Source organism: Kitasatospora sp. NPDC085464, from assembly GCF_044541955.1.
Taxonomy (GTDB): Bacteria; Actinomycetota; Actinomycetes; order Streptomycetales; family Streptomycetaceae; genus Kitasatospora.
This window is the reverse complement of the sequence record NZ_JBITTM010000068.1, coordinates 1-44926: the sequence shown is the minus strand read 5'-3', so window position 1 is coordinate 44926 and position 44926 is coordinate 1. Positions and strand designations below refer to the sequence as shown.

The 44926-nt window shown below is 73.6% G+C and carries 39 protein-coding genes; 19 read left to right on the top strand and 20 right to left on the bottom strand.

Annotation, left to right across the window (positions count from 1 at the left end):
- Positions 1-269: 269 nt before the first annotated feature.
- Positions 270-734: a hotdog fold thioesterase gene (locus tag ACIGG8_RS38695; protein ID WP_350523539.1), complete on the bottom strand. Its 465-nt coding sequence runs from the start codon at positions 732-734 to the stop codon at positions 270-272.
- 339 nt (positions 735-1073) lie between these two features.
- Here ACIGG8_RS38695 and polA point away from each other — a divergent pair, with 339 nt between their 5' ends.
- Positions 1074-3758 carry a DNA polymerase I gene (gene polA, locus ACIGG8_RS38690; RefSeq protein ID WP_396553281.1) on the top strand — a complete coding sequence of 895 codons (2685 nt, stop codon included), beginning with the start codon at positions 1074-1076 and terminating at the stop codon, positions 3756-3758.
- A 149-nt stretch (positions 3759-3907) separates the two neighbouring features.
- A complete protein-coding gene (locus ACIGG8_RS38685) occupies positions 3908-4675 on the top strand; it encodes a GNAT family N-acetyltransferase (protein ID WP_396553280.1) in 768 nt (255 codons plus the stop codon).
- Between the two features lie 182 nt (positions 4676-4857).
- Here ACIGG8_RS38685 and tgmC read toward each other — a convergent pair whose 3' ends face one another.
- The 5 genes from tgmC to ACIGG8_RS38660 form a co-directional block, all read right to left on the bottom strand.
- Positions 4858-6000 (bottom strand): ATP-grasp peptide maturase system methyltransferase, encoded by a 1143-nt coding sequence (gene tgmC, locus ACIGG8_RS38680; RefSeq protein WP_396553279.1) that lies wholly within the window; start codon positions 5998-6000, stop codon positions 4858-4860.
- Complete coding sequence (gene tgmB / locus ACIGG8_RS38675; protein WP_396553278.1) at positions 5997-6962, bottom strand: ATP-grasp ribosomal peptide maturase; 966 nt, start codon at positions 6960-6962, stop codon at positions 5997-5999. The genes tgmC and tgmB overlap by 4 nt, the downstream gene beginning before the upstream one ends.
- Positions 6962-7234 carry a putative ATP-grasp-modified RiPP gene (gene tgmA, locus ACIGG8_RS38670; RefSeq protein ID WP_396553277.1) on the bottom strand — a complete coding sequence of 91 codons (273 nt, stop codon included), beginning with the start codon at positions 7232-7234 and terminating at the stop codon, positions 6962-6964. Before tgmA ends, tgmB begins: the two co-directional genes overlap by 1 nt.
- Before the next feature lie 126 nt (positions 7235-7360).
- A complete protein-coding gene (locus ACIGG8_RS38665) occupies positions 7361-7936 on the bottom strand; it encodes a hypothetical protein (protein ID WP_396553276.1) in 576 nt (191 codons plus the stop codon).
- Positions 7937-7948: 12 nt separating this feature from the next.
- On the bottom strand, positions 7949-8371 hold the full coding sequence (locus ACIGG8_RS38660; protein ID WP_396553275.1) for an ATP-binding protein: 423 nt from the start codon (positions 8369-8371) through the stop codon (positions 7949-7951).
- A 347-nt stretch (positions 8372-8718) separates the two neighbouring features.
- Between ACIGG8_RS38660 and ACIGG8_RS38655 the strand changes: the two genes are divergently transcribed.
- Together ACIGG8_RS38655 and ACIGG8_RS38650 are read left to right on the top strand one after the other, a co-directional pair.
- Positions 8719-9597 (top strand): glycosyltransferase family 2 protein, encoded by an 879-nt coding sequence (locus tag ACIGG8_RS38655; protein ID WP_396553274.1) that lies wholly within the window; start codon positions 8719-8721, stop codon positions 9595-9597.
- 221 nt (positions 9598-9818) lie between these two features.
- Positions 9819-11174, top strand: a complete 1356-nt coding sequence (locus ACIGG8_RS38650; RefSeq protein WP_396553273.1) for a tetratricopeptide repeat protein — start codon at positions 9819-9821, stop codon at positions 11172-11174.
- A 48-nt stretch (positions 11175-11222) separates the two neighbouring features.
- Here ACIGG8_RS38650 and hrpB read toward each other — a convergent pair whose 3' ends face one another.
- Both hrpB and ACIGG8_RS38640 read right to left on the bottom strand, forming a co-directional pair.
- Positions 11223-13733 (bottom strand): ATP-dependent helicase HrpB, encoded by a 2511-nt coding sequence (hrpB, locus tag ACIGG8_RS38645; RefSeq protein ID WP_396553272.1) that lies wholly within the window; start codon positions 13731-13733, stop codon positions 11223-11225.
- A 5-nt stretch (positions 13734-13738) separates the two neighbouring features.
- Complete coding sequence (locus tag ACIGG8_RS38640; protein WP_396553271.1) at positions 13739-14605, bottom strand: class I SAM-dependent methyltransferase; 867 nt, start codon at positions 14603-14605, stop codon at positions 13739-13741.
- Between the two features lie 414 nt (positions 14606-15019).
- Here ACIGG8_RS38640 and rpsA point away from each other — a divergent pair, with 414 nt between their 5' ends.
- Together rpsA and ACIGG8_RS38630 are read left to right on the top strand one after the other, a co-directional pair.
- Positions 15020-16510, top strand: a complete 1491-nt coding sequence (gene rpsA, locus ACIGG8_RS38635; protein ID WP_316520647.1) for a 30S ribosomal protein S1 — start codon at positions 15020-15022, stop codon at positions 16508-16510.
- Between the two features lie 194 nt (positions 16511-16704).
- Positions 16705-18930 carry an MMPL family transporter gene (locus tag ACIGG8_RS38630; RefSeq protein WP_396553270.1) on the top strand — a complete coding sequence of 742 codons (2226 nt, stop codon included), beginning with the start codon at positions 16705-16707 and terminating at the stop codon, positions 18928-18930.
- Positions 18931-19007: 77 nt separating this feature from the next.
- On the opposite strand, the gene ACIGG8_RS38625 is transcribed toward ACIGG8_RS38630, so the two are convergent.
- Positions 19008-19439, bottom strand: coding sequence for a MarR family transcriptional regulator (locus ACIGG8_RS38625; RefSeq protein WP_350523555.1), 432 nt, complete (start codon positions 19437-19439; stop codon positions 19008-19010).
- Positions 19440-19501: 62 nt separating this feature from the next.
- Here ACIGG8_RS38625 and ACIGG8_RS38620 point away from each other — a divergent pair, with 62 nt between their 5' ends.
- Positions 19502-20143, top strand: coding sequence for an MBL fold metallo-hydrolase (locus ACIGG8_RS38620; protein ID WP_350523556.1), 642 nt, complete (start codon positions 19502-19504; stop codon positions 20141-20143).
- Positions 20144-20243: 100 nt separating this feature from the next.
- On the top strand, positions 20244-20843 hold the full coding sequence (gene coaE / locus ACIGG8_RS38615) for a dephospho-CoA kinase (RefSeq protein ID WP_396553269.1): 600 nt from the start codon (positions 20244-20246) through the stop codon (positions 20841-20843).
- Between the two features lie 103 nt (positions 20844-20946).
- On the opposite strand, the gene ACIGG8_RS38610 is transcribed toward coaE, so the two are convergent.
- Positions 20947-22182 carry a sensor histidine kinase gene (locus tag ACIGG8_RS38610; protein ID WP_396553268.1) on the bottom strand — a complete coding sequence of 412 codons (1236 nt, stop codon included), beginning with the start codon at positions 22180-22182 and terminating at the stop codon, positions 20947-20949.
- A gap of 102 nt (positions 22183-22284) precedes the next feature.
- Here ACIGG8_RS38610 and ACIGG8_RS38605 point away from each other — a divergent pair, with 102 nt between their 5' ends.
- Positions 22285-22992: a GNAT family N-acetyltransferase gene (locus ACIGG8_RS38605; protein ID WP_396553267.1), complete on the top strand. Its 708-nt coding sequence runs from the start codon at positions 22285-22287 to the stop codon at positions 22990-22992.
- A 7-nt stretch (positions 22993-22999) separates the two neighbouring features.
- On the opposite strand, the gene ACIGG8_RS38600 is transcribed toward ACIGG8_RS38605, so the two are convergent.
- Positions 23000-23731, bottom strand: a complete 732-nt coding sequence (locus ACIGG8_RS38600) for a hypothetical protein (RefSeq protein ID WP_396553266.1) — start codon at positions 23729-23731, stop codon at positions 23000-23002.
- Between the two features lie 70 nt (positions 23732-23801).
- On the opposite strand from ACIGG8_RS38600, the gene ACIGG8_RS38595 reads away from it, so the two are divergent.
- From ACIGG8_RS38595 to ACIGG8_RS38585, 3 genes are all read left to right on the top strand, one after another.
- A complete protein-coding gene (locus ACIGG8_RS38595; RefSeq protein ID WP_396553265.1) occupies positions 23802-24710 on the top strand; it encodes a LysR family transcriptional regulator in 909 nt (302 codons plus the stop codon).
- A gap of 135 nt (positions 24711-24845) precedes the next feature.
- Positions 24846-25400, top strand: coding sequence for a GNAT family N-acetyltransferase (locus ACIGG8_RS38590; protein WP_396553264.1), 555 nt, complete (start codon positions 24846-24848; stop codon positions 25398-25400).
- A 168-nt stretch (positions 25401-25568) separates the two neighbouring features.
- A complete protein-coding gene (locus tag ACIGG8_RS38585) occupies positions 25569-26174 on the top strand; it encodes a hypothetical protein (RefSeq protein WP_396553263.1) in 606 nt (201 codons plus the stop codon).
- Positions 26175-26395: 221 nt separating this feature from the next.
- On the opposite strand, the gene ACIGG8_RS38580 is transcribed toward ACIGG8_RS38585, so the two are convergent.
- The 3 genes from ACIGG8_RS38580 to ACIGG8_RS38570 all read right to left on the bottom strand — a co-directional run bounded on the left by ACIGG8_RS38580 (position 26396) and on the right by ACIGG8_RS38570 (position 29787).
- Positions 26396-27199 (bottom strand): hypothetical protein, encoded by an 804-nt coding sequence (locus ACIGG8_RS38580; RefSeq protein WP_396553262.1) that lies wholly within the window; start codon positions 27197-27199, stop codon positions 26396-26398.
- Between the two features lie 560 nt (positions 27200-27759).
- Positions 27760-29019, bottom strand: a complete 1260-nt coding sequence (locus ACIGG8_RS38575; RefSeq protein ID WP_396553261.1) for an alpha/beta hydrolase — start codon at positions 29017-29019, stop codon at positions 27760-27762.
- Positions 29020-29055: 36 nt separating this feature from the next.
- Positions 29056-29787: a class I SAM-dependent methyltransferase gene (locus ACIGG8_RS38570; RefSeq protein ID WP_396553260.1), complete on the bottom strand. Its 732-nt coding sequence runs from the start codon at positions 29785-29787 to the stop codon at positions 29056-29058.
- A 303-nt stretch (positions 29788-30090) separates the two neighbouring features.
- Here ACIGG8_RS38570 and ACIGG8_RS38565 point away from each other — a divergent pair, with 303 nt between their 5' ends.
- Positions 30091-30612, top strand: a complete 522-nt coding sequence (locus tag ACIGG8_RS38565; protein WP_396553259.1) for a GNAT family N-acetyltransferase — start codon at positions 30091-30093, stop codon at positions 30610-30612.
- Here ACIGG8_RS38565 and ACIGG8_RS38560 read toward each other — a convergent pair.
- Positions 30609-31535: a phosphotransferase family protein gene (locus ACIGG8_RS38560; RefSeq protein WP_396553258.1), complete on the bottom strand. Its 927-nt coding sequence runs from the start codon at positions 31533-31535 to the stop codon at positions 30609-30611. The genes ACIGG8_RS38565 and ACIGG8_RS38560 overlap by 4 nt on opposite strands.
- Positions 31536-31578: 43 nt before the next feature.
- Complete coding sequence (soxR, locus tag ACIGG8_RS38555) at positions 31579-32139, bottom strand: redox-sensitive transcriptional activator SoxR (RefSeq protein ID WP_396553257.1); 561 nt, start codon at positions 32137-32139, stop codon at positions 31579-31581.
- Positions 32140-32196: 57 nt separating this feature from the next.
- Here soxR and ACIGG8_RS38550 point away from each other — a divergent pair, with 57 nt between their 5' ends.
- Together ACIGG8_RS38550 and ACIGG8_RS38545 are read left to right on the top strand one after the other, a co-directional pair.
- Positions 32197-32949, top strand: coding sequence for a transketolase (locus ACIGG8_RS38550; protein ID WP_396553256.1), 753 nt, complete (start codon positions 32197-32199; stop codon positions 32947-32949).
- Between the two features lie 68 nt (positions 32950-33017).
- The gene (locus ACIGG8_RS38545; protein ID WP_396553255.1) at positions 33018-33911 is read left to right on the top strand and encodes a transketolase family protein; all 894 of its coding nucleotides are present in this window, start codon (positions 33018-33020) and stop codon (positions 33909-33911) included.
- An 82-nt stretch (positions 33912-33993) separates the two neighbouring features.
- Here ACIGG8_RS38545 and treZ read toward each other — a convergent pair whose 3' ends face one another.
- From treZ to glgX, 3 genes are all read right to left on the bottom strand, one after another.
- The gene (treZ, locus tag ACIGG8_RS38540) at positions 33994-35727 is read right to left on the bottom strand and encodes a malto-oligosyltrehalose trehalohydrolase (RefSeq protein ID WP_396553254.1); all 1734 of its coding nucleotides are present in this window, start codon (positions 35725-35727) and stop codon (positions 33994-33996) included.
- Complete coding sequence (gene treY, locus ACIGG8_RS38535) at positions 35727-38249, bottom strand: malto-oligosyltrehalose synthase (protein ID WP_396553253.1); 2523 nt, start codon at positions 38247-38249, stop codon at positions 35727-35729. The genes treZ and treY overlap by 1 nt, the downstream gene beginning before the upstream one ends.
- A gap of 119 nt (positions 38250-38368) precedes the next feature.
- Positions 38369-40492 carry a glycogen debranching protein GlgX gene (gene glgX, locus ACIGG8_RS38530; protein WP_396553252.1) on the bottom strand — a complete coding sequence of 708 codons (2124 nt, stop codon included), beginning with the start codon at positions 40490-40492 and terminating at the stop codon, positions 38369-38371.
- 495 nt (positions 40493-40987) lie between these two features.
- On the opposite strand from glgX, the gene ACIGG8_RS38525 reads away from it, so the two are divergent.
- The 3 genes from ACIGG8_RS38525 to ACIGG8_RS38515 all read left to right on the top strand — a co-directional run bounded on the left by ACIGG8_RS38525 (position 40988) and on the right by ACIGG8_RS38515 (position 44233).
- The gene (locus ACIGG8_RS38525; RefSeq protein WP_350523575.1) at positions 40988-42262 is read left to right on the top strand and encodes an SAV2148 family HEPN domain-containing protein; all 1275 of its coding nucleotides are present in this window, start codon (positions 40988-40990) and stop codon (positions 42260-42262) included.
- A 62-nt stretch (positions 42263-42324) separates the two neighbouring features.
- Positions 42325-43290, top strand: a complete 966-nt coding sequence (locus ACIGG8_RS38520) for a GNAT family N-acetyltransferase (RefSeq protein ID WP_396553251.1) — start codon at positions 42325-42327, stop codon at positions 43288-43290.
- A 241-nt stretch (positions 43291-43531) separates the two neighbouring features.
- A complete protein-coding gene (locus tag ACIGG8_RS38515; protein WP_396553250.1) occupies positions 43532-44233 on the top strand; it encodes an exonuclease domain-containing protein in 702 nt (233 codons plus the stop codon).
- 165 nt (positions 44234-44398) lie between these two features.
- Here the strand turns inward: ACIGG8_RS38515 and ACIGG8_RS38510 are convergent, their stop codons facing one another.
- Entirely contained in the window at positions 44399-44524 is a 126-nt protein-coding gene (locus ACIGG8_RS38510; RefSeq protein ID WP_396553249.1) for a hypothetical protein, read from the bottom strand.
- Between the two features lie 96 nt (positions 44525-44620).
- Here ACIGG8_RS38510 and ACIGG8_RS38505 point away from each other — a divergent pair.
- Positions 44621-44926, top strand: a 306-nt coding sequence (locus ACIGG8_RS38505; protein ID WP_396553248.1) for a hypothetical protein, incomplete at its 3' end; no start/stop codon positions are given.

The window sequence follows — 44926 nt, the reverse complement described above, 5'->3', positions numbered from 1 at the left end:
CCAGGTTCCGGCCTTGAGCGTCCGGATTACGGACGAAAAGAGCACGGTCAAGTGATCTCGGGGCGCCCGGGGCTCCCGGAGCCGGACTCGTGCGAGGATTTCCTGCTTGTTACGCAGCGTTACGGGCGTGGGGGTCGCCTCGGCGCGTCCGGGCATGCGAACGCCCCCTCGTTTGACCAACGCCTGCCCAGGAGGGTCGGTGGTCAAACAAGGGGGCGGAAAAGGAATCTGATGCCGCGTCTGCTGAACTCGCAGAAGCTGTCGGGCCGTCAGAGGTCGCGCAGCATGCAGGTCAGCCGGCAGCTGGTGACGCGCTTGCCGGTGTCGTCGGTGATCGCGATCTCGTAGGTGGCGGCGGTGCGGCCCTTGAACACGGCCGTCGCCACCCCGGTGACCAGGCCGGACGTCGCCGAGCGGTGGTGGGTGGCGTTGAGGTCCACGCCGACCGCGTACCGGCCGGGGCCGGCGTGCAGCATCGCCCCGATCGAGCCCAGCGTCTCGGCCAGCGCCGCCGACGCACCGCCGTGCAGCAGCCCGTACGGCTGCTGGTTGCCCTCCACCGGCATCGTGCCGACCACGCGGTCGCCGGAGGCCTCGACGATCCGGATGCCGAGCTTCTCGCCGAGGAGGCCGCCGGAGAAGGTCTCCGGGCTGACGCCCAGCTTGGCGAAGTGGTCCAGCACGTCCTGCGGGACGTTCAGGAGGGGGGCGGTGTCGGGCGCCGCATCGGTCATGGGGGAACTCCTGCCGCTCGGGGGTCACGGGTCCTGCTGCCTGTGATCGTACGACCGTCCTACTCGGCGGTAGAGCGCGCGGCCGGAGGCTGGCGTGGCGGCCCCGGCGGGCGCCCCGCCGCGGCCGCCGCTGCGGGCGCTGCCGCGCCGCCGGTGCGGGCCTCGTCGCGCCGCCGCTGCCGTGCTCGGCCCTACCGGTGCCGTGCCCCTTTTGTCGGTGCCGGGCCATAGGATCGGTGGACGGTAGTGGAATCGGCAGGAACGGACGTTGACGTGGCTACGCAGAGTACGGACAAGGGCGCTACGGGTGGCGGCGGGGCCGGCCCGCGGCCCCGGCTGATGCTGCTCGACGGGCACTCGATGGCCTACCGGGCCTTCTACGCCCTGCCCGTGGAGAACTTCAACACCTCCACCGGGCAGCCCACCAACGCGGTCTACGGCTTCGCGTCGATGCTCGCCAACACCGTCCGCGACGAGCAGCCCACCCACCTCGCCGTCGCCTTCGACCTCTCCCGGCAGACCTTCCGCTCCGTCGAGTTCCCCGACTACAAGGCCAACCGGGCCAAGACGCCGGACGAGTTCAAGAGCCAGGTCGGCCTGATCGGCGAACTCCTCGACGCCATGAACGTCCCCCGGATCACCGCCGAGGGCTTCGAGGCCGACGACATCATCGCCACCCTGGCCACCGCCGCCGAGGCGGCCGGGTACGACGTCGACATCGTCACCGGCGACCGCGACTCGCTCCAGCTGGTCACCGACCACGTCACCGTCCTCTACCCGACCAAGGGCGTCTCCGAGCTCACCCGCTTCACCCCGGAGAAGGTCACCGAGAAGTACGGCGTCACCCCGCGCCAGTACCCGGACCTCGCCGCGCTGCGCGGCGACCCGTCCGACAACCTGCCCGGCATCCCCGGCGTCGGCGAGAAGACCGCCGCCAAGTGGGTCAACCAGTTCGGTTCCTTCGACGAACTGGTCACCCGCGCCGACGAGGTCAAGGGCAAGATCGGCGAGAAGCTGCGCGACAACCTCGACTCGGTCAAGCGCAACCGCGTCCTCACCGAACTGGTCCGCGACGTCGAACTCCCGCTCGGCGTGACCGACCTGGCCCGCGCGCCGTTCGACAGGACCGCCGTCGGCACCCTGATGGAGTCGCTGGAGTTCCGCAACGCCAACTTCCGCGACCGCGTCTACGGCATCGACCCGGCCGTCGGCGAGGAGGAGGCCGCCGAACTCGCCCCCGGCGTCGAGGTGGACGGCGAACTGCTGACCGACCCGGGCACCCTGGCCGCCTGGCTGCGCGAGCACGCCTCCGACGGCAAGACCACCGTCGCCCTCGCCGCCGTCTACCGGTGGGCGCTCGGCACCGGCGAGGTCACCGAAGTCGCCCTCGCTGCGGGGGAGACGGCCGCCTGGTTCGACCCGGCCCTGCTCGTCGAGGAGGACGAGCGGGCCTTCGCCGGCTGGCTCGCCGACCCGGCCGCCCCCAAGGCCCTGCACATCGCCAAGCAGGTCATGCGCGCCTTCGCCGAGCGCGGCTGGACGGTCGAGGGCGTCGTCGCCGACACCGCGCTCGCCGCGTACCTGGAGAAGCCCGGCCGCCGCACCTTCACCCTGGAGGTGCTCGCCGAGGAGTACCTGGCCCGCTCGCTCACCCCGGCCCCCGCCGCCGAGAGCGGCCAACTCGCCTTCGACGCGCCGGAGGAGGACGAGACCGCCGCGGCCCAGTCGCTGATGCTCCAGGCCCGCGCCGTGCTCGACCTCGCCGCGCTCTTCGACACCCGCCTCGCCGAGGTCGGCGCCGCCGGGCTGATGCACGACATGGAACTGCCCATCGCCGCCCTGCTCGCCCGCATGGAGCGCTACGGCATCGCCGCCGACCGCGCGTGGCTCACCACGCTGGAGACGCAGTTCGCCGCCGAGATCCAGCGCTGCGTCGAGGAGGCCCACGCCGCCGCCGGGCACGAGTTCAACCTCGGCTCGCCCAAGCAGCTCCAGGAGATCCTCTTCGGCGAGCTCGCGCTCCCCAAGACCAAGAAGATCAAGACCGGCTACACCACCGACGCCGACGCGCTGACCTGGCTGGCCACCCAGACCGACAACGAGCTGCCGGTCATCCTGCTGCGCCACCGCGACCAGGCCAAGCTGCGCACCACCGTCGAGGGCCTGCTCAAGACCGTCTCGCCCAAGGGCCGGATCCACACCACCTTCAACCAGATGGTCGCCGCCACCGGCCGGCTCTCCTCGCAGGACCCGAACCTGCAGAACATCCCGGTCCGCACCGAGGAGGGCCGCGCCATCCGCCGCGCCTTCGTCGTCGGCGAGGGCTACGAGACGCTGCTCACCGCCGACTACTCGCAGATCGAACTGCGGATCATGGCGCACCTGTCCGAGGACGAGGCGCTGATCGAGGCCTTCGCCTCCGGCGAGGACCTGCACACCACCGTCGCCTCCCAGGTCTTCGAGGTCCCGGGCGCCGCGGTGGACGCCGAGATGCGCCGCAAGATCAAGGCGATGTCCTACGGCCTGGCGTACGGGCTGTCCGCGTACGGGCTCTCGCAGCAGCTCGGCATCAAGCCCGCCGAGGCGCAGGGCCTGATGGACACCTACTTCGAGCGCTTCGGCGGCGTGCGCGACTACCTGCGCCGGGTCGTCGACGAGGCCCGCGCGACGGGGTACACCGAGACGCTGCTCGGCCGCCGCCGCTACCTGCCGGACCTCAACAGCGACAACCGCCAGCGCCGCGAGATGGCGGAGCGGATGGCCCTCAACGCCCCGATCCAGGGCTCGGCCGCCGACATCGTCAAGATCGCCATGCTCCGGGTGGACGAGGCGCTGCGCGCGGCCGGCCTCACCTCCCGGATGCTGCTCCAGGTGCACGACGAAATCGTCCTGGAGCTGGCCCCCGGCGAGCGCGAGCGGGTGGAGGCCGTCGTCCGCGAGCAGATGGCGGGTGCGTACCCGCTGCGCGCCCCGCTGGACGTCTCGGTCGGCGCCGGCGCGAACTGGGAGGCCGCCGCGCACTGACGGCGGAGCGGTATCGGCGGGCCCGGGCACACAGGTGTCCGGGCCCGCCGTCGTGTGCGGGGTCCGGGGTGGCCTGTCCCGGGGTGGCCTGTTCCACCGACGGGGAATTGGTCCTCACGTTCGGTCAATTTCGTACTACCGTAGGCGCAATGACAACCGGAACCCCTTCGACCGACCAGTCCCCGTCCCTCGCCGAGGCGCCGACCGCCCAGGCCCGCAACTCCGCCGCCTTCTGGACCGCGACCGGCCTGAGCCGGGGCCACGAGGTGATCCGGCGCCGCGGATTCGTCGCGGTCGACGGCGACGCGCGCGCGGGCCTGCGGGTCCTGATCCAGGAGCCCGACCTCGACCCGGCCGAACTGGCCGAGGTGGGCGAGCTGGTCCGCGCGGCCGCCGGGACGGCCTACGTCGAGGACCCGTTCAGCTCGGCCGACCTGAACGACCTGGGCCTGGGCCTGCGCAACTGGCAGATGCCGATCATGCTGCGTCTGCCCGGGTCCGTCGCCGAACCGGCGCTGGACGTGATCCGGGTGCGACGGGCCGAGGACCTCCAGGCGGCCGAGCAGGTCGTGATCGAGGGCTTCGACCTGGAGGGGTTCCAGCCTCACCGCCCCGGCGAACTCTTCCCGCCGGCGCTGATCGAACAGCCGGGCGTGGACGTATTCGTCGCCTCCATCGACGGCACGGTCGCGGGAGCCTGCGTCAGCGTCGTGGCCGACGGCGTCGGAAGCCACTACTGGGTCGCCACGTCGTCGGCGTTCCGCTCGCGCGGCGTCGGCCGCGCCGTCATGCTCGGCGCCCTCACCCACATGACGAGCCTGCCGGCCACGCTCACCGCCTCGAAGCTCGGCAGGCCGCTGTACGAGTCACTGGGATACACGGTCGCGTCGCCCTCCACCTGGTGGGCCTCCTCCTGAACGACGCCATCGCGCCATAGCCGGCCGGGGCTCATGCTGCGTGGGAAGTCGGCGGGGCCGACTTCCCACGCGCATCCGGCTGCCCGACCGACCCGGACGGGATCCTCGCCGAGCTGCGCCGTCCGGGCGGCGGCACCGACACCTGCGTCGCCTGCGTCACCCTGACCGCCTGAGCGCCGGCGTCAGATCGGCAGGTCCCAGCCCGGACCGTCCGCGGTGCCGAGCCAGACCCGTTGCCCCGCCGCCGAGACGGTGATGCCGAAGGCGTCCTGGTGCGGCTCGCCCGCGCCCTGCCAGGCCTCGATGGCGGTCTCCACCCGGTCCCACAGGCGGAGTGGTCCGCGCTGGACCACGGTCCAGCCGCCTTCGGGGTCGGGTACGGTCCGGGCCTGCGATCCGGTGGCCACATCCGAGAGGATCTGATTCCCGCCGCTTCCCATCCGTTCGGCCGAGGGTGCCGCGAGCTGCGCGACCCAGCTTCCGGTCCACGTGTCGAGTTGCGCGGGGTCGATCCGGCTCGCGCGTTCTTCTCCGGGGAGTAGGGCGAGAGTGGGACGGGGCGGGCGGTCGTGGGGGCGGGCGATCATGAAGCTGGTGTAGCCGGGCAGGAACCTGCCGGTGGCCTCACCGGGGCCGGTGACGTCGAGCAGTGCCAGGGCGTTGGCGTAGCTCCACCCGGACAGGGTGACCAGGATCCGCCCGCCCGGCTTCACCTGGCGGAGCCAGGCCGTCGGCAGGTACCGGACCGAGCACGTCGCGATGAGCCGGTCGAAGGGGCCGCCCTCCGGGTCGCCGCCGAGACCGTCGCCGGTGAGCAGGCGCGGGGCGTAGCCGGCGGCCCGGAGTGCGGAAGCGGCGCGCGCGGCCACCAGGGGGTCGTACTCGATGCTGGTGATGTTCCGGTCGCCGAGGCGGTGGGCACCGAGGGCGGTGGAGTAGCCGGTTCCCGTGCCGACTTCGAGCACCCGGTGACCGGCGTCCGCGCCGAGCCGCTGCCACATGTCCAGCACGAGCGAGGGCAGCGTGGAGGACGACGAGGGCGCCCCGGTGACCGGCTGGTCTCCGGCGTCCTCCGGGCTTGTGCGACCGTCGAGTTGGGTGATGAGGGTCTGGTCCGTGTAGACCCCCTCCAGCCACCCGGGGTCAGCGGGGTGCACGGTTCGGTAGCCGGTCGGGGTGCTGCCCTCGATCGGGACGAAGTAGCTGCCGGCGAACAGTTCGCGCGGTACGGCGGTAGCGGCCTCGGTCCAGGCGGCGTCGGTGAGCGTGCCGTTCTCGGTGAGCCGCTCGACCAGGGCGGCGCGCAGGGTGTCGGAGGTGGTCACTCGTCGTGGCCTCTTTCCAGTCGGTCCGCGATCGCGTGCGCGATCCGGTCGGTGATCCCGGTCGGCTGCCAAGCCCATTGCCCGTTGGGGTTGCACTCCAGGAAGTACCAGGTGCCGTCCGCGGTGACGGCGAAGTCGAAGGCGCCGAAGGCCAGTGCGAAGGTGGCGAGGTAGTGGGCGATGGACTCGGCAACCGGGGTGGGGACGTCGATCGGGCTGCACCGCATCCGGTCCTGACGGTGTCGCCAGTCGAGATCCGGGCTGTCGATGCGGGCGCCGAACAGGCGGCTTCCGACGGCGGTCACCCGGGTGTCGAACACTTTGGGAACCTTGGCCTGGAAGAGGTGCGGACACGCCGCCACCGCCTCGGTGATCTCGGACCCGTCGACCTCGCGCACCCAGACGGCCCGGGCCTGCCCGTCGACCGAGTACGACGTGTTCCACAGCGGCTTGTACACCGCGCCGCCGTCGTGGCATGAGGTGAACTCCCGTGCCTCGCGGGCGTCGTCGGTGATCAGTGTGTGGGGCACGTGGAATCCGCAGCGTTGTGCGGCGGCGAGCTGAGCGGGCTTGTACTCCGCCGCCCGGTTGTCCCAGGGATGGTTCAGGTAGTGCGCCCCGGGGAGGGAGGCCAGGATGCCGCCCGCGCCCCAGAACGCCTGCGAGGCGGCGAACCGGCGGTCCTGGCCGTCGAGGTCGGGCGGCCCTTCGTAGGGCGAGGGCCTGCGCACCCAGACGGAGCGAACGGCCGTGAGGTCCAGTTCCCGGCTCGACGTGCGGAGGGTGCCCCGCTGACCGCCCGTACGGTACGTGGCGGTCAGTGAGGCGGCCGTGAGCAGGTCGGTGCCGGGATCGAGACGGACCACGGGAACCCGGCGCTCGGCGAGCAGCCGCAGCACCGCGTCCGCCGTCACATCGGAGGAGTTGGTCAGTACCAGCACCGACCCGCTTCGGTCGTCCATCAGCCGGAGCTCTGGTCCTGGTCGTAGGACTCGGTGACGTCGCTGTCCGTGGACCCGCCCGGCTTGGCGCCGTCGCCGGGGCTGGTGTGGGTGGGCGTGACACCGCTCGTGCTGGTGCCGTGGCTGCCCAGCTCGACCGTTCGGCCGTTCTCGTCCACGATGACGGCGATCTGCGTCTCGGGGTCGATCACGGGCGTGAACGCGGGGAGCGTGGCAGTGGCCGCGTAGGGCCCCATCCTGCCGATGCCCCACGCCACGGGGGTCTGCGTCATGTGTCCTCCTTGTAGCGGTATCCGGTCATTTCCGGCAACTCTGCTGCTGCGCAGAGTCGTTCATCTGCCCGCGCCGGGTGGGCGGGGGTGGGGGAGTGGGAAGTCGGCGGGGTCGACTTCCTGTGCTCAGGGGGTAGCGGCGTGGGCGGTGTGGGCGGCGTGGGTGCGGCAGTGGGCCAGGGCGAGCTTGATCCGGGTGTCGGCGCCGGGGGCGGTGGCGAGGAGTTCGCCGGCGGTGACGAGGGCGGTCCAGTAGCGGGCGGGGTCGCCGGTGCGGGGGAGGGGCCGGGCGGCGGCGAGGGAGAGGTAGGCGGCGGTGAGGTTGCCGGTGGTGAACCAGCGGTCGAGGCCGTGCTGGTGGCCGGGGCGGATGCCGCCCATGGCCTCGATGGCGGCGAGGAAGAGGTCGATGACCGCGCGGTCGGTGTCGGTGAGGGCGGCGGGGACGTCGAAGACACCGAGGGCTTCGAGGAGTTCACCCGTGTCGGCCTCGGAGTCGGGGCGGGGGTTGGCGAGGAGGGAGCCGTAGCAGTCGCCGAGGCGGGTGGTGGTCTCGGCGAGGGGGATGTCGAGGGCGAGGCACACGGCTCGGGCGGAGGGCAGGGGCTGACGGGTCTGGCGGGCGAGGAGGGCGTAGGCCTGGGCGGGGGTGGCGCCGCGGGCGAGGGCGTGCTGGGCGAGGGTGAGGAGGGGAGGCTGCATCGGGGTGCGCTTTCAGACGGTGGCGAGGGCGGGTGCGATGAGCGCCCAGACGAACTTGCCGATGCCGCCCGAGCGGGGGCAGCAACCCCAGCGCTCGGCCAGCTCGTTGACGAGGAAGAGCCCACGCCCGCGCTCCTCGTCGGTACCGGCGGTGCGGACGGAGGGTCGGCCGGCGCCGGCGTCGTGGACTTCGAGGCGGAGGAGGTCGCGGACGACGGAGAAGCGGACCTCGACGAGGCGGTCAGGCGGAGCGGAGGAGTGCTGAACGGCGTTGGCGACCAGTTCACCGAGGAGCAACTCCGCCACGTCCGAATAGCGTTCGCCGTCGGGTAGGGCGGCGAGGTAGGCGCGGAGCAGGTGGCGGGCGAGAGGCGTGGACTCGGTGCGGGAGCCGAGGCGCGCGGCGAACGTGCGGGGGCGCCGGGCAGTGAGCATGACGGAAGCACCTCAAAGGGATGGAGTGGGCGTGTGAATGGAGTGCGACGTGCGCGGAGCGGTGGGCGACTGCTGCTGAAGCGGAGGGGCGGACCGCGGTTTTGGAGGCCTGGCCTTGAGCACCGTCACCGGTCGAGTCCGGGCGCCGTGGACGGAGCCGACAACCTTCCTACGGGTGAACAAGAGCCTTCGGGGGCCAAGCAGGGACGGGCGGTGTGGGATTGTGGCCCGGGCACCCGGATCTGTGGCCCAGGCGTTGGCCCGTCCCGGTCGGCACGCGCAGCAGCGCATGCCCAGTTGCGGTGCCGACGAGATCCTGGAGGGCTCTCACGTTGGGGTCGAGTGCGATGGGTGTCACGCTGGGCGTGGTGGTGCTCACGATGGGAAACCGGTCTGCGGAGCTGGTGGCGTTGCTGGACTCTGTGCGGGCCCAGGACGGCGGCAGCAGCGGCGTGCGGACGGTGGTGCTCGGGCAGGGCGTGAGCCTGCCCGAACTGCCGGACTGGGTGGACATCGTGGAGCTGCCGGAGAACCTCGGCATCCCCGGTGGGCGCAATGCGGGTATCAAGCGGCTGCGCGAACTCGGGGGAGCGGACGTCCTGGTCGTTCTGGACGATGACGGCCTGCTGCCGCGCACCGACACCTTCCAGCTGGTCCGGGAAGCCTTCGAACAGAGCCCGGAGCTGGGAATCGTGTCCTTCCGGATCGCGGACGAGACCGGGGCCACCCAGCGTCGACACGTCCCCCGTCTCGGCGCCGACGACCCTATGCAGTCCGGCCCGGTCACCACGTTCCTGGGCGGTGGACATGCGATTCGGATGAGCGTGATCGACCAGGTCGGCCTGTTCCCCGCCGAGTTCTTCTATGCCCACGAAGAGACCGACTTCGCGTGGCGTGCGCTCGATGCCGGATGGGAGATCCACTACCGGGCCGACATGCTGCTTCAGCACCCCCGCACCGATCCGGCCCGGCACGCCACCTACTACCGGCTGACGGCCCGCAACCGGGTCTGGCTGGCCAAGCGCCACCTTCCCGCGATCCTCGTGCCGGTCTACCTCACGTCCTGGGCGCTGTACACGCTGGTTCGCCGGCCGCCGCTGTCCGGTCTCAAAGCGTGGTGGTCCGGCTTCTTCGAAGGAGTCCGCGTGTCCTGTCCCCCGCGCAGGTCGATGCGGTGGAGCACGGTGTGGCGGATGGCGAAGCTGGGCCGGCCGCCGGTGTTCTGAGCGTCGCGTCGGCACGCTCATGGCCGGGTAGCGAGGCAGGGGAACGCTGGCTGCGATCGGCTCGCGCAGGCGTGGGTCGACGAACACGTTCGCCATGAGGCAGCGACCTCCTCTGAAGTTCGGACATTTGCATTCAGTGAACAGCCAGTTACTCTCTGGCGGTACGGTGAAGGCCTGTTCATCCCGTTCAATTTGTTCAAGATCAGCTGTAGAGGCGTGAGTTGACTGGGCACAAAGAGCCGAACCAGCAGCTGGCCGTCGTCGTCGAGGAAGCCGGGTGTACGTACGAAGCACTGGCAAAGGCAGTCCGCGGCGTTGCAGCGGAGGCCGGTGAGACGCTGCACACTTCGCGATCGGCTGTGCTCTCCTGGATGAGGGGTGGCACTCCGACAGGCCGAACCGCGGCCTATCTGGCCGAGGCGTTGACGAGACTGGCGAAGCGGAAGGTGACGGCTGCCGAGATCGGTCTAGGCTTCCCGGCATTCGGGGAGGCCTTGGCCCTTGATCCCCTGGCAACCGCTGCCGATCTCGGGAGACTTGTCATGCTCCACCGTCGCGACTTCCTCGCCCTCACCTTCGCCGCGGGCATCGTCGGGCTCCCGCTCACCTACGACCACGGGGCAGTCGCTGCCACCCTGAGAGGTGCGGCATGTGGCCGCAAGGTCGGAGCCGAGGAGGTGTCCACCGTTCGGCAGCTCACTGAGCTGTTCAGGACCGCTGACGAGCGGCTTGGCGGTGGTCACGGGTTGTCCACGGTGTCGTCCTACCTGGCGGATGCCGTTGTGCCGATGCTCCAGGCCACGTTCCCGTCCGTGGACGTGCGACGGAGTGCATATGGGGCGGCGGCCGAGCTGGCGACCCTGGTCGGATGGAAGTGCCACGACCTTGGCCGCGAGGGTGCCGCTCAGAGGTTCTACCTCCTCGCCTACCAACTTGCCTGCGAGTCCGACCCTGCAGGTCACGGAGCCTGGATGATGCGTGCCCTCACTCATCAGGCCCTTGACCTGAACCAGACCGCGCACTGTGTGGAACTGGCTGAGGCCGCGCTGTCGCGGGCCCGAGGGAGGGTCGACCGCAAGACGGAGGCACTGTTGCTGGTGACAGCCGCGCGGGCGTACGGAGCAAGCGGTCAGAGCAAGAACGCCGTTGGAGCACTACTCGCCGCCGAGGACGCAGTGCTCGCCGGTGATGGCGACGTTCCCTCGTACGCCGGCGCCTCCGGTCCGGTCGCGGCCACCGTGGCCTCGCACATCGGCAAGACCCTGACCGGGATGAAGGACCACCGAGCAGCTGAACGACACTACCGGGCGGCGCTGGAGGGCCGCGTCCCGTCGATGTACCACCGAGTTCGTGGCCTGACCCTCGCAAACGTTGCCAAGTCCGTGGCTGCCCAGCGCCGTCATGAGGAGGCCGTGATCCTCTGGAACGAGTGCTTGGACCTCATGGACGGCGTGGCGTCCGACCGGAACAAGAAGGAGCTCCAGACGGTGCGTTCGACCATGGCCGTTTACAGCGCACGAGGGATCCCCGGCGCCCCCGAACTCGCTCAGCGGGTTGCTGAATTCGCATCCGCGTGACCTCGGATTCCTCTTCCTGGCATCGACGTATCGGGCCCGCCCTTCAGATCACTTCCGGGCGTTGGTGCGCTTCGTGGGTTCTGCCGTGGTCGGGTCTTCGGGCCAGGGGTGGCGGGGGTAGCGACCCCTGAGGTCTGCTCGCACGGCGTGGTAGCCGTTCTGCCAGAAGTTCTCCAGATCACCGGTGATGGCGGCGGGGCGACCGGCGGGGGACAGCAACTGCACAGTCAGCGGGACGCGGCCGCCGGCCAGGGCCGGGGCCGCTGTCCAGCCGAAGAGCTCCTGCAACTTGACTGCCAGCACCGGGCGTTCGGTGCTGTAGTCGACCCGTATCTTCGAGCCGCTGGGCACGGTGATCCGCTCGGGGGCCAACTCGTCGAGGCGACCGGCCTGTCCGCTCGCCCAGGGGAGCAGGCGCTGCAGCGCTGCCGTCGTGTCGATCCTCGCGAGGTCGGCGCGGCGGCGGGCACGGGAGAGTTCGGGCTCCAGCCACTCGTCGGCGCGTTCCAGGAGTGCCTCGTCGGAGACGTCGGGCCAGGGGTCTCCGATGGCGGCACGGAGGAACGCCAGGCGTTCGCGCAGGTTGGACGGGAAGGTCAGCAGCTCGCTGACGCCCTCGCGGGCCAGGCCCTCCAGCAGGGCGGCTCGAACGAGCGCCGGGTCGGGGCGGTCCAGCCGCTTCTCCGCCAGTTCGATGGCGCCCAGCGACTCCACCCGGCGGGACACGACCTCTCCCCGCCGGCTGTCCCAGTGGACCTCTTCGCGGGTGCCGAGCAGTGCCGCACCGGCCTGCAGCGCAGTGTCCTCGTCCAACGCCGCAGCGTGCAGCACCCGGGCCGAATGCGATCCCGCGGGCCGGTCGGCGACCGCGACGGCGAGCCACGGCAGCGCGCCGAGCCGGGTGTCGCGGGGGAGTTCGGCCGCCGTCCCCGAGGCCATCAGGTACGGGCTGCGCTCGCCGGGTGCCGGGCGTTCGACCCTCGCCCTCGCGATCCGCTCCGGGAACGCCAGGGCGACCACCAGCCCGACGGCAGCGGCATCGCCCAACGCCGTGGCGGGTTCGTCGCCCGCGGCGCGCTGCAGCCGGCGGACTTCGTCGCGCCAGCGCCCGGCGTAGGGGTCGCGGGAGTCCTTCACCCCGCGCCACACCGCGCCGAGGTCGTCCCCCAGCGCCCGCGGCGGTTCTTCGGAGAGCAGGGCGACGACCTCGGCGGCCCGGCGGGCGCCCACGGCGGGTGCGCCGTCGACCAGTGCGCGCCCCAGCCGGGGGTGCAGCCCGGTGCGGGCGAGCCGGACACCGCGCTCCGTTGCCCGCCCGTCACCCTCGACGGCCCCGAGGGCGAGCAGGGTTTCCCGGGCGGCGGCCATCGCGCCCGCCGGGGGCCGGTCGGGCAGGGCGAGGCCGGTGGCGTCCGGGTCTCCCCAGCAGGCGGCCTGGAGGGCGAACGACGTGAGGTCGGCGAGGGCGATCTCGGGGGTGGGGAACCGCGCGGCGCGGGCGTCCTCGGCCTCGTGCCAGCAGCGGTACACGGTGCCCGGGGCCTCGCGCCCGGCCCGTCCGGCGCGCTGGCGGGCGGCGGCGAGCGAGGCCCGGACGGTGACGAGCCCCGCGAGTCCCCGGGCGTGGTCGGTGCGGGGTTCGCGGGCGAGCCCGGCGTCGACCACGACGCGTACGCCGGGCACGGTGAGGGAGGATTCGGCGACGGCGGTGGCCAGCACCACCCGGCGGCCCTCGGCCGGGGTGAGGGCGGCGTCCTGGACGGCCTGCGGGGCGCGCCCGTGCAGCTGCAGCACGTCCGCGGGCACGGCGGCCAGCTGTCCGGCGACCCGGGCGATCTCGCCGACGCCGGGCAGGAAGCAGAGCACGTCGCCCTCGCGCTCGCTCAGCGCCCGCCGTACGACGGCCGCGACGTGGTCGAGCAGGGCCGGGTCGACCCGGGTGCCGTGTGCGGGCCGGACGGCGCGCGGCGGGGGCGCCCAGAGGACGTCCACCGGGTGGGAGACCCCGTGCGCCTCCACCACGGGGGCGCCGTCGAGGAGTTCGGCCCAGGCCTCGGTGTCGGAGGTGGCCGAGGCGCAGACCAGCCCGAGTTCGGGCCGCAGTGCCGCCCGGACGTCCAGCAGGAAGGCGAGCGCCGTGTCGGCGTCCAGGTGCCGCTCGTGGCACTCGTCGAGTACGACGACGTCCACGCCGGGCAGTTCCTGGTCGCGCTGGAGCCGCTGCAGCAGCACGCCGGTGGTGACCACCTCGACCACCGTCTCCGGCCCGGCCCGGCGCTCGCCGCGCACCGTGTAGCCGACTTCGCGGCCCACGGCGGAGCCGAGCAGCCAGGCCATCCGCCGGGCGGCGGCCCGGACGGCGAGCCGGCGCGGTTCGGCGACCAGCACCCGGCGCACCGGCCGGCCGTCGCCGAGCAGTCCGGCCAGGGCGAGCGGCACCAGGGTGGTCTTGCCGGTGCCGGGCGGGGCGGCGAGGACGGCGGTGCCGTGTCCGGCGAGGGCGTCGTGCAGTGCGGGCAGGGCGGTACGGACGGGCAGGTCGTGCCAGGCCGGGGTCACGTGCGTCAGCCCCGCTCCGTGACGAAGATCGCCGTGCCGGGGATCAGCCGCCCGCGCAGCGGGGACCAGCCGCCCCACTCCTGTTCCAGGCCGGCCGGCCACTCGGGCTCGACCAGGTCCAGCAGCCGGAAGCCCGCGCCGACGAGTTCGCGGACCCGGTCGCCGACGGTCCGGTGGTGCTCGACGTAGGTGGCGTGGCCCTGCTCGTCCTGCTCGACGTAGGGGGTGCGGTCGAAGTAGGAGGACATCGCGGTGAGGCCCTCGACGCCCGGCTCGTCCGGGAACGCCCAGCGGATCGGGTGGGTCACCGAGAACACCCAGCGCCCGCCGGGCCGCAGCACCCGGTGCACCTCGCGCATCAGGGCGGCGGTGTCGGCGCTGAACGGGACGGCGCCGTAGGCGGAGCAGGCGAGGTCGAAGGCGCCGTCGGTGAAGGGGAGGACGGCGGCGTCGGCCTGGACGACCGGGACGGGGACGGCGCCGCGGCCGAGGTCGATCCGGCGGGAGTGCTGGAGCTGGCGGTAGGAGATGTCGAGGGCGACGGGGCGGGCGCCGCGGCCGGTGAGCCAGCGGGAGCACTGGGCGGCGCCGGCGCCGATCTCCAGCACGTCCTTGCCGGCGACGTCGCCGAGGAGGTGGGCGTCGGCCTCGTCGAGGCCTTCGGGGCACCAGGTGAAGCGGTCGTCGCCGAGGAAGTCGCCGTGTTCGTCCTGGTACTCGTCGGCGTTGCGGTCCCACCAGTGCCGGCTGGCGCGGCTGCTCTCCCCGGTGCCCGCGTCGCGTCGGACCGCGTCGTCGTCGGCCTCCTCGGCGGATGCGTCAAGATCGTGGAGGTCCGACTGGGGGGTGGTGGCCACGGTGACAATGCCCATCGCGTAGGGTATGGAATGCGGAAGCGCCGCTGCCGCGAACCGGCCCCGAGAGGGGTCCGGATCCTGGCGGTGGCATCCGGGGAAGGGCCCCTGCGGGCGCCGCCGCGAGGCGCGCAATCGGAGGATATGGCCTGATCCGTACCAGGCTCCACCGTCTTGACTCTCTTGGCGTTGACCGTGCCTGGCCGTCCCCGTATGCTACAAGTTGCGCTGCGGGCCTGCGCGCCTCAGACGGAGCAGGTCGCGCTCGCACCTGTCGAAGACCCCACGGTCGCAAGACGGACGCCGATTCCCGTTGTCACGGGAATGCCGGTGCGCCGCGCTCTTGGCTGTCCGGCTTTCGGTGGGAGCGATACGGGCCCTCCGCGTGGCATTACCTACGACTTTCATGTCCGTACCGGAGCCCTTTTCCTAATGACGAGCCCCACCGACTCCTCCCTCAGCACCACCCCGCAGGTCGCGGTCAACGACATCGGCGACGCGGAGGCCTTCCTCGCCGCCATCGACGAGACCATCAAGTACTTCAACGATGGCGACATCGTCGAGGGCGTCATCGTGAAGGTCGACCGTGACGAGGTCCTCCTCGACATCGGTTACAAGACCGAGGGCGTCATCCCGTCCCGCGAGCTCTCGATCAAGCACGACGTTGACCCGCACGAGGTCGTCGCCGTCGGTGACAACATCGAGGCCCTGGTTCTCCAGAAGGAGGACAAGGAGGGTCGTCTCATCCTGTCCAAGAAGCGCGCTCAGTACGAGCGTGCCTGGGGCACGATCGAGAAGATCAAGGAAGAGGACGGCATCGTCACCGGTACCGTCATCGAGGTCGTCAAGGGTGGTCTCATCCTCGACATCGGCCTCCGCGGCTTCCTCCCCGCCTCGCTGGTCGAGATGCGTCGCGTCCGCGACCTCCAGCCCTACGTGGGCAAGGAGCTTGAGGCCAAGATCATCGAGCTGGACAAGAACCGCAACAACGTGGTCCTGTCCCGCCGTGCCTGGCTGGAGCAGACCCAGAGCGAGGTCCGCCAGACCTTCCTCACCACCCTGCAGAAGGGCCAGGTGCGTTCCGGCGTCGTCTCCTCGATCGTCAACTTCGGTGCCTTCGTGGACCTGGGTGGCGTCGACGGCCTGGTGCACGTCTCCGAGCTGTCCTGGAAGCACATCGACCACCCGTCCGAGGTTGTCGAGGTCGGCCAGGAGGTCACCGTCGAGGTTCTCGACGTCGACATGGACCGCGAGCGCGTCTCCCTGTCGCTGAAGGCGACCCAGGAGGACCCGTGGCAGCAGTTCGCCCGTACGCACCAGATCGGTCAGGTCGTCCCGGGTAAGGTCACCAAGCTGGTTCCGTTCGGTGCGTTCGTCCGCGTGGACGAGGGCATCGAGGGTCTGGTCCACATCTCCGAGCTGGCCGAGCGCCACGTCGAGATCCCGGAGCAGGTCGTCCAGGTCGGCGACGAGATCTTCGTCAAGGTCATCGACATCGACCTGGAGCGTCGCCGCATCAGCCTGTCGCTGAAGCAGGCGAACGAGGCCCTGGGTGCCAACCCGGCCGAGGTCGAGTTCGACCCGACCCTGTACGGCATGGCCGCCTCGTACGACGACCAGGGCAACTACATCTACCCGGAGGGCTTCGACCCCGAGGCGAACGACTGGCTGCCCGGCTTCGAGAAGCAGCGCGAGGAGTGGGAGCGCCAGTACGCCGAGGCGCAGACCCGCTTCGAGCAGCACCAGGCCCAGGTCATCAAGAGCCGCGAGGCCGACGCCCAGGCTGCCGAGGAGGGTGGCGACGCCGTCGCCGCTGCCGCCGGTGGCTCCTACTCGTCCAGCAGCGACGAGGGCTCGGGCGCCCTGGCCTCCGACGAGGCCCTGGCCGCCCTGCGCGAGAAGCTGGCCGGTGGCCAGAGCTGAGGCTCTCGCTTCCCGCTAGCCGATAGCTAGCAGATGGGCCCCACCCGGAATTCCGGGTGGGGCCCATTTGGTTTTCCGCTTTGACTTATGTGTGTTTTATGTGAAGGAAAGTGTGAGATGGGGCTCATTGCCCTTCTATAGGTCGAAGTTCGGGTTCCGCCTACATTGAATGGAGCTGCCCGAAAGGCTCCTTCATGCGAAACCCCTCGTCCGACGTCCCCGTCACCCCCGCCGCCGTGGTCGGCGGCCGGCTCGCGGCCCTCGGCCGGTTCTGCTTCCGCCACCGCCGCTGGGTGCTCGGCTTCTGGGCCGTCGTCCTGGTCCTCGGTGTCCTGATCGGCGGCCGGGTCTTCGAAGGCTCGGTGGCGGGGGCCTCCTCCGCCAGTGCCGAGGCCGACCGGGGCAGCGCGGTGGTCACCGCGGCCGACCCGGTCAAGGGCACCGTCACTGCCGTGGTGGACGGGAAGCCGGTGGACGATCCGGCGGTGAAGGCCGCCGTCGAGAAGGCCACCGCCGAGATCTCCGCCCTGCCCGGGGTCTCCTCCAGCCTCGACGCCTACGGCCCCGGCCCGGCTCCGGCCGCGCTGCGCTCCGCCGACGGCACGGCGAGCCTGGTGACCGTCCGGATGGCCGACACCGCGACCACCGCCCAGACCGACGCCGTCACCGAGCGGCTCACCGCGCTGAACGGCGCGGGCGGCGCGCACGTGACCGTCGGCGGGGACCTGGTGCTGCAGGACGAGGTCAAGAAGCAGACCGAGAAGGACACCCGCTTCGGCGAGATGGTGACGCTGCCGCTCACGCTGGTCGTCATGGTGCTGGTCTTCGGCGGGCTCTCGGCGGCCTCGCTGCCGGTGATCGGTGCGGTCGCCTCGGTGGGCGGCGCGCTGCTGGCGATGTTCGGGTTCAGCCAGATCATGGACATCGACACCAGCGTGCTGCCGATCGCGACCGTGCTGGGGCTCGGGCTCTCGATCGACTACGCGCTGCTCATGGTGAATCGTTTCCGCGAGGAACGCGGCCACGGCGCGGGCATCGCCGCCGCCGTCGAGCGCACCGCGGCGACCGCCGGGCGCACCGTGGCCTTCTCCGGGCTGACCGTGGCCGTGGCGCTGTCCGGCCTGTTCGTCTTCACCAGCCCGGTGCTCGGGGCGGTCGCCGCCGCCGGAGTGAGCGTGGTGGTGATCGCCGTCGCCGCCGCGCTGACGCTGATCCCCGCGCTGCTCGGCTTCGCCGGCTCCCGGATCAAGACGCCCACCTCGCCCGTACCGGACGAGGGGTTCTTCAGCCGGACCGTCCGCCGGGTCCGCAAGCGGGCCGTGCTGGTCACGCTCGCCTCCGTGGCGCTGCTGATGGCGGCCGGGGCTCCGTTCCTCCACGCCGAGATGCGCAACTCGGGCGCCGCCGTGCTGCCCGCCTCCTCGGCGGGGCGGCAGGTCGCCGAGACCGTCGACCAGCGCTTCCCGCAGGTCTCGGCCGCGCCGATCACGGTGGTGGTCGAGGGCGGCGCGACGGTCGCGCAGGCGTACGCCGACGAGGTGGTCGCCAAGCTGCCCGGGGTGAGCGGGGTACGGGCGGTCAGCCCGGTGAGCGACGCCGTCTCCACCATCGACGTGCTGGTGAAGGGGGACCCGCAGGGCGGGCAGGCCAAGCACGTGGTCGAGGAGCTGCGGGCGGACCGCGGCGGGTTGAAGACCTACGTCACCGGCGGTGCGGCCTCGGTGGTCGACTTCCAGAAGGAACTGCTCTCGCGCGGGCCGTGGGCGCTGGGGCTGGTCGCGGCGGGCACGCTGGTGCTGCTGTTCCTGATGACCGGCTCGGTGGTGATGCCGGTCAAGGCGCTGCTGATGAACCTGCTGTCGCTGGGTGCCTCGCTCGGCGCGCTCACCCTGGTGTTCCAGGACGGGTACTTCAGCGGGCTGCTCGGGTTCAGTCCGACGGGCGGGCTGGAGACCTTCATCCCGGTGCTGGTCTTCGCCTTCGCCTTCGGGCTGTCGATGGACTACGAGGTGTTCCTGCTCGCCCGGATCAAGGAACTGCGGGACAAGGGGCACAGCTGCACCCGGTCGGTGGAGCTGGGCGTCCAGCGCAGCGGTCGGATCATCACCTCAGCGGCACTGCTGATGGTGATCGTCTTCGCCGGGTTCGCGCTCGGGGACATGCTGATGGTCAAGCAGATGGGCATCGCGCTGGCGGTCGCCGTCGCGGTGGACGCCACCCTGGTGCGCTGCCTCCTGGTGCCGGCCGCGATGAGCCTGTTCGGCGAGTTCAACTGGTGGGCGCCCGCTCCGCTGCGGCGACTGCACCGGCGCTTCGGGCTGAGCGAGCACGTCGAGCTGCCGGAGATCGAGCCGGCGGTGATCCCGGCGCCGCGGCCGGCGGCCGGGGAACCGGCGGGCACGGACCTGGTGAAGGCGTAGCTGTTCCGGCGCTCGTCCCCAGGCGTCCCCCGGTGGCCTGAGCCGCCGGGGGACGTCCGGTTTTCGGGGCGGGCGGCTCAGGACAGGCGGCTCAGGAGGCCGACCGCGGCGCGGAGCCGGTCCTGCTCGGCGGGGGTGAGGCGGGACTCGATGGCGGCCGCGATGCGGTGTTCGCGGCGGGCGCGCTGGTCGAGGAGGGCGGCGTGGCCGGCCTCGGTGGCGGCGATGAGCTGCTTGCGGCCGTCGGTGGGGTGGGGCTGCTGGGTGACCAGTCCGGCCTCGGCCATCAGGGCGACGGTGCGGGCCATCGACTGGTGGCGGACGCGCTGGAGGTCGGCGAGTTCCGCGACGGTGCAGGAGCGCTCGTCGCGGACCAGTAGACCGAGGACGGCGGCCTGGTTCTGCGGCAGCTCGTCGCTGTCGCGCAGGGAGCGGACCAGGCTCCCGAGGGCGGCGCGCAGGTCCGCGGCGAGTTCCAGGGTGTCCGGGTGCGGGGCTTCGCTGGGCATGGCAGAAGTCTACTCGGAAGATCTACAGCATTGCTGTACAGCTTTGCTGTATGGTTTTGGGCATGCGAATCACCAAGTTCGGACATGCCTGCGTACGCGTCGAGCACGGCGACACCACCGTCGTCGTCGACCCCGGAGTGTTCACCGACCCCGCCGCGCTGGCCGGCGCGGACGCCGTCCTGATCACCCACGAGCACATGGACCACTTCGAGGAGTCCCGGCTGCGCGCCGCCCTGGAGGCCGACCCGGCGCTGCGCGTGTGGACCAACACCGCCGTCGCCGCCCAGCTGGAGGGCGTGGCGCAGCGGGTCACCGCGGTCGGCGAGGGGGACGCCTTCGAGCTCGGCGGCCTGGGCGTCTCGGTGCACGGCGAGTGGCACGCGGTGATCCACCCGGACATCCCGCAGGTGCGCAACATCGGTTTCCTCTTCGACGGCCGGCTCTTCCACCCCGGTGACGCGTTCACCCTGCCGCCGCACGCCGTGGACACCCTGCTGCTGCCGCTCGCGGCGCCGTGGAGCAAGGCCTCCGAGGTGATCGACTACGTCCGGGAGGCCGGGGCGCACCGGGCGGTGCCGGTCCACGAGGCGGTGCTCAGCCCGGTCGGCTTCGCCGTGCACACCCGACTGGTCGGACCGGACGGGCCGGGCACGGGCTCGGAGCTGGCCGTCCTCGGGGACGGGGAGAGCCTGGAGCTGGGCTGACCGCCGGGTGCGGAGCGGGTGCCGCCCGGGTGCGGAGCCGGCGCCGCCGGGTGCCCGCCCGGTGCTGACGGGCCCGGTGCTGCGCCGGTAGCCTGACGCCATGCTGAAGATCGGACTGACGGGTGGCATCGGCGCGGGCAAGAGCGAGGTGTCCCGGCTGTTCGCCGCGCACGGCGCGGTGATCGTGGACTCCGACGTGATCGCCCGCGAGGTGGTCGCCCCCGGGACGGACGGTCTGGCGGCCGTCGTCTCCGAGTTCGGCCCGCAGGTGCTGCGGGAGGACGGCGCGCTGGACCGTCCGGCCCTCGGGGCGGTCGTGTTCGCCGACCCGGAGCGGCTGAAGGCGCTGAACGCGATCGTCCACCCGCTGGTGCGGGCCCGCTCCGCCGAGCTGGAGGCGGCGGCCGCCCCGGACGCGGTCGTGGTGCACGACGTGCCGCTGCTGGCCGAGAACGGGCTGGCGCCGCTGTTCGACCTGGTCGTGGTGGTCGACGTTGCCGACGAGGTGCGGGTGGACCGGCTGGTGCGGTTGCGCGGGATGGCCGAGGAGGAGGCCCGGGCCCGGATGGCCGCGCAGGCCTCGCGGGCGGACCGGCTGGCGATCGCCGACCTGGTGATCGACAACGGCGGCGGGCTGGCGGAGCTGTCGGCCCGGGTGGACGAGGTCTGGGCGGAGCTGGCGGAGCGCGCGGTGGTCTGAGCCGCGGGGTGGTTTGAGCCGCGGGGTGGTCGGACCGGCCTCCCGGGCCAGGCCAGGCCAGGCCCGGCCCCGCAGGCTCGGGCCCTGTCGGGCACGCGCCGGGTCAGCCGGTCCGGCCGGCGCCGAGCGGCAGCCGGGCCCGCACCGCGAAGCCGCCCTCGGCCGTCGGCCCGGCGTGCAGGGTGCCGCCGAGATCGCCGGCCCGGGTGCGCATGCCGGTCAGGCCGTGCCCGCCGGAGGGCAGACCGCTTCCGTCGGCCGCCGGTGCGTGGCCACCCGTCGGCCCGTCGGACTCCGCCGCAGCCGGGGTGTTGACCACCGCCAGGCGCAGCCCGTCCGGCCGGACCTCGACGGTGACGGCCACCTCGGCCGCCGGGGCGTGCTTGTGCGCGTTGGTCAGCGCCTCCTGGACGATCCGGTACGCCGCGTACTGCACGGCGGGCCCGGGCGCGGGCAGTCCGTCGGCCGGGCCGGTGACGGTCAGGCCGACCACCAGCCCGGCCTGCCGGGACTCCTCGACCAGGGTGGGCAGGCCGCGCAGCGAGGGCGCCTGGTCGGCGGCCGTGGTCAGCACGCCCAGCAGGCCGCGCAGTTCGGTGAGCGCCTGCAGCCCGAGGGTGCGGATCAGGCCGAGCGTCTCCCGGACGGCCGCCGGGTCCTCGGCCCGGGCGACCTGGCCGGCGCCCGCGTGCAGGGTGATCAGTGACACCCGGTTGGAAACCACGTCGTGCATCTCCCTTGCGAGCCGGGAGCGTTCGGCGGCCGCGGCGCGCTCCTCGACGTGCCGGCGGGCGTCCTCCAGCAGCCGGTTGCGCTCGCCCAGGAAGCGGTTGCGCTCCGCGAGCACCCGGACGGTGTGGGCGCGGTGGTGGGTGGTCAGCCCGAGGAGGATCGGGACCGCGCCGAAGACCAGCGGGTCCTCGATCAGGCCGGCCAGTGAGGAGGGGGTGGTGACGTCCCCGAGGTCGAACGGGACGATCAGCCGCAGTTCGGCCGCGGCCGCCAGGACGTACAGCAGCGTGGTGGTGCCGCGCCGCGCGGCCAGTCCGTAGAGGGCGACGGCGAGCGGGAGTTGACCGCTCACCAGGGTGGCCGCGGTGACCGCCGCGGGATGCCGGCGCCGCAGGGCCAGGGCGAGGGCGCCGACCGCCATCAGGCCGGCGTTGACCGACGGCGAGGTGGTCGGGCCGAAGTCCGGGTCGTTCGCGGCGAGCGGGACGAGCACCAGCATGACCAGGGCGGTCGGCGCGAGGGCCCGGACCGGGCGGGGCAGACGCACCGGCGGCCAGGGCGGCGGCGCGTCGGGGTCGACGGCCGACCGGTCGGTGAGGTGCTGCATGAGGGGCATGCTTCCACACCGGGGTCCGACCGGGATGATCGTCCGACCGTGTGGCCGGGAAGGGGCTGTTGCGAGGATCCCGACGGGGAGAACATGGCGGGCATGAGTGATCATTTTTCGTCCGGGGCGCAGTCGGCCGAGTCGCAGTCGGCCGAACGGCGCCGGACCGGGCCGCATCTGACCGGCCCGCAGCCGACCGACGCGACCCCCACCGACCCGCGCCCCACCGATGCGACCCCTTTCGCCCCGCACCCGACCGTCCCGCACCCGACCGACGCGACCCCGACCGAGCCGCGCGTGGCCGTCGAACGGCTGGAGCAGTACTCCCGCGCCGAGCAGGAGCAGATCCTCGGCCCGGGGGCCGACCCGTACGGGGTCGCGTACACGGGGCTGACCTACCTGCCCAAGGAGATCCACTTCGGTGTCCGGGCCGCCGACGGCCGGCTCGTGGCCCACACCGGGCTGCGGCCCCTGCCGCTCACCGCGGGCGGCACCGACCTGACGGTGATGGGCGTCGGCGGGGTCTGTGTCGCCCCCGACCGGCGCGGCGGCGGCCTCGCGCACGCCGTGGTCGGGGCCGCCCTGGACCACGCCCGCACCCTCGGCCACCGGCGCGCGCTGCTGTTCTGCCGCCCGCCCCTGGTCACGCTCTACCGGGGGCTGGGCTTCCGCGAGGTGACGCAGGAGGTGACGGTGGAGCAGCCGGAGGGCCGACTGGCCGTGATGCCGCTGCGCACCATGTGGGCGCCGCTGGCGGCGGGGGCCGACTGGCCGGAGGGGCCGGTCCGGCTGCGCTCGCTGCCGATGTGAGGCCGGATCAGGCGCGGGTGGCCCGCGCGGAGGACTCCGCGTGGGCCACGGCGGCGGCGGCCAGCGCACGGATCGCGGCGTGCGCCCGGGTGCCGTCGCCGGACAGCTCGGGCTGGAACAGCGAGGCGAGGAAGAACGGGTGGTCCGGCAGTTCCAGGATCCGCACCTCGCCCGACTCGTCCGCGCCGCTGAACCGCAGGCCGTGCGCGCTCAGCCGGTCCAGGTAGGCGGCGTTGAGGCCGTACGCGCAGTGGTAGCGCTCCAGGGTGCGGGTGGTGCCGAAGACGCGCTCGGCGAGGCTGCCCGGAGTGATGGCGACGGCGCCCTCGTGGCCGACCAGTGAGCAGCTCAGCGGGGCGATCACCTGCTGGTCCCCGTCGGGCTGCTGCTCGCCGTGGACGGCTCCGGCCAGGCCGCAGACGTTGCGGGCGAACTCCAGGACCGCGTGCTGGAACCCGGCGCAGGTACCGAGGAAGGGGATGCCGCGTTCGCGGGCGGTGCGCACGGCGGCCACCGCGCCCTCCTCGCTGCGGTAGGGGCTGCCGGGCAGCAGCCAGACGGCGTCGAAGCCGTCCAGGGCGCCGGCCGCCGCGGCGTCCTCGGTGGGGATCCAGTAGGCGTCCAGCACGAGGTGGTCGTGCTCGGCGAGGGCGTCGAGCAGGCCGGGAATGCGGGCGTGCGAGCGGACGGCGGGGGAGCGGTCGCCGACGAGGGCGACCCGCGGGGTCAGGTAGGTCATGCGGCTATCCTGACCCAGCACCCGAGATCAGCGCCAACGATGATTTCTTACACCTCGATCAGATCGGTTGATGGCCGCCGTGGATCCCCAGCAGCTGCGCACCTTCGTCACCGTCACCCGCCTCGCCTCCTTCTCCGACGCGGCGCGGGAACTCGGCTACACCCAGTCCGCGGTCTCGCAGCAGATCGCGGCGCTGGAGGCGGACCTCGGTACGGCCCTGCTGGTCCGCCGCCCGGTCGGCCCGACCGAGGCGGGGCGTCGGCTGCTGGAGCACGCCGCGCCGCTGCTGGTCCGCCTGGAGGCGGCGCGTGCCGACGTCGCACGCCTGGCCGGCGCCCCGAGCGCCCGGCTGGTGGTCGGCGCCACGGCGCCCGCGGTCGGGGCGGTGCTGGGGCGCGCGCTCGGCGAGGTGCGCCGGGCGTACCCGAGGGTGCAACCGGAGGTCCGGGTGCTCGCCCAGGACGTGCTGCCCGCGCAGGTCGCCACCGGCGAGGTCGACCTCGCCCTGATCGACGGCCTGGCCGCGCCCAGCGACCCGCTGCCGCTGCCCGAGGTCGGCCCGCTGCGGACCGTCGCGGTGGACGAGCAGCCGGTCGTCGTGGTCCTGCCCGCCGGCCACCCGCTGGCGGGCCGCGCCGGCCTCGCGCTCGCCGACCTCTCCGCGGCCCGCTGGCTGGACGCCCCCGACCTCACCCCGTCGGTCGCCCGGCTGCGCGCGGTGGCGGGCGTCGACGGCTTCCGGCCCGCCACCCGCTACCGGGGGACCGACCTGCACGGGTTGCTGGCACTGGTCGCCGCCGGGCACGGGCTCGCGCTGCTGCCCGAGCCGGTGCCGGCCGGGGTGTCCGGGGTCGGGTGCGCGCCGATCGCCGCGCCCCGGCTGGTGCACCGCACCGAACTGGTGCACGGGAGCCTGCCGGAGGGGCCGGCGGCGCTGCTGGCGCGGCTGCTGGAGGGGGTGCCGGCCGACTCCGCCTGACCGGCGGCCTCCGTGCGGCGGTGCGGCGGTGCGGCGGTCTGCGGTGCGGCGGTCTGCGGTGCGGCGGCCTGCGGTGCCGGCCGGTTGCTTGAATCGGGTTGCGGGGGCCGCCGGAGCCGATGGAATGATCATGCAATGAGCATCATCATCAGACGGGTACGGCAAGAGGATTGGGCGCGGGTCAAGCAGATCCGCCTGGACTCACTGCGGGACCCGGTCGCGGCCATCGCCTTCCTTGAGACCCACGAGCAGGCGGCCGCCAGGCCGGACGGGTTCTGGCAGGACCGCGCGGCGCGGGCGGCGACCGGCTCCGCCGTGGCGCAGTTCGTCGCTGAGGACACGGACGGGCGCTGGCTCGGCGCGGTCAGCGTGGTGGTCGAACGGCCCGGCGGGCCGGGGGCGTTGGAGGGAGACGTCGTCCGGGTCGAGCAGGCGCACATCGTGGGCGTCTACGTCCGGCCCGAGGCGCGCGGCACCGGGCTGGCACCCGATCTCATCCGGGCGGCCCGGGACTGGTCCTGGTCGCTCGCCGAACCCCGGATCGAGCGGGTGCGGCTGTTCGTGCACGAGGACAACGCCCGCGCCGAGGCGCTGTACGTCAAGGTCGGGTTCGAGCCCTCCGGCGTGGCGCTGCCCGTCCCGGGTGACGCGTCGCACCGGGAGATCGAACTGGCGGTCTCCCGGGGCTGATCGCCGCGCTCCGGGGCAGTGCCCCGGGGTCGTCCTGCGGGGTCGTCCTGCTGGGTCGTCCTGCGGGGTCGGCGGGCGATCCGGGAGGGCGGCCCCGGGGGTTGTGAAGACGAGGTCACCAGGCGTTCACGTCCCGGGGCTGACGGTCGTCGCACGTCCGGTGCTGTCATGAACACAGCTGCCCGGCGAACGGCCGGGCCGACCCTGGAGATCTTCCCCATGATGCTCCATCAGCGCCTGACCGTCGTCGCCTCGGCGGCCGCCCTGACCGTCGCCGGGCTCGCCGCGGGCACCGCCCACGCGGCCGCACCGGCGACCGCCGCCGCGAAGTCCCGTGCGCTCGCCGCGAGTTGTTCGCAGGACTACCTGCCGCTGCCCGACCCGTCCTGCACCCCGGGTGCGTACAACCCGGACGTCACCCAGGACACCATCGGGCAGACCATCTGCGTCTCCGGCTGGACCGCCACCGTCCGCCCGCCGACCAGCTACACCAACCCGCTGAAGGTGCGCCAGATCGCCCAGTACGGCTACGACGACACCAGCACGGCCGACTACGAGGAGGACCACCTCGTCCCGCTGGAGCTCGGCGGCGCCCCGCGCGACCCGGCCAACCTGTGGCCCGAGCCGCGCTACGGCACCGAGCCGGCGCAGAGCAAGGACTCCGTCGAGACCCGGCTGAAGAACGCGGTGTGCAGCGGCCGGGTGAGCCTGGACGACGCCCGCGGCGCGATCGCGAGCGACTGGACCACGGCCCTCAGCGTCCTGGGGCTGTGAGGCGCGCCGCGACTCCCGGGCGTCCGAGCTCCTGAGCGCCGCGGCTGCCGGGCGTCCGAGCTCCTGAGCGCCGCGGCTCCCGGGCGCCCCTGACGCGGTGAAGCCGGTTCACCGCGGGCGGGCGCGAAGGAGCCGCCCGGTCCGTCCGGTCCCCTGTGCCGGACGGGCCGGACGGCCGTCTGTGGGGTGGTGCGGGCGCCCGGGTGCGGGCGCCCCGCGGATCAGCCGCAGCCGGGCAGGGCCTCGCACATCGGCGCGGTCATCCCGGTGCCGACGTACTTGTCCTCGGGGGCCTTCCAGGCGTCCTTGGGCTGGGCGCCGGCCTTGGTGGTCGCCCAGACGGACAGCTCGCTGACCGTCCCGCCGTCGGTGACCGCGTACTCGTGCAGGGTGACGGCGGTCCCGTCGGCCTGCGGGATCGTCAGGACGGCGGCGAAGTACGGCGCGTCGTCGGCGCTGTTGACCTTCACGGTGGCCCCGGGAGCGGTCTTGGCGCAGCCCTTGAGCGCGTCCGTCAGGCGCTGGTCGACCATGTTGGTGGTCTGCTTGGTGCCGCTGCTGTGGGTCGGGTCGCCGACGAAGAGCAGGGTCTGCTGGGCCGTCCAGCGGTCGCCGCCGAAGCCGACCGAGGCCTTCGCGGAGGCGGTGCCGGCGAACCCGTACTCGTCGTCCTTGGCGATCGGGGCGTGGCACAGCTCCATGCCCTTGAACTGGACGGGGCCGGTCTGCGGCTTGGCGTTGGCCGCCAGCGGCGCGTAGTGGTAGGTCTCGTCCATCGGGATGCTCTTGGTGTCCATCCAGGCCTTGGCCGGGATGGTCTTCGCGGCTCCGTCGGTGCCGCCGGGCTTGCCGGCGCCCGTGGCGGGGGCACCGCTGGGGGCGGCGCCGGTCGCGGCGCCGGTGGACGGAGCGGGTGCGGCGGTCTTGCCGCCGTCCTCACCGCTGTTGTCCGGTCCGCAGGCGCTGAGGGCGCCCAGGCAGACGAGGGCTGCGGCGGTGGCGGTGACCAGGCGGGTGCTGCGCAACTGACGAATCCTCAAGTGTCCGGTGGCGTGGATCGGGGTCGGGTGCGCGTCGGTCGCGGGCCGCTGGTGCGCGGCACCGCCCGTCCGCCCCCGCCGCCCGGGCGACCCGTGGTCGCGGGCACTCGGCATGGCTCTTCCTCCCCCGTTGACGTACTGCCGTCCGGCTCCTGGCCGCGCCGCCCTCCTCGGGTTTGAGGGGCGGTCAGCGCCGGTGCTGCGTCGACGGCGGTCGAAACCTATGCCAAGCGACCGTCGGGAGCAAAGCGGGATTCCGGCGGACGCCCGGGTGGCCCGGGTGGTTGCAGGGCAGTGGTGGGGAACGTGTGTGCGGGCGCGGCGGGAGCTATGCGCGGGGTGCGGGGGATTCCTGGAGCGGCCGGACACGGTCAAGTGCCGCCCCGAACTGGGGATCCGCGCCGACCGGGCGCGGTGCTGCGAGCGCGTACGGTGCCCCGGCCGCACCGGAGGACGGGCCGCGGGCGGCCCCCGACACCAAGGCTTTCCCACGCGGTGGCCCCGGGACGGCGAGCGTCGGAGGGGCCGCGGCGGGAGCCGGGCGGCTACCCGTGGGTGCCCGGGACGCCGAGCTGCTGGGCGAGCCAGGGGAGCGCCTGGGCGAAGGTCGCGGCGCCGGTCTGCCAGCTGTGCTTGCCGGAGCCGACGGCGGAGACGGTGCGGATGCCGTCCCTCCGGGCGGCCGCCTCCAGGGCCTTGGCGGACTCGATCTGGCCGTGCTCCTCGTCGCCCTGGCCGAAGTAGCCGGAGACGCCCTGGTACCGGGGGTGGTGGGCGAGCACCGTCATCGGGTCGTGGGCGGCCCAGGCCGCGGCGTCGCCGCCGTACAGCTCCTGGACGGTGTGGTCCTTGTCGCCGATGAACGGGCCCCGGTCGCCCGAGAAGTCGCCGAAGTGGGTGAAGACGCCGGGGTGTTCGACGGTCAGGTCGACGGCGCAGGTACCGCCCATCGACCAGCCGGCCACGCCCCACTTGTGCGGGTCGGTGGCGGCGTTGAAGGTCTTCTGGACGAACGGCGGGACGTCCTTGACCAGGTGGGTCTCGGCGTTGCCGTGCGGGCCGTCCACGCACTCGGTGTCCACCCGGAAGCCGCCGGTGGCGTCGACGAAGACCAGGATCGGCGCGAAGCCGTTGTGCTGGGCGGCGAACGCGTCCGTGGTCTTCACGGCGTTGCCGGAGCGGATCCAGTTGTCCGGCGCCGCGAACTCGCCGCCGATCATCTCCAGCACCGGCAGCTTGGGCCTGCTCTGGCTGCGGAACCAGGCGGGCGGCAGGTACACCAGCTCCTGGCGGTGGGCGAAGCCGCCGGTGGTGTCCGGTATGTCGACCTGGACGATGCGGCCGGTGCTCGTCCTGCCGTGGAGGGAGGCGAGTTCGGCGAGCGTGACCTGCTGCGGCAGCGGCCCGCCGCCGAGCTCACCGATCGCGTCGCCCAGGGTCGGGTAGTAGCCGGTGGCGGCGTTCAGGCTGTTCGCGGCGCAGAACAGCGCCAGCAGGACGGTCGGCACCACCAGCAGTCGCCGCCACCACCGCGCGCCGCGCCAGCCGAACCCGAGCACGCACAGGGCCGCGACGGCCACCCCGCTCCACAGCCACACCCCGTACGGGATCGGGTCGGTGATCCCGCTGAGCGTCACCACGGAGACGGCGGCGACGGCGGTGACCGCCACCGCCGTCCCGAGCGCGATCGGACCCCACTTCAGCCGCCACGCCCGGTCCCGCCGGGCCACCGAGCCCAGGAACACCGCGAGGGCCGCGGCCTGCACCGTCCAGGGGAACCAGCCGTCCAGCAGGGAGACGTTCATGGGGCCGGAGGCTAGGCGCGGAGGATGAGAGGCCGGTTAGAGACTGGTAGTTCGCTGGAAGAGACCTGTGAGGAGGAAGGGGAGACCGAAGAGCCCGGAGCCCGGCGGCCGGGCCGCCATCGGGCGGATCTCCAGCGGCGTGAGCTCGCGGAACAGCGAGCGGAGCTCGTCGGGAGACCACGCCAGGCCGCCCTCCAGGGCGCCCAGCCGGTACAGCTCCTCGTCGGGCCGCTCGGACCCGATCGCCCCGGCGGCGAACGCGGTGACGGCGAAGTGCCCGCCCGGTGCCAGGACGCGGCCGAGGAGGGCGAGGTAGCTGACGCGGCGGTGCGGCGGCAGGTGGTGCAGGCAGCCGGAGTCGTAGACCAGGTCGTACCGGGCGTGCGGGAGGTCGGCCTCGAAGATGCTCGCCCGGTGGAAGCGCAGGGCGGCGCCGATCCCGGCCTCGCGGGCGCGCTCCTCGGCCCAGGCGACGGCGGCGGAGGAGACGTCGACGGCGTCCACCTCGAACCCGCGGGCGGCCAGGTGGATCGCGTTGCGGCCGGGCCCGCAGCCGAGGTCGAGGGCGCGGGCGGGCGCGTGCCCGGCGCCGGGGGAGAGCAGGCCGCGGTCGAGGTAGGAGACCAGGTTCTCGTCCGGCTCGGGGGTGAAGAACGGGCGGTCGGCGGAGCGGTCGGCATAGAAACGGTCCCACCAGGCCTCGGCCGGCGGGAACAGCCGGTCGAGGAGGGCGAGGACGTCCTCGGCGGTGCGGATCGTGCGGTTCATACGGCCGAGCGTAGGCGGCCCGGCGGGTGGCTGCGAGCGACGCGAAATCCCTTGTGGGGCAGGCTGTCGGGGCCCCGGCCGCGGTGGTGGGAGGGGAGGCTTCCGGGCCGGTCCGGCGTACGGCGGCGTGCCCGCCGCGCGTCGGGAAGGGCCCGTTCCGCGGAGCCGCCGGGGCCCGCGGGAGCGGGGGCGGCATAACGTTTCGGGCAAGGCTGCGAGCGGGCCGGGCAGCACCCGGCTCCGTGTGGCCCGGAGCCCGGCAGCCGAGGAACTCGTCTGCGGGGAGTGGTCGTTGGGGCCGGTGTGACCGACGAAACGATCCTCCTCGCCCCGATCGCCGAGGCCGACCTCGCCCGGCTGGAGGTGCTGGTCGCCGACCCCGAGCAGCTGGGCCCGTTCCAGTGGTTCGGCTGGCGCGATCCCGGCCGGTTCCGCCGCACCTGGGCCGAGGACGGCCTGCTGTCGGACGAGCGGTCGGTGCTGGCGGTCCGGGTCGGCGGCGAGTTCGCGGGATTCGTCGCCTGGCGCCGGATGAACGCCGCGACCAACGCCCCGTACTGGAACATCGGCATCCAGCTCCGTCCGGAGGTGCGCGGCCGGGGCATCGGCACCGCGGCCCAACGCCTGCTCGTGGACTACCTGTTCGCGCACTCGCCGGTGATGCGGCTGGAGGCGGACACCGAGACCGGCAACCACGCCGAGCAGCGGGCGCTGGAGAAGTGCGGCTTCACCCGGGAGGGCGTGCAGCGCGCACTGACCTTCCGGGACGGGCAGTGGCGCGACGTCGTCCGCTACGGCCTGCTGCGCACGGATCCGCGGGGTTAGCTCAGCGCCCCGAACCACTCCTCGGCGAGGGCGTCCAGCGTCCGGGCGGCGGGCTTCAACTCCCGTAGGTACCAAGGCAGGTTGCTGTAGACGTGGAGCAGTGTGTAGGCCATCAGCAGCCGCGGCTCGACGGCCCGGCCGTAGGCGGCCAGCAGCTGCCCGAGGAGGTGCGGGTCGGCGCGGGTGGTGAAGAGGCCGACGGCGACGAGGTCGTAGGCAGGGTCCCCGATCATGGCGGGCTCGAAGTCGAACAGGCCGGTCAGGCGCCAGTCGGCGGCCGGGTCGGTGAGGAGGTGCTCGCGCATGAACTCGGTGTGCAGCAGGGCGCGTCCGGGCGCCGCCGGGAGCGGGGCGGCGGCGAGGAAGTCCGGGATCTGCTCGGACCAGGCCTCCGGCAGGCCGCGCTCCCGCTGGCGGGTGACGGCGCCGGCCCGCTGATCGTCGAGGAAGGCGCGCCAGTCGCCGGGGCCGAGGGCGTCGGCGAGCGGTTCGGGGTCGAGGGCGTGCAGGGCGGCGAGCGCCTCGCCGCAGTCGCGCGCGATCCGCTCGCGCTCGGGCCGGGGGATGCGCGGCCAGGCGGGCGCCAGGCCCTCGCCGGGCAGCCGGGACATCAGCACGTAGCGCCAGCCGTTGACGTACTCGCCGGCCTCGCGCACCACCGGGGTGGGGATCGGCAGCGCGCCCCGCAGCCGGTCCAGGACGCGCGCCTCGACGAGGCCGTCCCGGGCGCCGGCGGCCGGGAACAGCTTGAGGACGTGCTCGTCGCCGACGGCGTAGACCGGGACGGAGCCCTCCGCGAAGCGTTCCAGCGGCAGTCCGCCGACGCCGAGCCGGGCGCACAGCGCCTCCGCGCCGGGGCGCACCACCGACTCGTCGGGGACGATCGCGTCCCATTCCTCGTCCGTCAGTACCAGAGGCAGCACGGGCGCACCGTAGGCAGAGCCGGGCCCGCGCCGCAAAGGTTTTTCACCGCTCCTGCGGGGCCGCGCCGTACGCGTCGCCGTACGCGTCGGCGGACGGCGGGCCCGGCTCGGGCCCGGCGGCCGGGTCGCGGGTGAGCAGGTAGCGGGCGCCGGGGCCGGCGTCGGCGGCGCGGTCGCCGGCGTTGTAGAGGGCGCAGCGGGCGAGCGAGAGGCAGCCGCAGCCGATGCAGCCGGACAGCTTGCGCTTCAGCAGTTCGAGTTCGGCGATCTGCTCGTCGATGCGGCCCTGCCAGGACTCGGCCACCCGGTCCCACTCGGCGCGGGTGGGCGCCGGGCGGTCGGGGAGGCGGTCGAGGGCGACCCGTGCCTCGTCGAGGGAGAGGCCGACCCGTTGAGCCGCACGGATGAAGGCGATCCGGCGCAGGGTGCCCCGGGTGTAGCGGCGCTGCCCGCCGGTGGTGCGGGTGGCGTGGATCAGGCCGAGGCTCTCGTAGTAGCGCAGCGCGGACGCGGCGAGGCCGCTGCGGTCGGCGAGTTGGCCGATCGTGAGCAGGTCGCTGTGGTGCGGGCCGGCGGTGCGGCGGTCGTCGGGGTGGGCCGTCATGGGAGCCCACTGTAGCCGCTTGACCTCAAGCTGGCTTTAAGTTGCACGATCGTGGTCATGACGACGAACGCAACCGCGGGATCCGTGACCGAGAGCCGTTCCGGGAGCCGTGCCCAGGCCCGCCCCGAGGCCCGGTTCGAGGACCTGCCGGCCCTGATGGCACTGATGACCGGAGCCGAGAAGCACGGCCCGGCCGCCACCTCCACGCTGGACGTGCTCTGGGTGCTGTACGACCGGGTGCTGCGGGTCGGCCCGGCCACCGCGCAGGAGCAGGACCGCGACCGCTTCCTGCTCTCCAAGGGCCACGGGCCGATGGCGTACTACGCGGTGCTCGCGGCCAAGGGCTTCATCGACCCCGAGGTGCTGCCGAGCTTCGGCGGCTACGACTCGCCGCTCGGCCACCACCCGGACCGCACGCTGGTGCCCGGCGTGGAGATCTCCTCCGGCTCGCTCGGGCACGGCCTGCCGCTGGGCGTCGGCACGGCGCTCGGGCTGCGCGCGCAGGGCCTGACCGACGCCGCGGTGTGGGTGCTGGTCGGCGACGCCGAGTTCGACGAGGGCTCCAACCACGAGGCGGTCGCCTTCGCCGGGTCGTACGGGCTGGAGCGGCTGCACGTCGTGGTGATCGACAACTCCTCGGCCACGCACGGCTGGCAGGGCGGCATCGCGCAGCGGTTCGCGGCCGCGGGCTGGTCGACCGCGACGGTGGACGGCCGCGACCACGAGGCGCTGCACCGGGCCTTCACCGCCGAGCACCCGGGCCGCCCGCACGTGGTGGTCGCCCGGGTGGAGCCCAAGGAGAACCACTGAGCATCCGGCCGCCCCGAGAGCGCCCGGACGAGCACGCCGAACCCGCACCCCCGGAAGGAACGTCACCGATGGACACCATGCGCGACCGCTTCGTCGCCGTCACCACCCGCCTGCTGGACGAGGACCCCCGGCTGGCCGTGGTGCTCGCCGACATCACCGCGGCCGCCTTCACCCCGGCCCAGGAGCGCCACCCCGACCGGGTGGTCAACGTCGGCATCCGCGAACAGCTGCTGATCGGCGCGGCCGGCGGTCTGGCGCTGAGCGGGATGCGGCCGATCGCCCACACCTTCGCCAGCTTCCTGATCGAACGGCCCTTCGAACAGGTCAAGTTGGACCTGGTCCACCAGGGCGTGGGGGCCGTCCTGGTGAGCGCGGCGGGCTCGTACGACTGGCCGGCCGGCGGCCGCACCCACATGTCCCCGGGCGACGTCGCACTGCTGGACACCCTGCCGGGCTGGACCGTCCACGTCCCCGGGCACCCGGACGAGGCCGAGCAACTGCTGCGCCACGCGTACGCGGACGGCGACCGCAACGTGTACGTCCGGCTCTCGGCGCACCAGAACGCCGCGCCGGTGGCGGTCGAGCCGGGCCGTTTCAGCACCGTCCGCACCGGCTCGCGCGGGGTGGTGCTGGCCGTCGGGCCGATGCTGGACGCGGTGCTGGCGGCCACCGAGGGCCTGGACGTCACGGTGCTGTACGCGGCGACGGTGCGCCCCTTCGACGCGGCCGGGCTGCGGGCGGCCGTCGGCGAGCGGGCGGAGGTGGTGCTGGTCGAGCCGTACCTGGCCGGGACGTCGGCGAACGAGGTGCACGAGGCGCTGGCAGACCGCCCGCACCGGGTGCTGGGCCTGGGCGTGCCGCGCGAGGAGCACCGGCACTACGGCTCGATCGCGGAGCACCTGGCCGCCTACGGCCTGGACGCGCCCGCGCTGCGGGAGCGGATCGGCACCTTCCTCTGGTGAGCCGGCCACGGTCCCCGGGGCCGCGAGCGCTCGCGCCGTGGGCGGCTGCGCTGCGACGCCCGGTACCACGGCCGTCGGTGGATCAGCCGGTCAGGACCACGGCCACCGCGTCCGGTCCCACCCGCACGTCCGTGCCGGCCGGCGCCACCGGGCCGAAGGCCGCGACCACCTCGCGCCCGGCGGCCCCCAGCGGCACTGCGGCCTCGTCCGGCCCGAGGTTGACCGCGACCCGGTACGGCCCGCGGTGCACCACCAGCCACCCCGCCGCCTCGTCGAAGGCTGCCCGCACCGCGCCGAGGTCGGGGTCGGCGAACTCCGGTCGCTCCCGGCGCAGTCGGATCAACGTCCGGTACCAGGAGAGCAGTTCGGCGTGCGGGGCGCGCCGGAGCTCGGTCCAGTCGAGGACGGAGCGCAGCACGGTGGCGGGCTCCTGGGGGTCGGGGACGGCCTCGGCGGCCCAGCCGTGCTCGGTGAACTCCCGCCGCCGGCCCTGTCGGACGGCCTCGGCGAGGTCCGGGTCGGTGTGGTCGGTGAAGTACTGCCAGGGTGTCGCGGCGCCCCATTCCTCGCCCATGAACAGCATCGGGGTGAACGGCGAGGTGAGCACCAGGGCGGCGCCGCAGGCGAGTCGGCCGACGGGGAGCGTGGTGGAGATGCGGTCCCCGAGCGCCCGGTTGCCGACCTGGTCGTGGGTCTGCAGGTAGCCGAGCAGTCGGTGGCCCTCGGCGGTGGGGAACGGGCGTCCGTGGCTGCGGCCGCGGAAGGAGGACCAGGTGCCGTCGTGGAAGAACCCGCGGGTCAGCGCCTTGGCGACGGCGGCGAGCGGCTCGCGCGCGAAGTCCGCGTAGTAGCCCTGGGATTCACCGGTCAGCGCGCAGTGCAGGGCGTGGTGGAAGTCGTCGCTCCACTGGGCGGTGAGGCCCTGGCCGCCGGCCTCGGTCGGGGCGGTGGTGCGCGGGGTGTTGAGGTCGGACTCGGCGATCAGGAACAGCGGGCGGTTCGTGGTGACCGCCAACTTCCGTACCTCTTGGGAGAGTTCCTCCAGGAAGTGGACCGCGCGGTCGTCCGCGAGGGCGTGCACGGCGTCCAGCCGCAGGCCGTCGATGCGGTAGTCGCGCAGCCAGGCCAGTGCGCTGCCGATCAGGTACGCGCGCACCTCGTCCGAGCCGGGCGCGTCCAGGTTCACCGCGGAGCCCCACGGCGTGTGGTGCCGGTCGGTGAAGTACGGGCCGTACGCGGGGAGGTAGTTGCCGGACGGGCCGAGGTGGTTGTGCACGACGTCCAGCACCACGCCGAGGCCCTTGCGGTGGGCGGCGTCGACGAAGCGCTTGAGCCCCTCGGGCCCGCCGTAGGGCTCGTGGACGGCCCAGAGCGAGACCCCGTCGTAGCCCCAGCCGTGCCGGCCGGGGAACGGGCAGACCGGCATCAGCTCGACGAAGTCGACGCCCAACTCGACCAGGTGGTCCAGGTGTTCGGCGGCGGCCTCGAAGGTGCCGCGGGCGGTGAAGGTGCCGATGTGCAGCTCGTACAGCACGGCGCCGGGCAGCGCGCGGCCGCGCCAGCCGGTCCGCGACCAGCGGAACGCGGCGTGGTCCACCGGGCGGCTCGGGCCGTGCGGGCCGTGCGGCTGGCAGGCCGAGCGCGGGTCGGGCAGCGGCGGGCCGTCGTCGAGGCGGAAGGCGTAGTCGCCCGCCGGCGCCTCGCCGGACCACCAGCCGGCACGGTCGGCGCAGCGGGCCAACTCGTGTTCCGTGCCGTCGACTTCGACGCGGACGCGGGAAGCGGCGCGGGGCGCCCACACCTCGTAGGCCGGCATCAGCCCCTCCTCGTCAGCAGCGCCACCGGGCTCCCGGCCAGCAGTTCGGCCACCGGCACCGGGCCCGCCGGGAAGCTCCGCAGGGCCAGCTCGTCCGTCCACGGCCCGCCCGGCGGCAGCTCCAGCACGGTGTCCCGCCAGCCGCCCGCCCGCTGCAGCCCGTACGGCAGCCGGGTGACGGCGGTGACGACGTCGTCGCCGCGGGCGAAGGCCAGCAGGTGGTCGCCGGCGGCGCCGGTGCCGGGCAGCGGCCGGTACGGGCCGAGCGGGCGGGAGCGGCGCAGGTGCAGGGCGGTGGTGGTGAGGTGCAGCTTCTCGCGGGCGAGGTCGCCGGGGCGCCGGGTGGCGGAGTCGGTGAGCCGCACGGCGAGCGCGCCGAGGTCCACCACGCCCCGGTTGTCCGGGTCCACCAGGGTGTACAGCGGCTCCTCGCTGCCCTGGTAGAGGTCGGGCACGCCCGGCACGGTGAGGTGCAGCAGGGCGGCGGCGAGGGTGTTGGAGCGGGCGTGCGGGGCGAGGGCGTGCACCCGGCCCTCGATCCGGGGGAGCAGCCCGGGGTTGCCGTAGGCGGCGCGGGCCCGCTCCTCCAGCGCCCGTTCGTAGCGCGGGTCGGGCTCGGTCCAGGAGGTGTGCAGCTTGGCCTCGCGGACGGCCTTGAGCAGGGCGGCGACCAGCCGGTCCGGGGTGATCGGCCAGGCGGCGACCAGGGTGTGCCAGAGTAGCCAGTCGGCGTCGCGGTCGAGGCCGGGGGCCGCCGGGCCGGCCGCGGTGGACCAGGCGGCGGCCTCGGCGGCCCAGGCGTGCGGCTGCTCGGCGAGGACGGCGAGCCGGGCGCGGGCGTCGGCGCTGCGCTTGGTGTCGTGGGTGGAGAGCACGGTCATGCCGTGCGGCCAGGTGCGCTCCTGGCGACGGCACCAGTCGTGGAAGTCCGCCGGGCGCAGCCCGGGCCGGGCGGGCTCGCCGCCGACCTCGTTCAGGCCGGGCAACGCGTTCCAGCGGTAGAAGGCGGTGTCCTCGACGCCCTTGGCGGCCACCGCCGCGGCGGTCTGGGCGAAGCGGACGCAGAACTCGTCGTGGTCGGTGCCGCGGCCCAGCTCGCCGAGTGCCAGTGCGGCCACCAGGCGGTCGGTGGGGTCGGCGGAGCCGTCCAGGGCCGCGCGCAGCTGCTGCCGGGAGGCCGCCGGGGGTGCCTCGCCGGGCCGCGCGTAGGGCCGGTACGCCGGGTAGCCGGTGAGCAGCCGGGCGAGCGCGGCGCGCAGCTGCCAGGGCGCGTGGTCGGCGTGCGCGGGTTCGGCGGCGCCGATCCGCAGGGCGATCCGCACCAGCCGTTCGATCTCGGCGGCGAGCTCGCCGTCCGGCCCGGTCATGTCGGCCCGTCCGCGCCGGGCGGCGGCGAGTGCCGGGTGCGGGTCCTCGCAGAGGTCCCGGACCGGTCCGCCACGCAGGAAGGACTCGTAGGCCCCGGCCAGCAGGCAGGCGCCCGCGTGGTCGGTGAGCACGCCGTCGATGCGGCGCAGCGCGTCGTAGCCGGTGGTGCCGGCGACCGGCCAGTCCTCGGGCAGCTGCTCCTCGCCGGTGAGGATCTTCTCGACCACGACGTACGCGCCGCCGGTGGTCCCCGACGTTCCGCCGCCGGCGGCCCCGGACGCCCCGCCGGTGGTCCCCGACGCCCCGCCGGTGGCCGCTGCGAGCCGGCGCAGGTAGCCGCGCGGGTCGGCGAGCCCGTCCGGGTGGTCGATCCGGAAGCCGTCCAGGACGCCCTCGGCGTGCAGCCGCAGCAGCACGCCGTGGGTGGCGGCGAACACCTCCGGGTCCTCGACGCGCAGGGCGATCAGCTCGTTGACGGTGAAGAAGCGCCGGTAGTTGAGTTCGGTGCGGGCCAGGCGCCACCAGGCGAGCCGGTACCACTGGCGGGCGAGCAGCTCGGGAAGCGGCAGTGACTCGGTGCCGGGGCGCAGCGGCAGTTCGTGCCGGTGGTAGCGCAGGCTCCCGCCGTCCACGGTCAGCTGGTCCAGGACGGCGCCGAGCCGGTCGCCGAGCAGCGGCAGCAGGACCCGGCCGCGCCCGGGGTCGTCGGCGGGCCCGGGCTGGGCGGTCCAGTCGATGTCGAACCAGCGGGCGTACGGCGAGTCGGGCCCGTCGCGCAGCACCTGCCAGAGCGGGCGGTTGAGCCGTTCGGGGGCCGGTACGGCCATGTGGTTGGGCACCACGTCCGCGATCAGCCGCAGTCCGTGGCCGCGGGCGGCGGTGGCCAGCGCGCGCAGGGCCGGCTCGCCGCCGAGCTGCTCGCTGATCCGGGTGTGGTCGACGGTGTCGTAGCCGTGGGTGGAGCCGGGGACGGCTTCCAGCAGGGGGGACAGGTGCAGGTGGGAGACGCCGAGGGCGGCCAGGTAGGGGACGGCGGCGGTGGCGTCGTGGAGGGTGAAGCCGGGCTGGAGCTGGAGGCGGTAGCTGGCGGTGGGGGTGCCGCCGGGAGGGACGGCGGCCGGGCGGGGCTGCGCGGGCTCGGCGGCGGAGGTCATAGCTCCATAGGTACCCGGGGGAGCCTGCCGCCAAGACCCGCTGTTGATCCGAACAGGTGACCGCCCCCCGGTAGCCCCGCAGTCGCCCCCCGGGCCGCCCCCGGTCGCCGGGCGGCCGGTCACGCCGGCCGCTGCAGCACCATCAGCGAGCGGTCGGTGAGCCACAGCGTGTCCCCGGCCTTGACCCGCGCCCCGGTGCCCGGGGCGGGGAGCCGGGGCTGCGTGGTGTCGACCACGACCCGCCACTCCTGGCCGTGGTCGGCGGGCACGGTGAACTCCAGTGGTTCGAAGTGCGCGTTGAACATCAGCAGGAAGGAGTCGTCGACGATCCGCCCGCCGCGCCGGTCGGGTTCGGAGATCGCGTAGCCGTTGAGGAAGACGGTCAGCGACTTGGCGTAGCTGGCTCCCCAGTTGCGCTTGGTCATCTCCTCCCCGGTCGGGGTGAACCAGGCGATGTCGGTGAGGTCGTCGAACCCGCCGGAGGCGGACACCGGCCGGCCGTGGAAGAACCGGCGGCGGCGGAACACCGGGTGGTCGCGGCGCAGCCAGATCATTCCCTGGGTGAACTCCAGCAGCCGCGCCTGCGGCCCGTCGTCCTCGGGCCACTGCACCCAGGTGAGGTCGTTGTCCTGGCAGTAGGCGTTGTTGTTGCCCAGTTGGGTGCGGCCGAGTTCGTCGCCGTGCGAGAGCATCGGCACGCCCTGGGAGAGCATCAGGGTGGCGATGAAGTTGCGCTGCTGGCGTGCTCGCAGCTCCTCGACGGCCGGGTCGCCGGAGGGGCCCTCGACGCCGCAGTTCCAGGAGCGGTTGAAGGACTCGCCGTCGCGGTTGTCCTCGCCGTTGGCCTGGTTGCGCTTGTCGTTGTAGGAGACCAGGTCGCGCAGGGTGAAGCCGTCGTGGCAGGTGACGAAGTTGATGGAGGCGATCGGGCGGCGGCCGTCGTCCTGGTAGAGGTCGGAGGAGCCGGTGAGGCGGGAGCCGAACTCGGCGAGGGTGGCGTTCTCGCCGCGCCATAGGTCGCGCACGGTGTCCCGGTACATGCCGTTCCACTCCGTCCACAGCGGGGGGAAGTTGCCGACCTGGTAGCCGCCCTCGCCGAGGTCCCAGGGTTCGGCGATCAGCTTGGCCTGGGAGACCACCGGGTCCTGCTGGACCAGGTCGAAGAAGGAGGAGAGCCGGTCGACCTCGTGGAACTGCCGGGCGAGGGTGGCGGCGAGGTCGAATCTGAAGCCGTCCACGTGCATCTCGGTGACCCAGTAGCGCAGCGAGTCCATGATCAGCTGGAGCACGTGCGGGCTGCGCATCAGCAGGCTGTTGCCGGTGCCGGTGGTGTCCTCGTAGAAGCGCTGGTCCTGGGCGAGGCGGTAGTAGGAGACGTTGTCCAGGCCGCGCAGCGAGAGGGTGGGGCCGAGGTGGTTGCCCTCGGCGGTGTGGTTGTAGACGACGTCCAGGATCACCTCGATGCCGGCCGCGTGCAGCGCCTTGACCATCGACTTGAACTCCTGCACCTGCTGGCCGCGGTCGCCGGTGGAGGAGTAGGAGGAGTGCGGCGCGAAGAAGCCGATCGTGTTGTAGCCCCAGTAGTTGGCCAGGCCGAGGTCGCGCAGCCGGTGGTCGCGGACGAACTGGTGCACCGGCATCAGCTCGATCGCGGTGACGCCGAGCTTGGCGAGGTGTTCGATCACCGCGGGGTGGGCGAGGCCGGCGTAGGTGCCGCGGATCTCCTCGGGGATGCCCGGGTGGAGCCGGGTGAGGCCCTTGACGTGGGCCTCGTAGATGACGGTGCGGTGGTAGTCGGTGCGCGGCGGGCGGTCGGTGCCCCAGTCGAAGTACGGGTTGATCACCACCGAGTGCATGGTGTGCGGGGCGGAGTCGAGGTCGTTGCGGCGCTCGGGTGCGCCGAAATGGTAGCCGTAGACCGACTCGTCCCAGTCGATGTGCCCGCTCATCGCCTTGGCGTACGGGTCCAGGAGCAGCTTGGCGCTGTTGTGCCGCTGGCCGAGGCCCGGGTTGTACGGTCCGTGTACGCGGAAGCCGTAGCGCTGGCCGGGCTGGACGCCGGGGAGGTAGGCGTGCCGGACGAACGCGTCCGTCTCGCGCAGTTCGACGGCGGTCTCGGAGCCGTCCTCGGCGAGCAGGCACAGTTCGATGCGGTCGGCGCTCTCGGAGAACACGGCGAAGTTGGTGCCGGCTCCGTCGTAGGTGGCGCCGAGGGGGTAGGGCGTGCCGGGCCAGACCTGCATGGCTCCTCAACTTCCTTGCTTCATAAGCAAACTGACATGTGGTCCGACAATAAGTCCGACAGCCTGCCCGGACCCGGACGCTCTCCTGCCCGGCCGGGCGGCCGGGCATGTGCGGTGCTCGCGCGCCGTGACGCACGGCACAGCCCGCATACTTCCGGAGCCCTTCCCCGGTGGCCGGGAGAACCGGCCCGGGTTGGTCCGAACGAGTGTCCGGCGGGCATTCGTGTGAAGAGTGATGCCGGTGGGGCGCGCCCGTCCGGGCGCCGGTACCGCCGCCGGTGCCGCCGCCGGTGCGAGCGGGAACGCGGGCCGGGCGGGGCCCCGCGGCGCGGGCGGAGCCCCGCCGATCCGGCTGCGGTCGGCTCGCGGCGGGCAGTACCCTTGATCGTCCGGCCGCCCGGCGCCCCGCCGACAGTCCGTCAACAGGCTGATGGCGGTCCGTCAACGGTCCTCGCGCCCGCGGGGGCCGGCGGCAGCAACCAGATGAGGTGGCGCATGGTGTTCCCCGCCGGCGGCCGTGGCCCCGGGCCCGACGGCCCCGACCGGGGCGCGGCCCGCAGCGAGGCTCCCACGGTGGTCATGCGTCCCACCCTGACCGGCCGCACGCTGGTGCCCGCGCAGGGCGGCCCGGTCGAGATACCGGCACTGGCCTGGTCGGCCGGCGAGTGGGAGGACGCCTACCAGCGGGTGCGGCTGTCCGGCCGCGCCTACGTCTGGCTCAACCTGGTCGAGCAACGGCTGCGCTCCCTGGTGGACGAGGTGCTGCACCCGATCTACGCCCCCGCCCACGGCGAGGACTGGGTCACCGCGGCCGCCGGACCGGCCGGCGAGGAGTGGGCGCACCGGGCCGGGGCGGTGCGCGAGGTCAGCCGCCGCAAGGGCTACCTGCTCGACCCGGCCGACGACGACCCGCTGGTCTTCCTCACCCTGCCCCAGCTGCGCGAGCTGATGGTCCAGCACTGGCCGTGCTTCGAGCCGTACCTGGCCGACCGGCGCGAGATCGAGCTCGCGCTGGACGAGCTGGAGGTGGCCCGGCACGTGGTCTCCCGCAACCGGGTGCTCACCCAGACCGTCCTGGCGCAGACCGAGCGCGCCGCCGCCCGGCTGCTGGCCGTCCTGGACGGCGGCGCGGGCGGGGTGCCCGCCGACGTGGTGGAGTCCCTGGTGGCCGGCCGGTACGCGGACGTGGTCGCGGTGCACGCCGACCGGGTCCGGCTGCAGCGCGACCTGCCGGTGGAGGACCTGCTGGACGGCGCCCGGCGACTGGACGCGCTCGGCATCGGCCTCGGCATGCTCTGCCAGAACTACACCGGCAAGCGCCTGGTGCGCCTCGCCGGGGAGGGCTGCCGGGTCCGGCTGCTCTTCCTCAACCCGGCGAGCAGCGCGGTGCGCCGCCGCGAACGCGAACTCGGCCTCAGCCGCAGCGAGTTGTCCCGCTCGATCGAGATGAACATCATGCACGTGCGGCGGGTCCGGGCCCGGCTGCGGGACCAGGGCGGCTTCGAGATCCGGGTGTTCGACGAGACCCCGCGCTTCACCGCCTACCTGGTCGAGGGCCCCCGGGCCACCGGCCAGGCGGGCGGCCGCCGGCAGGGCCGCGACCTCGGCGTCATCCAGCCCTACCTGCGCCGCTCCCGCGGCATGGAGTCCCCGGCGCTGGTGCTGCGCGGCGGCGCCGGCCAGCAGCCCGGCGGCACCGAACCGGGGCTGCTGGAGGTCTACCGCGAGGAGTTCGAGGGGGTCTGGGCGGACTCCCGGCCCGTGTCGTGAGGGCCGGACGCCCCGGGAAACCCCGTGGTCCCGGCGGCGGCGGGGCTGAGAGACTGCGGTCCGTGAACAGCCATCCCGCCTGGACCCTGGTACCCGCCGCCGTCGACGACCTCGAACGCATCACCGACCTCAAGGACCAGGTCATGCGCGCCGACCTGGAACGCCTCGGCCGCTGGGACCCGGACCGCTCCCGCCGGCGGGTGGCGGACTCCTTCTCCACCAGGTGGACGTCCGTGCTGCTGGTCGACGGCGCCTTCGCCGGCTCCGTCGCCGTCCGGCCCGACCCGCAGGGCGGCCGCCACCTGGAACTGTTCTACGTCGCCCCGCACCTGCAGGGCCGCGGGATCGGCGGCGCCGTGCTGCGCCGGCTCCTCGCCGAGGCCGACGCCGCCCGGGAGCCGGTGCGACTGATCGTCCTGCAGGGCAGCGCCGCCCGGCGGCTCTACGAGCGGCACGGCTTCACCGTCGTCCACGAGGACCCGGTCGACGTCCACATGTACCGCCCGGCCCCCGAGCCCGCCCCCGTGACCACCCCGGACCAGGCGCTCACCCGGCTCCGGGACTGCGCCGCCCTGTGGAGCGGCGGGGCCGCCGACGGCCGGGTGGTGGTCGACGCGGCCTGCGAGGCCCTGGTCGTCGGGCTCGACGGTCCGGCCCTGCGCGAACTGGCCGCCTGCTCCTACCGCGAGGCCGCCACCGAACTCCACACCCTGCTGCCCGCGGCCATGGCCGAACAGGGCCTGGTCTTCCACCCCTTCGGTGGCGACGGCGCCGAGGAGGACGTCCTGCGGGCGCTCGCCGTGGCCTTCCTGAACGGGGAACTGACACCCCGGGAGCTGACCCGCGCCGCGCACCAGCGCTTCGGCCACGAGCTGGACGCGGCCGACCCGCTCTCCTGCCTCGACGACGAGTACGACACCCTGGCGTACAGCACGCGCAGCCGGGACGAGGTGGACGCCGACGTCCTCGCCGAGGCCCGCCGCCTGGCCGGGGCCCGCCGACTGGCCGGGGCCGACCCGGCGCCGTAGCGATCCGCCGGTGCCCGCCGGTGCCCGCCGGTGCCCGCCGGTGCCCGCCGGTGCCCGCCGGTGCCCGCCGGTGCCCGCCGGCGCCCCCGGGATCCCGGGCGTTCGGGGTGCCGTCGACCGGCTCGACCGCACCCGTTCCGGCCCGTCCGCGACAGCGGCGGGCCGACCCGTGGGCCGGGTTGTCGGTGGGGCGGGTGATGATGGGGGCTGTTTCGAGAGACAGGACGGAAGGACACACCTGATGAGCTGGTGGCAGCAGCCACTGGTCGGCTTCGACCTGGAGACCACGGGCACCGACCCGGCCGTGGACCGCATCGTCACGGCCGCGCTCGTGGACACGGTCGGGGCCGCCCGGGTGGGGGCCGCGCACTGGCTGCTCGACCCCGGGGTGCCGATACCCGCCGAGGCGGAGGCGATCCACGGGATCGGGGACGCGGTGGCGCGGGGCAAGGGGCGGCCGGCGAAGGAAGCGGTGGAGGAGATAGCCGCCGCGCTGTGCGAGCGGATGGCCGCCGGGAGACCGGTGGTGGCGTTCAACGCGCCGTTCGACCTGTCGCTGCTCGACGCCGAGCTGCGCCGGTACGGACTGGCGACGCTCGCGGAGCGCCTCGGCGGGCCGGTCGGGCCGGTGCTGGACGCGCTGGTGATCGACCGCGCCGTGGACAAGTACCGCAAGGGCTCGCGCACCCTGCAGCGGGTCTGCGAGGTGTACGGGGTGGAACTGACGGACGCCCACGAGGCGGGCAGCGACGCGCTGGCCGCCGTCCGGGTCGCCGTCGCACTGGCCGGGCGCTACCCGGCCGAGGTGGGGGCGGTCGCTCCGGCCGAGCTGCACCGCCGGCAGATCGACTGGTACCGGACGTGGGCGGAGGGCCTGCAGGCCTGGCTGCGCCGCGGCAAGGACCCGCAGGCGGTGGTCGACCCGCGCTGGCCCGCCCGCTAGCCGCGCGAGCCCGGCCACCGGCCCGATGGCCGCCCGCCCCGTACGCCCCGCCCCGGGCCCGGAGGGCTGCTCCCGGCAGGTCCACCGGCTCGACCACACCTGGCGGGGGCCCGGCAGGCCGACGGCCGGGCCGACCCGCCGGGTCCGACCGGGGCCCCGCCGGGGCTACTGCAGGTCCAGCCCCACCGGGTGCGCGAGGTCCACCGGGCAGACGAACACGTGCAGCTCGCCGAAGCGCCCGACGGACAGGTCAGGGTCCCCGCCGCTGTCCACGGTGAGCAGGTGGACCATCCGGGCGCCGCAGCCGCAGTCGATCGGAATCAGGTCGGTGGAGTGCCAGGACGGCCAGCCGCCGAGCTTCCAGCCGTCCGCGCAGGACAGCGCGCGGTGGTACTCCAGTTCGTGCCGCTGCGCGAACTCCTCTGCGGCGTCGTGGAGTTCACCGGGCAGCTCGTCCTGGTCCGGCAGGTCGAGGACCTGCTCGGGGCGCAGCGCGCAGGGCGTCGGCAGGTAGTAATCGTCGCTGCGCCGGGGTGCCGGTGGGGTGACCGGGGAGAGGTCGGCGGCGCGCTGCCAGTGCAGTTCGACGTTCGGGCCGTAGGGCCTGTTTCAGAAGTGGATCAAGGTCATGCGATGATCTTGATCCATGGCTCGGGGAGATCTGACGGACGCCCAGTGGGCAGTGCTGGAACC

Coding starts and splice junctions, on each gene's coding strand:
- coaE (WP_396553269.1), top strand. CDS start 20,244: ATGCTGAAGATCGGACTGACGGGTGGCATCGGCGCGGGCAAGAGCGAG.
- ACIGG8_RS38525 (WP_350523575.1), top strand. CDS start 40,988: ATGGTGTTCCCCGCCGGCGGCCGTGGCCCCGGGCCCGACGGCCCCGAC.
- ACIGG8_RS38550 (WP_396553256.1), top strand. CDS start 32,197: ATGACGACGAACGCAACCGCGGGATCCGTGACCGAGAGCCGTTCCGGG.
- glgX (WP_396553252.1), bottom strand. CDS start 40,492: ATGCAGGTCTGGCCCGGCACGCCCTACCCCCTCGGCGCCACCTACGAC.
- ACIGG8_RS38625 (WP_350523555.1), bottom strand. CDS start 19,439: ATGCCCAGCGAAGCCCCGCACCCGGACACCCTGGAACTCGCCGCGGAC.
- ACIGG8_RS38655 (WP_396553274.1), top strand. CDS start 8,719: ATGGGTGTCACGCTGGGCGTGGTGGTGCTCACGATGGGAAACCGGTCT.
- tgmB (WP_396553278.1), bottom strand. CDS start 6,962: ATGGACGACCGAAGCGGGTCGGTGCTGGTACTGACCAACTCCTCCGAT.
- ACIGG8_RS38665 (WP_396553276.1), bottom strand. CDS start 7,936: ATGCAGCCTCCCCTCCTCACCCTCGCCCAGCACGCCCTCGCCCGCGGC.
- soxR (WP_396553257.1), bottom strand. CDS start 32,139: ATGACGGCCCACCCCGACGACCGCCGCACCGCCGGCCCGCACCACAGC.
- ACIGG8_RS38595 (WP_396553265.1), top strand. CDS start 23,802: ATGGCCGCCGTGGATCCCCAGCAGCTGCGCACCTTCGTCACCGTCACC.
- ACIGG8_RS38510 (WP_396553249.1), bottom strand. CDS start 44,524: ATGGTCCACCTGCTCACCGTGGACAGCGGCGGGGACCCTGACCTGTCC.
- ACIGG8_RS38640 (WP_396553271.1), bottom strand. CDS start 14,605: ATGGGCATTGTCACCGTGGCCACCACCCCCCAGTCGGACCTCCACGAT.
- treY (WP_396553253.1), bottom strand. CDS start 38,249: ATGACCTCCGCCGCCGAGCCCGCGCAGCCCCGCCCGGCCGCCGTCCCT.
- ACIGG8_RS38575 (WP_396553261.1), bottom strand. CDS start 29,019: ATGAACGTCTCCCTGCTGGACGGCTGGTTCCCCTGGACGGTGCAGGCC.
- ACIGG8_RS38685 (WP_396553280.1), top strand. CDS start 3,908: ATGACAACCGGAACCCCTTCGACCGACCAGTCCCCGTCCCTCGCCGAG.
- ACIGG8_RS38585 (WP_396553263.1), top strand. CDS start 25,569: ATGAACACAGCTGCCCGGCGAACGGCCGGGCCGACCCTGGAGATCTTC.
- ACIGG8_RS38605 (WP_396553267.1), top strand. CDS start 22,285: ATGAGTGATCATTTTTCGTCCGGGGCGCAGTCGGCCGAGTCGCAGTCG.
- treZ (WP_396553254.1), bottom strand. CDS start 35,727: ATGCCGGCCTACGAGGTGTGGGCGCCCCGCGCCGCTTCCCGCGTCCGC.
- ACIGG8_RS38545 (WP_396553255.1), top strand. CDS start 33,018: ATGGACACCATGCGCGACCGCTTCGTCGCCGTCACCACCCGCCTGCTG.
- polA (WP_396553281.1), top strand. CDS start 1,074: ATGCTGCTCGACGGGCACTCGATGGCCTACCGGGCCTTCTACGCCCTG.
- ACIGG8_RS38515 (WP_396553250.1), top strand. CDS start 43,532: ATGAGCTGGTGGCAGCAGCCACTGGTCGGCTTCGACCTGGAGACCACG.
- ACIGG8_RS38630 (WP_396553270.1), top strand. CDS start 16,705: ATGCGAAACCCCTCGTCCGACGTCCCCGTCACCCCCGCCGCCGTGGTC.
- tgmA (WP_396553277.1), bottom strand. CDS start 7,234: ATGACGCAGACCCCCGTGGCGTGGGGCATCGGCAGGATGGGGCCCTAC.
- ACIGG8_RS38570 (WP_396553260.1), bottom strand. CDS start 29,787: ATGAACCGCACGATCCGCACCGCCGAGGACGTCCTCGCCCTCCTCGAC.
- ACIGG8_RS38695 (WP_350523539.1), bottom strand. CDS start 734: ATGACCGATGCGGCGCCCGACACCGCCCCCCTCCTGAACGTCCCGCAG.
- ACIGG8_RS38660 (WP_396553275.1), bottom strand. CDS start 8,371: ATGCTCACTGCCCGGCGCCCCCGCACGTTCGCCGCGCGCCTCGGCTCC.
- ACIGG8_RS38590 (WP_396553264.1), top strand. CDS start 24,846: ATGAGCATCATCATCAGACGGGTACGGCAAGAGGATTGGGCGCGGGTC.
- ACIGG8_RS38620 (WP_350523556.1), top strand. CDS start 19,502: ATGCGAATCACCAAGTTCGGACATGCCTGCGTACGCGTCGAGCACGGC.
- ACIGG8_RS38600 (WP_396553266.1), bottom strand. CDS start 23,731: ATGACCTACCTGACCCCGCGGGTCGCCCTCGTCGGCGACCGCTCCCCC.
- rpsA (WP_316520647.1), top strand. CDS start 15,020: ATGACGAGCCCCACCGACTCCTCCCTCAGCACCACCCCGCAGGTCGCG.
- ACIGG8_RS38610 (WP_396553268.1), bottom strand. CDS start 22,182: ATGCAGCACCTCACCGACCGGTCGGCCGTCGACCCCGACGCGCCGCCG.